55 protein-coding genes and 1 pseudogene (2 of these 56 only partly in view) are annotated in these 55,245 nt (G+C 72.0%); 25 read left to right on the top strand and 31 right to left on the bottom strand.

Features of this window, described 5'->3' with window-relative positions:
- Both BMX97_RS20165 and BMX97_RS20160 read right to left on the bottom strand, forming a co-directional pair.
- Positions 1-26 carry the beginning of a DHA2 family efflux MFS transporter permease subunit gene (locus BMX97_RS20165; RefSeq protein ID WP_060849687.1) on the bottom strand. It extends 1,573 nt beyond the left edge of the window, so only the first 26 of its 1,599 coding nucleotides appear in the window; it begins with the start codon at positions 24-26; its stop codon lies beyond the left edge, outside the window.
- 6 nt (positions 27-32) lie between these two features.
- Positions 33-1,301 carry an HlyD family secretion protein gene (locus tag BMX97_RS20160; protein WP_091753069.1) on the bottom strand — a complete coding sequence of 423 codons (1,269 nt, stop codon included), beginning with the start codon at positions 1,299-1,301 and terminating at the stop codon, positions 33-35.
- A 292-nt stretch (positions 1,302-1,593) separates the two neighbouring features.
- Here BMX97_RS20160 and BMX97_RS20155 point away from each other — a divergent pair, with 292 nt between their 5' ends.
- Positions 1,594-2,223, top strand: coding sequence for an HdeD family acid-resistance protein (locus BMX97_RS20155; RefSeq protein ID WP_244538545.1), 630 nt, complete (start codon positions 1,594-1,596; stop codon positions 2,221-2,223).
- Between the two features lie 136 nt (positions 2,224-2,359).
- Here BMX97_RS20155 and BMX97_RS20150 read toward each other — a convergent pair whose 3' ends face one another.
- From BMX97_RS20150 to BMX97_RS20125, 6 genes are all read right to left on the bottom strand, one after another.
- Positions 2,360-4,498 (bottom strand): S9 family peptidase, encoded by a 2,139-nt coding sequence (locus BMX97_RS20150; protein ID WP_091753067.1) that lies wholly within the window; start codon positions 4,496-4,498, stop codon positions 2,360-2,362.
- A gap of 73 nt (positions 4,499-4,571) precedes the next feature.
- The gene (locus BMX97_RS20145; protein ID WP_091753066.1) at positions 4,572-5,000 is read right to left on the bottom strand and encodes a SufE family protein; all 429 of its coding nucleotides are present in this window, start codon (positions 4,998-5,000) and stop codon (positions 4,572-4,574) included.
- A gap of 91 nt (positions 5,001-5,091) precedes the next feature.
- Complete coding sequence (locus BMX97_RS20140; RefSeq protein WP_091753065.1) at positions 5,092-6,093, bottom strand: sensor histidine kinase; 1,002 nt, start codon at positions 6,091-6,093, stop codon at positions 5,092-5,094.
- A 102-nt stretch (positions 6,094-6,195) separates the two neighbouring features.
- Positions 6,196-6,585, bottom strand: a complete 390-nt coding sequence (locus BMX97_RS20135; protein WP_060849681.1) for a DoxX family protein — start codon at positions 6,583-6,585, stop codon at positions 6,196-6,198.
- Positions 6,586-6,648: 63 nt separating this feature from the next.
- Positions 6,649-7,518 carry a S1 family peptidase gene (locus BMX97_RS20130; RefSeq protein WP_091753064.1) on the bottom strand — a complete coding sequence of 290 codons (870 nt, stop codon included), beginning with the start codon at positions 7,516-7,518 and terminating at the stop codon, positions 6,649-6,651.
- Between the two features lie 131 nt (positions 7,519-7,649).
- Entirely contained in the window at positions 7,650-8,399 is a 750-nt protein-coding gene (locus tag BMX97_RS20125) for a trypsin-like serine protease (RefSeq protein ID WP_244538538.1), read from the bottom strand.
- 636 nt (positions 8,400-9,035) lie between these two features.
- On the opposite strand from BMX97_RS20125, the gene BMX97_RS20120 reads away from it, so the two are divergent.
- Complete coding sequence (locus BMX97_RS20120) at positions 9,036-9,320, top strand: ribbon-helix-helix domain-containing protein (protein ID WP_091753063.1); 285 nt, start codon at positions 9,036-9,038, stop codon at positions 9,318-9,320.
- A 174-nt stretch (positions 9,321-9,494) separates the two neighbouring features.
- Positions 9,495-9,620, top strand: a complete 126-nt coding sequence (locus BMX97_RS34210) for a hypothetical protein (RefSeq protein WP_280142809.1) — start codon at positions 9,495-9,497, stop codon at positions 9,618-9,620.
- A gap of 25 nt (positions 9,621-9,645) precedes the next feature.
- Here the strand turns inward: BMX97_RS34210 and BMX97_RS20115 are convergent, their stop codons facing one another.
- The 5 genes from BMX97_RS20115 to BMX97_RS20095 form a co-directional block, all read right to left on the bottom strand.
- Positions 9,646-10,428 (bottom strand): SHOCT domain-containing protein, encoded by a 783-nt coding sequence (locus BMX97_RS20115; RefSeq protein WP_091753062.1) that lies wholly within the window; start codon positions 10,426-10,428, stop codon positions 9,646-9,648.
- 68 nt (positions 10,429-10,496) lie between these two features.
- On the bottom strand, positions 10,497-11,645 hold the full coding sequence (locus BMX97_RS20110; protein ID WP_091753061.1) for a glycosyltransferase family 61 protein: 1,149 nt from the start codon (positions 11,643-11,645) through the stop codon (positions 10,497-10,499).
- A 33-nt stretch (positions 11,646-11,678) separates the two neighbouring features.
- Positions 11,679-13,049, bottom strand: a complete 1,371-nt coding sequence (locus BMX97_RS20105; RefSeq protein ID WP_244538544.1) for a sensor histidine kinase — start codon at positions 13,047-13,049, stop codon at positions 11,679-11,681.
- 134 nt (positions 13,050-13,183) lie between these two features.
- A complete protein-coding gene (locus tag BMX97_RS20100; RefSeq protein ID WP_048431373.1) occupies positions 13,184-13,861 on the bottom strand; it encodes a response regulator transcription factor in 678 nt (225 codons plus the stop codon).
- Positions 13,862-13,896: 35 nt separating this feature from the next.
- Positions 13,897-14,274, bottom strand: coding sequence for a PepSY domain-containing protein (locus BMX97_RS20095; protein ID WP_091753059.1), 378 nt, complete (start codon positions 14,272-14,274; stop codon positions 13,897-13,899).
- A gap of 272 nt (positions 14,275-14,546) precedes the next feature.
- On the opposite strand from BMX97_RS20095, the gene BMX97_RS32940 reads away from it, so the two are divergent.
- Together BMX97_RS32940 and BMX97_RS20085 are read left to right on the top strand one after the other, a co-directional pair.
- Positions 14,547-14,969: a hypothetical protein gene (locus BMX97_RS32940; protein ID WP_177202287.1), complete on the top strand. Its 423-nt coding sequence runs from the start codon at positions 14,547-14,549 to the stop codon at positions 14,967-14,969.
- A gap of 330 nt (positions 14,970-15,299) precedes the next feature.
- A complete protein-coding gene (locus BMX97_RS20085; protein ID WP_091753058.1) occupies positions 15,300-15,917 on the top strand; it encodes an HAD family hydrolase in 618 nt (205 codons plus the stop codon).
- Positions 15,918-16,303: 386 nt separating this feature from the next.
- On the opposite strand, the pseudogene BMX97_RS20080 reads toward BMX97_RS20085, so the two are convergent.
- The 3 genes and pseudogenes from BMX97_RS20080 to ispH form a co-directional block, all read right to left on the bottom strand.
- A pseudogene (locus BMX97_RS20080) lies at positions 16,304-17,349 on the bottom strand (IS110 family transposase).
- A gap of 406 nt (positions 17,350-17,755) precedes the next feature.
- Positions 17,756-18,730 carry a homoserine kinase gene (locus BMX97_RS20075; protein ID WP_091753057.1) on the bottom strand — a complete coding sequence of 325 codons (975 nt, stop codon included), beginning with the start codon at positions 18,728-18,730 and terminating at the stop codon, positions 17,756-17,758.
- A 298-nt stretch (positions 18,731-19,028) separates the two neighbouring features.
- Positions 19,029-20,030 carry a 4-hydroxy-3-methylbut-2-enyl diphosphate reductase gene (gene ispH, locus BMX97_RS20070; protein WP_048433975.1) on the bottom strand — a complete coding sequence of 334 codons (1,002 nt, stop codon included), beginning with the start codon at positions 20,028-20,030 and terminating at the stop codon, positions 19,029-19,031.
- Between the two features lie 261 nt (positions 20,031-20,291).
- Here ispH and BMX97_RS20065 point away from each other — a divergent pair, with 261 nt between their 5' ends.
- Both BMX97_RS20065 and BMX97_RS20060 read left to right on the top strand, forming a co-directional pair.
- Entirely contained in the window at positions 20,292-22,151 is a 1,860-nt protein-coding gene (locus BMX97_RS20065) for a monovalent cation:proton antiporter-2 (CPA2) family protein (protein ID WP_091753056.1), read from the top strand.
- Entirely contained in the window at positions 22,144-23,520 is a 1,377-nt protein-coding gene (locus BMX97_RS20060) for an MATE family efflux transporter (RefSeq protein ID WP_091753055.1), read from the top strand. The genes BMX97_RS20065 and BMX97_RS20060 overlap by 8 nt, the downstream gene beginning before the upstream one ends.
- Before the next feature lie 47 nt (positions 23,521-23,567).
- Here the strand turns inward: BMX97_RS20060 and BMX97_RS20055 are convergent, their stop codons facing one another.
- On the bottom strand, positions 23,568-24,842 hold the full coding sequence (locus BMX97_RS20055; protein WP_244538537.1) for an MFS transporter: 1,275 nt from the start codon (positions 24,840-24,842) through the stop codon (positions 23,568-23,570).
- Here BMX97_RS20055 and BMX97_RS20050 point away from each other — a divergent pair.
- Both BMX97_RS20050 and BMX97_RS33810 read left to right on the top strand, forming a co-directional pair.
- Positions 24,817-26,220, top strand: a complete 1,404-nt coding sequence (locus tag BMX97_RS20050) for an aminotransferase-like domain-containing protein (protein WP_091753053.1) — start codon at positions 24,817-24,819, stop codon at positions 26,218-26,220. The genes BMX97_RS20055 and BMX97_RS20050 overlap by 26 nt on opposite strands.
- 318 nt (positions 26,221-26,538) lie before the next feature.
- On the top strand, positions 26,539-26,682 hold the full coding sequence (locus tag BMX97_RS33810) for a hypothetical protein (protein WP_244538535.1): 144 nt from the start codon (positions 26,539-26,541) through the stop codon (positions 26,680-26,682).
- Between the two features lie 371 nt (positions 26,683-27,053).
- Here BMX97_RS33810 and BMX97_RS20040 read toward each other — a convergent pair whose 3' ends face one another.
- Positions 27,054-27,377 carry a DUF1127 domain-containing protein gene (locus BMX97_RS20040; RefSeq protein WP_244538534.1) on the bottom strand — a complete coding sequence of 108 codons (324 nt, stop codon included), beginning with the start codon at positions 27,375-27,377 and terminating at the stop codon, positions 27,054-27,056.
- A 156-nt stretch (positions 27,378-27,533) separates the two neighbouring features.
- Between BMX97_RS20040 and BMX97_RS20035 the strand changes: the two genes are divergently transcribed.
- Complete coding sequence (locus BMX97_RS20035; RefSeq protein WP_091753051.1) at positions 27,534-28,472, top strand: LysR substrate-binding domain-containing protein; 939 nt, start codon at positions 27,534-27,536, stop codon at positions 28,470-28,472.
- Between the two features lie 12 nt (positions 28,473-28,484).
- Here BMX97_RS20035 and BMX97_RS20030 read toward each other — a convergent pair whose 3' ends face one another.
- From BMX97_RS20030 to BMX97_RS20020, 3 genes are all read right to left on the bottom strand, one after another.
- The gene (locus BMX97_RS20030) at positions 28,485-28,679 is read right to left on the bottom strand and encodes a Flp family type IVb pilin (protein ID WP_091753050.1); all 195 of its coding nucleotides are present in this window, start codon (positions 28,677-28,679) and stop codon (positions 28,485-28,487) included.
- Positions 28,680-28,827: 148 nt separating this feature from the next.
- Positions 28,828-29,100, bottom strand: a complete 273-nt coding sequence (locus BMX97_RS20025) for a DUF3072 domain-containing protein (RefSeq protein WP_091753049.1) — start codon at positions 29,098-29,100, stop codon at positions 28,828-28,830.
- A gap of 233 nt (positions 29,101-29,333) precedes the next feature.
- Positions 29,334-30,221, bottom strand: a complete 888-nt coding sequence (locus BMX97_RS20020) for a branched-chain amino acid aminotransferase (protein WP_091753048.1) — start codon at positions 30,219-30,221, stop codon at positions 29,334-29,336.
- A gap of 340 nt (positions 30,222-30,561) precedes the next feature.
- Here BMX97_RS20020 and BMX97_RS20015 point away from each other — a divergent pair, with 340 nt between their 5' ends.
- The 9 genes from BMX97_RS20015 (at position 30,562) to nadC (ending at position 39,068) form a co-directional block, all read left to right on the top strand.
- Complete coding sequence (locus BMX97_RS20015; protein WP_244538543.1) at positions 30,562-31,068, top strand: MarR family winged helix-turn-helix transcriptional regulator; 507 nt, start codon at positions 30,562-30,564, stop codon at positions 31,066-31,068.
- Positions 31,065-31,796, top strand: a complete 732-nt coding sequence (locus BMX97_RS20010) for a response regulator (RefSeq protein ID WP_060849663.1) — start codon at positions 31,065-31,067, stop codon at positions 31,794-31,796. Before BMX97_RS20015 ends, BMX97_RS20010 begins: the two co-directional genes overlap by 4 nt.
- Before the next feature lie 2 nt (positions 31,797-31,798).
- Positions 31,799-33,169, top strand: coding sequence for an ATP-binding protein (locus BMX97_RS20005; protein ID WP_091753047.1), 1,371 nt, complete (start codon positions 31,799-31,801; stop codon positions 33,167-33,169).
- A gap of 69 nt (positions 33,170-33,238) precedes the next feature.
- A complete protein-coding gene (locus BMX97_RS20000) occupies positions 33,239-33,778 on the top strand; it encodes an MbcA/ParS/Xre antitoxin family protein (RefSeq protein ID WP_091753046.1) in 540 nt (179 codons plus the stop codon).
- Entirely contained in the window at positions 33,775-34,473 is a 699-nt protein-coding gene (locus tag BMX97_RS19995) for an RES family NAD+ phosphorylase (RefSeq protein ID WP_244538533.1), read from the top strand. The genes BMX97_RS20000 and BMX97_RS19995 overlap by 4 nt, the downstream gene beginning before the upstream one ends.
- 100 nt (positions 34,474-34,573) lie before the next feature.
- Positions 34,574-35,530 carry an NUDIX hydrolase gene (locus BMX97_RS19990; protein ID WP_091753045.1) on the top strand — a complete coding sequence of 319 codons (957 nt, stop codon included), beginning with the start codon at positions 34,574-34,576 and terminating at the stop codon, positions 35,528-35,530.
- Positions 35,531-35,677: 147 nt separating this feature from the next.
- On the top strand, positions 35,678-36,679 hold the full coding sequence (nadA, locus tag BMX97_RS19985; RefSeq protein WP_244538532.1) for a quinolinate synthase NadA: 1,002 nt from the start codon (positions 35,678-35,680) through the stop codon (positions 36,677-36,679).
- Positions 36,676-38,208: an L-aspartate oxidase gene (locus BMX97_RS19980; protein ID WP_091753043.1), complete on the top strand. Its 1,533-nt coding sequence runs from the start codon at positions 36,676-36,678 to the stop codon at positions 38,206-38,208. Before nadA ends, BMX97_RS19980 begins: the two co-directional genes overlap by 4 nt.
- On the top strand, positions 38,205-39,068 hold the full coding sequence (nadC, locus tag BMX97_RS19975) for a carboxylating nicotinate-nucleotide diphosphorylase (protein WP_091753042.1): 864 nt from the start codon (positions 38,205-38,207) through the stop codon (positions 39,066-39,068). Before BMX97_RS19980 ends, nadC begins: the two co-directional genes overlap by 4 nt.
- A gap of 394 nt (positions 39,069-39,462) precedes the next feature.
- Here the strand turns inward: nadC and polA are convergent, their stop codons facing one another.
- From polA to BMX97_RS32195, 4 genes are all read right to left on the bottom strand, one after another.
- Positions 39,463-42,525, bottom strand: a complete 3,063-nt coding sequence (polA, locus tag BMX97_RS19970; RefSeq protein ID WP_091753041.1) for a DNA polymerase I — start codon at positions 42,523-42,525, stop codon at positions 39,463-39,465.
- A gap of 156 nt (positions 42,526-42,681) precedes the next feature.
- Positions 42,682-42,807 carry a hypothetical protein gene (locus BMX97_RS34205; RefSeq protein WP_280142808.1) on the bottom strand — a complete coding sequence of 42 codons (126 nt, stop codon included), beginning with the start codon at positions 42,805-42,807 and terminating at the stop codon, positions 42,682-42,684.
- Positions 42,808-42,936: 129 nt separating this feature from the next.
- Positions 42,937-43,182: a hypothetical protein gene (locus BMX97_RS19965; RefSeq protein WP_091753040.1), complete on the bottom strand. Its 246-nt coding sequence runs from the start codon at positions 43,180-43,182 to the stop codon at positions 42,937-42,939.
- Positions 43,183-43,201: 19 nt separating this feature from the next.
- Positions 43,202-43,426 carry a hypothetical protein gene (locus BMX97_RS32195; RefSeq protein WP_143074658.1) on the bottom strand — a complete coding sequence of 75 codons (225 nt, stop codon included), beginning with the start codon at positions 43,424-43,426 and terminating at the stop codon, positions 43,202-43,204.
- A 252-nt stretch (positions 43,427-43,678) separates the two neighbouring features.
- Here BMX97_RS32195 and BMX97_RS19960 point away from each other — a divergent pair, with 252 nt between their 5' ends.
- Together BMX97_RS19960 and BMX97_RS19955 are read left to right on the top strand one after the other, a co-directional pair.
- A complete protein-coding gene (locus tag BMX97_RS19960) occupies positions 43,679-44,164 on the top strand; it encodes a hypothetical protein (protein ID WP_060849655.1) in 486 nt (161 codons plus the stop codon).
- Complete coding sequence (locus BMX97_RS19955; protein WP_091753039.1) at positions 44,164-44,829, top strand: ribonuclease T2 family protein; 666 nt, start codon at positions 44,164-44,166, stop codon at positions 44,827-44,829. The genes BMX97_RS19960 and BMX97_RS19955 overlap by 1 nt, the downstream gene beginning before the upstream one ends.
- A 207-nt stretch (positions 44,830-45,036) precedes the next feature.
- On the opposite strand, the gene BMX97_RS19950 is transcribed toward BMX97_RS19955, so the two are convergent.
- Positions 45,037-45,924 (bottom strand): alpha/beta fold hydrolase, encoded by an 888-nt coding sequence (locus BMX97_RS19950; RefSeq protein WP_091753038.1) that lies wholly within the window; start codon positions 45,922-45,924, stop codon positions 45,037-45,039.
- Between the two features lie 253 nt (positions 45,925-46,177).
- Between BMX97_RS19950 and BMX97_RS19945 the strand changes: the two genes are divergently transcribed.
- Complete coding sequence (locus BMX97_RS19945) at positions 46,178-47,128, top strand: LysR family transcriptional regulator (protein WP_177202286.1); 951 nt, start codon at positions 46,178-46,180, stop codon at positions 47,126-47,128.
- 218 nt (positions 47,129-47,346) lie between these two features.
- Entirely contained in the window at positions 47,347-48,327 is a 981-nt protein-coding gene (locus BMX97_RS19940; RefSeq protein ID WP_091753036.1) for a catalase family peroxidase, read from the top strand.
- Between the two features lie 4 nt (positions 48,328-48,331).
- On the opposite strand, the gene BMX97_RS19935 is transcribed toward BMX97_RS19940, so the two are convergent.
- The 4 genes from BMX97_RS19935 to BMX97_RS19920 are packed head-to-tail and all read right to left on the bottom strand — an operon-like array spanning position 48,332 to position 52,037.
- A complete protein-coding gene (locus BMX97_RS19935) occupies positions 48,332-48,922 on the bottom strand; it encodes an SAM-dependent methyltransferase (protein WP_091753035.1) in 591 nt (196 codons plus the stop codon).
- Positions 48,923-48,932: 10 nt separating this feature from the next.
- On the bottom strand, positions 48,933-49,670 hold the full coding sequence (locus BMX97_RS19930) for a PIG-L deacetylase family protein (protein WP_091753034.1): 738 nt from the start codon (positions 49,668-49,670) through the stop codon (positions 48,933-48,935).
- The gene (locus BMX97_RS19925) at positions 49,670-50,848 is read right to left on the bottom strand and encodes an acyl-CoA dehydrogenase family protein (protein ID WP_091753033.1); all 1,179 of its coding nucleotides are present in this window, start codon (positions 50,846-50,848) and stop codon (positions 49,670-49,672) included. The genes BMX97_RS19930 and BMX97_RS19925 overlap by 1 nt, the downstream gene beginning before the upstream one ends.
- Positions 50,841-52,037 (bottom strand): glycosyltransferase family 2 protein, encoded by a 1,197-nt coding sequence (locus BMX97_RS19920; protein ID WP_348273127.1) that lies wholly within the window; start codon positions 52,035-52,037, stop codon positions 50,841-50,843. The genes BMX97_RS19925 and BMX97_RS19920 overlap by 8 nt, the downstream gene beginning before the upstream one ends.
- Before the next feature lie 246 nt (positions 52,038-52,283).
- Here BMX97_RS19920 and BMX97_RS19915 point away from each other — a divergent pair, with 246 nt between their 5' ends.
- Complete coding sequence (locus BMX97_RS19915) at positions 52,284-52,934, top strand: outer membrane protein (protein ID WP_244538531.1); 651 nt, start codon at positions 52,284-52,286, stop codon at positions 52,932-52,934.
- 7 nt (positions 52,935-52,941) lie between these two features.
- On the opposite strand, the gene BMX97_RS19910 is transcribed toward BMX97_RS19915, so the two are convergent.
- Positions 52,942-53,628, bottom strand: coding sequence for a GntR family transcriptional regulator (locus BMX97_RS19910; protein ID WP_091753032.1), 687 nt, complete (start codon positions 53,626-53,628; stop codon positions 52,942-52,944).
- Positions 53,629-53,874: 246 nt separating this feature from the next.
- Here BMX97_RS19910 and BMX97_RS19905 point away from each other — a divergent pair, with 246 nt between their 5' ends.
- On the top strand, positions 53,875-55,245 hold the 5' portion of the coding sequence (locus BMX97_RS19905) for an ABC transporter substrate-binding protein (RefSeq protein ID WP_091753031.1). Its footprint extends 231 nt past the window's final position; the window shows 1,371 of its 1,602 coding nt (coding positions 1-1,371); it begins with the start codon at positions 53,875-53,877; the stop codon falls past the right edge of the window.

Genomic DNA, 55,245 nt, shown 5'->3' with positions numbered 1-55,245 from the left:
TCGGCGGGGTTCGCGGTCGCGCCCATGGCCGGTCAGCGCACCCGCACGGTCGGCACGATCGACATGCCGGGACCGATCGAGACGTCGGTCGGCCAGTTGTCGACCGTGATCTTCACCGGCACGCGCTGCACCACCTTGACGTAGTTGCCGGTGGCGTTCTCGGCCGGCAGCAGGCTGAAGGCGGTGCCCGAGCCCGGCTGCACCGAGGTGACCGTGCCGGTGATCTTGTGGTCGGGATAGGCGTCGATCTCGACATCGACCGGCTGGCCCGGGCGCATGTCGGTGATCTGGGTCTCCTTGAAGTTCGCCGTGACCCAGATGTCGTCGGGAACGAACATGCTCAGCGCCTGCCCGGCCTGCGCGAACTGCCCGACCGCCCCGGTGAGGCGCACCACCCGGCCGCCCTGGGCCGTCGTCACGGTCGTGTAGTCGAGGTTGAGCCGGGCCTGCGCCTCCTGGGCCCGGGCCTGGGCGAGGCTCGCCTCGGCCCCGGCCCGCTGCGCCTGGAGCGATCCGATCTGGCGCTGCGCCACGGTCACCGAGGCGTTGGCGCGGTCGACGTTGGCCTGCTGCTGCTGCAGGTTCGAGGTCGATTGCTGCGATTGCTGCACGGAGCCGGCGCCGCGCTGGGCGAGGTCCTGGTAGCGGGCGGCGTCCTGCTTGGCGAATTGTAGCGCCGCCTTGGCCTGCTCGACCTGGGCCTTGGCCTCCTGGATGCTGCCCTGCTGCGCCTGGATCTGGGCGTCGAAGCCCTGGATCTGGGCCTGCGCCGACTGGACCTGTGCCCGCGCCTGCTGGAGCGCCACCTCGTAGTCCCGCCGGTCGATCTGGAACAGGACCGCGCCGGCCTCGACGTGCTGGTTGTCGGTCACCGGCACGGCGGTGACGTAGCCGGCGACCTTGGGCGAGACCGCGAACTGGCGCGCGTCCACGAAGGCGTCGTCGGTGCTCTCGAAGGGGTGGATCGCGACGAGCCAGTACCAGTAGCCGCCGGCCGCCGCGAGGAGCAGGACGATGGCCCCGAGGACGAACCAGAGCGGGTGGCGCCGGATCAGGCTCGGCTTCTTGCCTTCGCTGTCCTTGCCCTCGCCGTCCTTGCCGTCGGCCGTCTCGCCGTCGGCTTTCCCGTCGGCCTCGTCGTCGCCCTGCCGCTCGTCTTCCCGCTCTTCCTGGGGGACGTGCTCGCGCAGCGCGCGGGTGTTCTCGCGCAGGGCCGCGGTGTTGTCGTCGCGCGCGTCCCGGCGCGCCGCCTCGTCGTCCCGTGCCGCCGGAACCTGCGCCCGCGCCTGATCGTCCAGCATGTCGTGAATTCCGCGCGGCGGCCGGATGCCCGACCGGATCCGCAAGGTGCCCGCCTCGCGGGACAGACGCCCGGGTGCGCGGACCGGTTCCGCAGCGCGGCAAAAAAGCCCTCGCCGTCCCGGGATGAAACGCAGAGGCGGGCCGTACGGGACCTTTCGACCGGTCGCATCCCGGGAACGGCCACGCTCGCTCGACGTTGATTGGTCAAAAGCCGGCCGCCGCTGCTCGGCACCGGCCCGCATCCTCCTGGGGGACACTCGGATGAGTACTGGTACGCCGATGCCCAATACCATGCCGGGCGGCCCGTCCTCCTACGGCGCGGGCCCCGATCCGCTGGCGCGCCTGAGCGCGATGAGCGCGGTGCTCGCCCGCAACTGGTGGCTGATCGCGCTGCGGGGCGCCTTCGCGATCCTGTTCGGGATCGTCGCCCTGATCGCCCCGGGCGCGACGCTGCTCACCCTGGTGATCCTGTTCTCGGCCTACATGCTGGTCGACGGCATCGCCGAGATCGTCGCCGCGGTGCGGGCGGCCGAGCGGCACGAGCGCTGGGGCTACCTCCTGGCCGCCGGCCTCCTCAACATCGTGGTCGGCGTGCTGGCCTTCCTGATGCCGGGCAGCACCCTCGTCGCCTTCATCTACCTCATCGCCGCCTGGGCCCTGGTGACCGGCGGCCTGATGATCGCCGCCGCCTTCAGGCTCCACCTCGATCACGGCCGCTGGTTCCTGGCGATCGGCGGCGCGTTGTCGGTGCTGTTCGCGATCGTGCTGATCGCCAGCCCGGTCCTGTCGCTCCTCGTCCTGACCTACTGGATGGGCGGCTACGCCATCGCCTTCGGGGTCTTCATGCTGATCCTGGCCTTCCGGCTGAGGAGCCGGCTCGTCGGGACGGGCACGCCGGGCGGGACCGTGCGGGCGGGGTGACGCATCGCCCGAACCCGAGGCGCGGGCTTCCTCCCCTCCCCGCGGGCGGAGAGGGGAGGAAGCCCGCGCTTTCTCTTTTTACAGGCAAACCCAACCCTCCCGCCCGGGGAGGGTGTCTCCGTTCGGGTGCCGGACCTCAGACGGCGGCTTGCGCCCCCACCGCCGCCAGCGCGAAGGCGTAGATCAGCGCCACCTCCTCCAGCCGGTCGAAGCGGCCCGCGGCGCCGCCGTGGCCGGCCTCCATGTTGGTGCGCAGGAGCACCGGGCCGCCCCCCGTCATCGTGGCGCGCAGGCGCGCGACCCATTTCGCCGGCTCCCAGTAGGTCACCCGCGGATCGGTGAGGCCGCCGAGCGCCAGGATCGCCGGATAGGCCTTGGCCGCCACGTTGTCGTAGGGCGAGTAGGACAGGATCGTCTCGAAGGCCTGGAGGTCGGCGCCCGGGTTGCCCCATTCCGGCCATTCCGGCGGGGTCAGCGGCAAGTCTCCGTCGAGCATGGTGTTGAGCACGTCGACGAACGGCACGTCGGCGACGATGCCGGCAAACAGCTCGGGCGCGAGGTTGGCCACCGCCCCCATCAGCATGCCGCCGGCGCTGCCGCCATGCGCCACGATGCGGCCGGCGCCCGTATAGCGCGCCTCGATCAGGGCGCGGGCGCAGGCGACGAAGTCCGTGAAGGTGTTGGGCTTCTTCTCGCGCTTGCCGTCGAGGTACCAGCGCCAGCCCTTCTCGGTGCCGCCGCGGACATGCGCGATGGCGTAGACGAAGCCGCGATCGACCAGCGAGAGCGGGTTGGTGCGGAAGGCCGCCGACATCAGCGAGCCGTAGGAGCCGTAGCCGTAGAGCAGCAGCGGCGCGGTGCCGTCGAGCGGGGTGTCGCGTCGGTGCAGCAGCGAGACCGGAACCTGCTCGCCGTCCGGCGCAGTCGCGAACAGGCGGCGCGTCACGTAGGAAGCCGGATCGTGGCCGCTCGGCACGTCCTGGCGCTTGCGCAAGGCGCGCTCGCGGGTCGTCGCGTGGTAGTCGTAGGTCTCCGCCGGCGTCGTCATCGACGAGTAGGTGAAGCGGATGAGGTCGGTGTCGAAGGCGTGGCCCGGCGACAGGCCGAGCGAGTAGGCCTCCTCGGCGAAGGCGACGGTGTGCTCGACGCCGCTCTCGGCCTCGCGCACGATCAGGCGCGGCCGGGCGTTCTCGAGCTCGAGCCGCACGAGGTGGCGGGCCAACACGTGCTGGAAGCGGATCATCACCCCGGCGCGGTGCGGGATCAGGTCGCGCCAGTTGGCCTTCGCCGGGGCGTCGAGCGGCGCCACCGCGATCTTGAAGTCCTCGGCGCCGTCGGCGTTGGTGAGCACGAACAATTCGTCGCCGCGATGCTCGACCGAATAGATCAGCTTGGGCTCGCGCTTCGCCACGACCCGCAAGGGGGCGAAGGGCGTCGCGCGCTCGGCGAGGTGGACCTCCGCGGTCTCGTGGTCGTTGGCCGTCACCACCAGGTAGGTGCCGGACTGGGTCTCGCCGATGCCGACGAAGAAGCCGGGATCGCTCTCCTCGTAGACCGTCTCGTCGTCGCTCTGCGGCGTGCCGAGGCGGTGCAGCCGCACGGTCGCGGGGCGGTGGTTCTCGTCGACCGCCACGTACCAGAAGGCGCGGCCGTCGCCGCTCCACACCACGTCGCCGGTGGTGGCGAGCACCCGGTCCTCCAGGTCCCGGCCCGTCGCGAGGTCGCGGACCCGGATGGTGTAGAGCTCGGAGCCCTTGGTGTCGGCGCTCCAGGCCGCCAGCCGGTGGTCGTCGGAGTGGCTGGCATCCTCCAGGCTGAAGAAGGCGTGCCCCTCCCCTTCCCGATCGCCGTCGATCAGGATCTCCTCGCCCTCGCCCCCGAGGTCGCCGACGAGGCCGGGGGCCACCGCGGCGGCCGGGCGGCGGCAGACCAGCGGGTGCTGCCCGCCCTCGCGGTAGCGGGTGTAGTAGGCGAAGGGGCCGTCGAGGTCCGGCACGCTGCCGTCGTCCTCGCGGATGCGCCCGCGCATCTCGGCGACCAGCGTCTCGCGCAGGGCCGTGGTGCCGGAAAGCGCGGCGTCCGCGTAGGCGTTCTCGGCGACGAGCAGGTCCCGGATCTCCGCCGGCAGGGCGGAGGGGTCCTTGAGCACGTCCTTCCAGTTCTCCGCCTTGAGCCAGGCATAGGGGTCGGTCACCGCGCGGCCGTGGACCGTGACGGTGACGGGCCGGACGGGCGCCGCCGGTGCGGCGGCGGGCGGGCTCAGGCGAAGGGTCATGCGGCTCCCCGGGAAGTGGCGTCTGGCACGGATGTGCCGTCCCGGGGGCGCCGCCGCAAGGGCGCTGCGGCGCTTACGCCGCCGCCGCCACGCCTTGGGCGTCGGCCCGGATGCGGTCCATCATCGCCCGCGCGCCGTTCGAGCGCTGCGCCGTCAGGTGCTCGGACAGGCCGAGCTTCTTGAACAGGCCGAGGGCGTCGGCCCGGGCGGCGTCCGCGGCGGTGCGGCCGTCGAAGAACGCGATCAGGACCGCGACCACGCCCTTGGTGATGTGGGCGTCGCTGTCGCCGAGGAAGTGCAGCCGCGGCTCGGGACCGGAACGGTCGACATGCGTCTCGAGCCAGACCTGGCTGGCGCAGCCGCGCACCCGGTTGGCCTCGCTATGGGCCTCGTCCGGCAGGGGCGGCAGCTTGCGACCAAGTTCCATCAGGTACTGGTGGCGGTCGTCCCACTCGTCCAGGAACTCGAAGTTGGAGACGATCTCGTCGATGGGCGGCAGCATGGGACCTGACGGCGTGCTGGAGAGGGAGGGACCCGGGATATAGGCGGGTGGGAGCCCGCCCGCCACCGGGGGGCCTTCCGCGGGGGTGCGTTCAGCCCGGCAGCGTCAGGTCGAGGGGGGATTCCGGGGTGCCCCCGCCCGCGACCGCGATCCCGGCCTGGCCGGCATAGGCCGCGATCAGCCGGGGCCCGAGCCGCGGCACGCCGTCGGGCGGCGCGCCGGCGACCCCGCCGGACGCGATGCGCACCCGCACCGGCTCGGTGGCCGAGCCCGCCGGCACCTCGACCCGGGTGACGCAGGCCGTGCCCTCCCCGGTGCCGTCGAGGCATTCGGCGACGATCTCGGCCAGGATCATCCCCAGCGCGTTGACGATGCGCGGCTCGAGCAGGACCGTGCGGCTCGCCTCGACCGTGACGGCGATCCGCCCGGCCCGGCGCAGCTGCCCCAGGCCCTCGGCGAGGCGGGTCAGGTACTCGGCGAGGTCGACGCTGGCGATCTGCGGCGCCTCGTGCAGGTGCTGCTGGACGAGCGCGATCGCCCGCACCCGCTGGCCCAGCGCCTCGAAGGCCGGGCGGCAGGGCGCCGGCGCGGCGCGGCCGTAGAGCCCGATCAGGCTGACCGTGACCTGCAGGTTGTTGCGCACCCGGTGGTAGACCTCGGCGAGCAGGGCCTCCTGCTCGGAGAGCGCCCGGGCGGCATGCTCCTCGGATTCCTTGCGCTCCGTGATGTCGAAGCAGGAGCCGGCGAAGCCCGTGAAGGTCTCGCCCTCGTGCAGCGGGTAGGCGTGGCCGTGCACCCACCGGAAGGCGCCGTCGTGGCGGCGCAGGCGGTACTCGGCGCTGTGGGGCGACCGCCGCGCATAGGCCGCCGCCAGGGCGGCCTCGTGGCCGGCCCGGTCCTCGGGATGCAGCCCGTCCTTCCAGCCGTGGCCGAGTTCGTCCTCCGCCGCGCGGCCGCGGAAGGCCATCCAGGCCGGGTTGACGTAGATCAGGCGTGCCTGCCGGTCGGCGCGCCAGATCATCAGCCCGGCCCCCTCGGCGAAGGTGCGGAAGGCCGCGTCCGCCCCGTCCGACGTCGTTGTCTGCGCGGCCATGGTTCCACCCGTATCCTGACGCCGATCACTCCTTCAGGGCCGGTCAACGTGCCGGACCCGGCGCCGTTCCGGCGCAAGCGATCAGGACGAAAATACGAGGGATCAGCGCCGGTTGAGGGCGAAGCGGCCGGGGCCGGCGGCGGCGATCATCAGGAGGCCGCCGATGATCGAGAGATTCTTCATCGCCTGGATCTGGTTCGTCCGGAAGGCGTCACCGGTCATCGACCAGAAATTGTGGAAGAACACGATCGTCGTCAGGGTGAAGACCGCGAGCAGCACCGAGGCCGCGCGGGCGTAGAAGCCGAGCGCGATCAGGAGGCCGAGGCCCAGCTCGGCCGCGATGGTGAGGTAGGCCAGCACCTGCGGGTAGGGCAGGCCCTTGCCCGAGACCGCCGCCACGACGCCGGCCGGGTTCATCAGCTTCTGGGCGCCGGAGACGCAGAACAGCACGACGACGAGGATGCGGGCGACACTGAAGACGGCTTGGCTCATCGGGAACTCCGGGGTCTGACGGAGCCCGTTGGAGGACCTGGCCGCCAAACAGTCAAGCTGTCGTCAGCGGCCCCCGGTCCAGTCCGCCGGATGGGGACGGTTCCCGGCCGGCATCGCCTCGCCGGGCTCGAAGCGGGCGAGCTCGGCGGCCCGCGCGTTGATCCACCCGGCATGCTGGCCGACCGGGGTCACGGCGGTGAAGCCGCCGCAGGCGGTGCGGACCCGGCCCTGCTGGGCGGCGCCGCTCGACCAGCTCACCACGCCGACGAGCTGGTAGCCGCCCGGACCGCCGCGCAGGATCGGCCCGCCGGAATCGCCCAGGCACGCGCCGGCGCCGGCGGTCTCGGCCAGCGTGGTGCGGTCGGCCACCACCGTCACGGTGTTGGCGACCTGCAGCTCGCCGAGCGAGACGAGGCGGGCCTGGCGCAGCACCCGGGCGGAGCCGCGGCGGTTCTCCGCCACCACGCCGTAGCCGGCGATGGCGACCGTGTCGCCCTGCGCGATGTCGCCGGCGGAGCGCGCGTCGAGGGGACGGAAGTCGGGGCCGAGCCGCTCGCCGATCTTCAGGATGGCGAGGTCGGTGCCGGGCTGGGTCTCGGGGGTGGTGCCGGGCACGAAATCCGGGTGCATCGAGGCGGCGACCGCCCGCAGGCGGCGCTGGCGGAAGTTGCGGTCGACGGCGACCACCCAGTAGCCGGCCTTGCGCATCACGCAATGGGCGGCCGTCAGCACGAGGTCGGGGGCGATCAGCGAGCCCGAGCACATCTCGCCGGTGGTGCTCTCGATCCGCACCACCGAGCCGCGCAGGCCGTCGGGATCGCGGGTCACCTCGCCCCGGACCACGGCGCCGGCGGCCCCGCTCCACAGGCCGAGGGGCGCGGCCACCGCGAGGGCGGCCAGGGCAGGACGGAGGCGGGACGGGAGAGCGCGCATGGGACCCAACCTACGAGCGCGCGGCCACGCTCGACAAGGGAAGTCTCGCGCACCGGGTGCGGTTCCGCACCGGCACCGCGGCGCAGCGTGAACGAAACCGCGAGCGGGGCCGGGCGAAGGCTACCACGACCTCACTCCCAGCGCGCCGGGGCGCCCCAGGCGGCGGTCGTGCGGTCGATCCAGGCCCGCTGCGGCCCGACCAGCACGCCCTGCGAGACGCCGCCGCAGGGCGCCTTGCCGGCGCCGCTCGCCCAGGTCGTCACCGCGAGCACGCCGCCGCCCGCCCCGGCGACCGGCCCGCCCGAATCGCCCTCGCAGGCGCCCGACGCCGTCGCTCCCTTCAGCCAGACCAGGATCCGGCTCGGGCCGTAGGGCTCGACCACCGGCAGGGTCGCGGTGCGGAAGGTGCCGGTGCTGCGGTGGTCGCCGGGCCGCGCGACGCCGTAGCCGCCGAGCGTCAGCGGCGTGCCCGCGGCGGCCGGGACCTCGGCGAGGGCGGCCGCGACGAAGCGGGCCGGCAGCGCGGTCTCGGTGCGCAGGAGCGCGAGGTCGATCGAGCGCCGCCGCCCGGCGATGGCGCCGGCGTCGTAGCCCGGATGCACCGCCCGGGCGGCGACCCCGAGCAGCACCGGCGCCCCGGCCTCGTCGCGAAAGTGCACCCGGTGCTCGGCCCCGGGGGCGGCGCAATGCGCGGCGGTGAGCACCACGTCGCGGGCGAGCACGATGCCGGTGCAGACCCCGCCGCGCGACGACAGCACCATCACGCTGGAACGCGCCAGCGCCGCGTCGGGCGCGTCGAGCCCGCCGACCACCGCCCGGGCGGGGCCGGCGAGGAGCGGGACGATGAGGACGGCGAGGAGCGGGAGGGCTGGGCGGATCACGTCGCTCTCGGGGCAGCGGGGCCGGAAGGCCCCTGCCCTGCCCGATCCGGCACGGGAGGTCCAGGGAATGATCGTCGAGACGATGCTCGATCCCAATCACCCTCCCATCCTGAGGCGTCGAACGGAATGGAACCCTGCAGGCGATTTGAAAACGTCCTGAAAGCCTGCTTGAATTGCGACGACACAAACGCGAGGGGATTTTCTATCCTGCCCTCCGCCTCATCCTGAGGTGCTGGCGATCATAGATCGCGGGCGATCATAGATCGCTGAGCCTCGAAGGAGGGATCCAGTGATCTCGGAGATTTCTGGAGCCCTCCTTCGAGGTCAGTCGATTTTCAATCGCGTGCGATCTTCGATCGCCAATACCTCAGGATGAGGTTGCTGGTGGGATAGAGTATGGCGATCGGTCAAACAGGCTCCCAAAGCACCATCCGCAAGGACCGAATGGATATCGCCGATCCGTGCCGGCCTGCCCGGACGCGCGGGTCACGACACCGCAGGGCCCCTGCACCGCCAGACCCCGCGCCACGAGATCCCGGCGACACGCCTCGACCGACGTGAAGTGGTGCGCGTGGAGCCCGATCAGAGAAGGTTCTCATATCGCTGACGTCGATCCGTTGCCGGGGAGCCGCGACCATGTCTGCCACGACCGAGCGGACCTTCAGCCTGCCCGACGAGCGATCGCACTCCATCGATACGGTGGTTGCATCCGGCACCTGCGCGAGCGGCAGCGAAGTGGTACGGGCCGGCCTGAGAGCCCTGCAGGAGCGCGACGCTGCCGTCGAAACCTGGCTGCGCGACGAGGTCGTGAGGACCTGCGACGCGATGACGAGCGACCCGGGCCGTGCACGATCCGTCGACGACGTGCGCGCCGGGCTCCAAGCCCTCCATGCCGCCCGCCTTCGGGATGCCGAGCGATGAGGCTGACGGTCGTCCTCTCGCCGGAGGCCGAGGGCAATCTGCGGAGTATCTACGAGCATGCCTTCGAGCGGTCCGGGTCGACACGCGCCCCCGGCTGCGTTGATCGGATCCTGACCCGTTGCGAGGGGTTCGCAGCGGGGACGCAGATGGGACGACCTGCGTCCGGGATGGCGGGTGACGGGGTTCGAGCGCCGGATCACGATCGCGTTCCATCTCACTGTCGACCACGGAGTGATCGACCGGATCCTCCATGCCGGCCGCAACGTCCGGGCGGCCTTCGACGCGGACGATGCGCCGTAGCGGCGTCCGCCCGGCCGGCTCTCCCTCAAAGCCGCGCCAGCAGCTCCGTCTTCTTCGCGGCGAACTCGGCTTCGGTCAGCACGCCGCGGCGATGCAGCTCCGACAGGCGCTCGATCGTCCCGAACACGTCGCCACCCGACCCCGCGGCCGGGGAGGCAGACGAGACGGCCTCCGGGGCGGTCTCCCGCACGGGCATCGGCCGGGAGGCGGAGGTCTCGGCCGGACCGGGCGCACCGACCACCGGCAGCTCCTCCAGCCGCACCGGGCCGAACTGGCTGGTGAAGGCCAGGGAATGGGACGAACCCTGCTGCTGCGAGACGCCGCCGATCTGGTGGTCGCCGGTGTCGTAGAGCGTCACCCGGCCGCCGGATTCGATCGCGAGGCGTCGGGCCTGCGGGAAGAAGGCGTAGCGCGCGTCGTTCTGCGACCCGGAGGTCGCCGGCTGGCCGAGGCCGTCCGGCCACCAGGAGGCACCGCCCCAAGAGCCGCCGACCGATGACCCGCTCCAGGAATCTCCCGAGCCGAAGCCCTGGCTCTGGCTCTGGCTCGATCCCCGGTTCTCCCCGGGCATCGCGGCGGCGAGCGGGGCCAGTTCGTCGCAGAGCGCCACGACCCGGGCCTTGAGGCCCGTGTTGAACATGTCGCCGATCATCGTCATGCCGCCGGCGCTCCACTGGCCCATCCCGCCGAGATCGGGATGGTCGAACTGCGCCATCCGGCCGTGGCCGCGGGCGAGCGCGTCGAGGAGGTGGCGGACGGCATCCGGGCCGACGCCGTGGCGGGCGGCGATCGCGTCGAGGTCGGGCATCGGTCATTCGCTCCGGGGGGCGCCCGGGTTTAGCGCAGTCCCTGCCCTCGGGGAATGGCGATCCGGCGTCAGCCGAGCCCCGGCAGGAGCCGGGCAAGCAGCCCGCCGGGCCGCGGCGGCAGGGGCGGGATCGTCGGCGAGAGGTGCCAGGCGCCCGGGTCGGTGCGCATGTCGTCCTCCCGCAGGGTGTCGATGCGGGCGATCTTGTCGAGGAGCTCGGCGGCCACGGTCTCGGGCTCCGGCAGGGTGAAGTTCACCGTGAAGCCGTCGCCGGCGTGGCTGCTCGTCCCGACCGGATAGTAGTAATGCGCCCGCGTGCGGGTGATGAGGTCGATCAGCCGGTAGGTCCCGCCGAGCTTGAGCCGGTCGGAGAGCACGATCACCCGCCGGCCCGGAGGCGCGAAGAGCAGGGTGTGGAAGGCCGAGCCGTTGGCCCCGAGCACCACCCGGTGCCGGGCGAAGAGGCGCACCTGCTCGGGAAAGCTCAGGAGCTCGGGATGGACGATCCGCACCCCCTCGCGCTCCAGGATCGCCGTCACCGCCGCCTCGTTGGAAAAGCGCCGCACGCCCGCGGTCAGCCGGGTCTTCGACAGGTAGACCGGCTGCGGGTCGGCATCGACCTCCTCGGGGGCGTAGTAACCGCGCCCGATCCGCCCGCAGAGGTCGGCCAGCACCGGGAAGGCGTAGTCGTCCTGCTGCAGGGCGGCCTGGGGCACCAGCAGGGTAGGGATCCGCACCGGGTGCCCGAACGAGGCGAGGTCCATCACGCTGAGACCCAGCCGGCCCAGGATCTCGGGAATGAACGGGGTGGCGCCCCAATCCGCCCCGAGCCCCGGCCCGTGGCAGAGCAGCGTCGGGCGCAAGGTCCCCTCCGGATGGTCGAGGAGCGGCCAGAACCGCGCCAGGGTGTTGATGACGAAGTGGCCGTAATGCGGGTGGATCGCCCCGACATACAGGTAGGGGCCCGCCGGCGCCTCCTCGGTCACCGGGCCCTGGTCCGCCGGCCACTCGGTCGCCTGCCAGGTCGGGGTGCGCTCGCTGCTGTGATGGTCGAGGGATTCGGCCACCATCCGGCCGTCGGCGTCGAAGATCACCGGGATCCTGTCGCAGCCCGGGGTGCGCACGAGGTAGCGCGCATCCTCGACCAGGCGCAGGGCCGGCCGGCCCTGGCGCACCTCGGCATGGCCGTAGACCGCTTCGCTCCGCTGCAGGATCATGCTGCCCTAGGGTATCCCGTCATCCGCGGGCCGTCAGGCCTGCGCCGCCGGGCTCGCATCCCCCGGCACCTCGATCACTGCCCTTAAGCCGCCGAGTGCGGCCGCGTCGAGGCGCAGGCGCCCGCGATACAGGGCGGCGAGGTCGGAGACGATGGACAGCCCGAGCCCCGAGCCCGGCTTGGTCTCGTCGAGGCGCCGGCCGCGCTCCAGCACCGCCACCCGGGCTTCCGGCGGCAGGCCGGGCCCGTCATCCTCCACCGTGACGATGAGGTGGGGGTACTCGCCCTGGCCGATCACCTCGGCGCGGATCGAGACGCGGGCATGGGCCCACTTGGCGGCGTTGTCGACGAGGTTGCCGATCATCTCCTCGAAGTCCTGGCGCTCGCCGCGGAAGCGCAGGCCCGGGGTGACGCTGGTCTCGAAGGTCAGGTCCTTGTCGTAGAAGATCTTGCCGAAGGTGCGCACCAGCGCCGCCACCACCGGCTCGACGTCGGTGAAGGTGCCGAGCGCCCCGGCGAGCGCCGCCGCGCGGGCCCGGTCGAGGTGGTAGTTCACCTGGTCGCGCATCACCGCGGCCTGCTCGCGGACCTTCACGGCGAGCTCGCTGTTGGCGTCCCCCGCCGAGGCCTCGTTGACGATGATGCTGAGCGGGGTCTTCAGCGCGTGCGCCAGGTTGCCGACCTGGGTGCGGGCGCGCTCCAGGATCTCCCGGTTGGTCTCCAGCAAGAGGTTCACCTCGCCGGCGAGCGGCGCGATGTCCCGCGGGTACTCGCCCGAGATGCGGTCGGCCTCGCCGCGGCGGATGGCACCGAGCGCCGCCCTGAGCTTGATCAGCGGCGCGAGGCCGAAGCGGATCTGCAAGAGGGTGGTGAGGCCGAGCGACAGGCCAAGCAGCGCGAAGGTGGTGGTGAGGGCCAGCGTGAACCGCCGCATGTCGGCGGCGATCTCGTCCGACGGGCCGGCGACGCGCACGAGGTAGCGGCCCTCCTCGCCGAGATCGACGGTGCGCTCGATGATGCGCAGGGGCCGGTCGTCCTGCGCCTTGCCGTAGCCCTTGCGCAGCTGCCCGGCCCCGGCCTCGCCGACGGCGTCGTCGGGCGGCTGGAGCGGCACGCCGACGAGCGAGCGCGAGGTGCGCAGGTCCCGCGGCCGGGCGTTCGGCCGGCCGACCTGCCAGTACCAGCCCGACAGCGGCAGGTCGAAGCGCGGGTCGCCGAGGGAGCCGAAGCCCCGCGCCTCGGAATCCGAGGGCGAGACGAGGTTGGTGGCCAGGTCGTTGGCGTAGACGAGGAGCCGGCTGTCGAAGGCGCGCTCGGTGGTCTCGCGGTAGAGGGTCGAAAGGATCAGGCCGGCGATCAGCAGGATCAGGGCGCTCGACAGCAGGGCCGAGACCGCGAGGCGCACCGCGATCGAGCGCTTGCGCCAGGGCCGCCAGCCGAACGGCCACGACCCGGCTGCGGGCGCCGCCGTGCCGGCGAGGCCCGTCTCGACCGGTCCGGTCGGTCCGGGCGCCTCGGCCGCGGCCCGGCCGGGGCCGGTCACGGCTGCTTTCCGCCGGTGCCCGCGTCGATCAGGTAGCCGAGGCCGCGCACCGTCTGGATCAGGTCGACCGCGAGCTTCTTGCGCAGGCGCCCGACGAAGACCTCGATCGTGTTCGAGTCGCGGTCGAAATCCTGGTCGTAGAGGTGCTCGGTCAGCTCGGCGCGCGAGACCACCCGGCCGGTATGGTGCATCAGGTAGGAAAGCAGCCGGTACTCGTGCGAGGTGAGCTTGACCGGGCTGCCGTCGACGAAGACGCGGCCCGAGCGGGTGTCGAGCACCACCGGGCCGACGCCGATCTGGCTCGTGGCGTGGCCGGCGGTGCGGCGGAGCAGCGCCCGCACCCGGGCCAGCAGCTCTTCCATGTGGAAGGGCTTGGTCACGTAGTCGTCGGCCCCGGCATCGAAGCCGTTCACCTTGTCGCTCCAGCGGTCGCGGGCGGTCAGGATGATGACCGGCGTCTTGATCTGCGCCCGGCGCCAGCCCGACAGCACCGAGACGCCGTCGGCCTTCGGCAGGCCCATGTCGAGGATGATGCAGTCGTAGGGCTCGGTCTCGCCCAGGAAGGCGCCCTCCTCACCGTCGAACGCCTTGTCGACGGCGTAGCCCGCCTCCTCCAGGGCGCTCACGACCTGGCGGTTGAGGTCCCGGTCATCCTCGACCACGAGCAGACGCACGATCCGACCCTCTCACGCTCGGGACAAACCCGGGATCACCACTGCCCGGCCACTTTCCCGGACCGGGCATCCACCATCACGTGCACGAACTGCCCGTCCTTGCGCAAGGCCGTCAGCATGTAGACCAGCGCCTCGTCCCGCCGGCAGAGATTGGCCCGCACGATGTCGGCCCGCGGCACGGCGGCCCGCGCCGCCCGGATCGCCGCCACCGGCTCGACCACCCGCTTCTCCGCCACCGCCTCGCGCAGGTCGCCGGAGGAGAGGCAGGTCTGGGTCGTCTCCACGGCCTTGACCGGCCGGGCCGGCACCGCTCCGGTTGCGGTCTCGTCCCGCTCCTCCGCGGCCGCGAGCCAGCCCGAGGCGCCGGCGAGGCCGGCGAGGGCGGGGAGCAGAAGGAGGGCGAGCTGGCGCATGACGGGGACCATCGGCGTCGGGCACTGAATGCACCCTGAATGCGGCCGGGCCGGGGATCCCTCAGGAGCCCCGGACCGGCCGCCTCTCCGGGTCAACCCGAAAGGCCCGTTCGGGCTCCGGGCCGTCGTCCGAATCGCGCACGAGGGAGCCGCCGGGGCCCGCGGGCCGCGGTGAACCCGCGCGGTGAACCCGGAAGCGGGCGCGGCCGTTATGGTTAAGGCAGCGTTCACCGCGCCGTCCGACCCTGCAGGCCGTCACCCGGGGAGATTCGATGCGTCCCGCCGCCGTCCCGTTCCTCGCCGCCTGGCTCCTCGTCGGCGCGGCCTTCGCCGTCCCGGCGGCCGCGCAGGATGCGGCGCCCGAGCGTCCGGTCGCCGAGCCGGCGGCCGTCACCGAGGCGGGCGCGCCGCTTCTGCTGCGCATCCGCCCCCGGGACGAGGCACCGGTCGACGGATCGGGCGACGAGACGGCCGAGGCCGCCCGCGAGGCCGAGCGCGCCGCGGCGGTCGCCCGCGCCACAGCGGCCCGGGAGGCGTTCGAGGCCCGCATCACCGCGCGGGCCAACCGGGCGATCGCCTCGGTCTGCACCGGCTGCCTCGGCCCGCTGCCGCCCTCCGTGGCGCTGGCGCCGCCGGACGCCGTTGCCGCCCCGCCGCGGCTGGTTCCGGCGTCGGTCGCCATGACGGACCCCTGAGGGCTTGCCCGGGCCTGGAGCGCTTCACGATCGCGGTGCACTCGCGAAGCTCTCCAGGTTTCTGATTTTGCCGCATTGTCTTCGACGAACCGGCATCCACTTCGTCGGAAAACGCTTCAAGCAGACTTGCGTTGGCAGGCCGACGCTTCGCCCGCTTCGGTTCGTGTTTCGTCGCAGATCTTCGGCGCCGAACCGGTAACCGCTTCGGCGAAATCTGCTTGGCCGGCCCCGCGGACCGGTGGGGAGGTCCGAACCCGCGCCCGCTACCGATGCGGATGCGCGACGGCGCGACCGTCCGCCCCGATCGCAGGCTGCAGGGAGACCCTCGGCATGGAAGGCCGCATCGACCTCGTCCTGTTCGACCTCGACGACGTCCTCTACCACTACAGCCGCCGCCGGCGCGTCGAGCGCCTGTCGGAGATCACCGGCATCGCCCCGGAACTCATCCGGGCGGCGGTCTGGGACAGCGGCCTGGAGGCGGCGGGCGATCACGGGACGCTCGGGCGGGAGGCCTATCTCCAGGCCTTCGGCGAGCGGATCGGGCGTCCCGTCTCCCTGGCGGAGTGGGTCGACGCGCGCCGCGCCGCCGTTGCGCCGAACGGCCCGATGCTGGCGCTCGCCGCGCGGCTGCGCGCTACGACGGGCATCGCCGTCCTGATCAACAACCCGGAACTCCTGACCGACCACGTCGACGTCATCTGCCCCGAGCTCCGGCCGCTCTTCGGCGAGCGGATCTTCGCTTCGGCGTCGTTCGGCGCGGCCAAGCCCGACGCGGCGTGCTTCGAGCGCTGCCTGGCCGGCCTCGCGGTCGCACCGTCCGCCGCGCTGTTCGTGGACGACCTCGCCGAGAACGTCGCGGGCGCCCGGGCGGCCGGGCTCCACGCGCACCACTTCACGTCGGTCGAGGCGTGTCGCCGGGATCTCGTGGCGCGGGATCTGGCGGTGTAGGGGCCCTGCGGTGTCGTGACCCGCGCGTCCGGGCAGGCCGGCACGGATCGGCGATATCCATTCGGTCCTTGCGGATGGTGCTTTCGGAGCCTCTCTGATTGGGGTTCGTGAGGCAAGCGTCTCCCGATCGATGTTTCCTGTGTCCCGGTGTGTCGCTCCCGCGGGTCACGCGCTTCTCTTCGCGGTCGGCGCGCGGCCGCCGCATGATGGGGTCAGGAGAGCGAGGCGTCTCAATCTGTTTCACGACCCGGCCTGCTGACGCAGGCCGGTTCGAGACGCTCAACGAGATCGCCTCGCCCATCGTCCCCACGGGAACGATCCGGGTCACCCTCGCGGGTGACGTCCGGCCTGCCGGCGTTCAGTTCGCCGCAGCAGGCGTATCTTGGTCAGGCAGCCATGATGGCCGGCGCCGGCGCCGGCTCCTTGCCGAAGCGGAACGCGGTCCCGTCGCTCCACATCCGGTGCAGGACGACGGCGAGCTTGCGCGCGACCGCCACGCGGGCCCGCGCCATGCCGCGATGCTTGGCGAGTTGCATGCCCCAGGCGCGCAGGCTCGACCATTTGCGCGAGCGCGTCAGCAGAGAGTGCGCGGCCTCGTAGGGCGCGGTGCGGGCGAGTTCGTCGCCGCAGCGGCTGACCTTGCCCTGGATGTCGGTCTCGCCCGACTGGTCGCGGGAGGGCGTCAGGCCGAGGTGGGCCCCCACGTCCCGGGAGTGTCGGAACCGCTCCGGCCGGTCGATGGTGGCGCGGAAGGCCAGCGCGGTGATCGGGCCGACACCCGGCACGCTCATCAGCCGGCGGCAGCCCGCCTCGCCGCGCACGATGACGAGAACCTGACGGGTCAGCCGGTCGAGTTGCTCCAGCATGGTGGCCAGGATCGCCAGCAGGGGCGTGACGAGCGGCAGGATCAGGGGATCGTCGCCGGCCAACTCTCGCACCCGCCCGGCAAAGGCGGCGCGGGCCGGTGTGCCGAGCGTGATCCCGCCCTCGCGCAGGATCGCCCGCACCACGTTCTCGATGGCGCGCATCTCGTCGAGCACGGTGCGCCGCGCCACCAGCAGCGACCGCCAGAGCCGGGACTGACGCGACTTGACGTGGATCCTGCCGGAACCAGCCTGTCCGCATGATCTGGGCGAGCGCACGGGCATCGTTGCGGTCTGTCTTGTTGGGCATCGTCGTCATGGCCGCGTTGGCGGACCGCGTCTCGATGCAGATCGCGGGCAAACCCGCCGCCCGAAGCGCGTCGTGCAGCCAGGTCGTCAGCGGACACGCTTCCAGGCCGACACGCTCCAGAGGCAGGCCGAGCCCCGTCAGGGCCGCGATGAGAGCGGAGGGCTCGCTGGCAGCCCGCAACTCCTTGATCGTCCGTCTCGTCGACGAGACAGATCGCGGTCTCTTCCAGGGAGACGTCGAGTCCGGCAAAGGGCGTCATGGCTGCTCCTTCCTGATGCTGTGGCGATCCACCCTCGACCACGATCTCGCATCTCGATAGGAGCAGCCGCCTTCAGCGGATCCGCGACAGGACCCCAATCACCCGATCTGTTTGACTTGCGACGACACGATCGCGAGGGGATTTTCCATCCTACCCTCCACCTCATCCTGAGGTGCTGGCGATCATAGATCGTGGGCGATCGAAGATCGCTGAGCCTCGAAGGAGGGATCCAGTGATCTCGGAGGCTTCTGAAGCCCTCCTTCGAGGTCAGTCGATCAAAGATCGCGTGCGATCTCCGATCGCCAACACCTCAGGATGAGGTTGCGGGTGGGATAGATGATATCGATCGGTCGAACAGGCTCTGAGTCTTTCAGACTGCCGATGTCGGGGGAGGAGCCGCGTGCCCTCACCCCGCCACCGGGCTCCACCCATACTCCTCCGCCGCCGCGACCTTGCGGTGGAAGGCGAGCCTGCGGTCGTACTCGAGCGGGTCCTTCGGCTTCACCAGGGCGCCGGGCGGCACGTTGAGCCAGTCGACGAGGCGGGTCAGCATGAAGCGCAAGGCCGCGCCGCGGGCGAGCAGCGGCAGGGCCGCGACCTCGCGCGGTTCGAGCGGGCGCACGGCCTGGTAGGCGGCGATCATCGCCTGGCCCTTGGTGCGGTTGAACGAATAATCCGCCTCGAAGCACCAGGCGTTGAGGCAGATCGCCAGGTCGTACGCGAAGGAATCGGTGCAGGCGAAGTAGAAGTCGATCAGGCCCGACACCTCGTCGCCGAGGAAGAACACGTTGTCGGTGAAGAGGTCGGCGTGGATCACGCCGCCGGGCAGGTCCTGCGGCCAGGAGCCTTCGAGGAGCGCCAGGTCCGCGCGGGTGCGGGCAGTGAGCCCCGGGGCGACGCGGTCGGCTTCCGCCTCCGCCGCCTCGAAGAGCGGGCGCCAGCCCGCCACCGAGAGGGCGTTCGGCCGCTGCATCGGGAAATCGGCACCGGCGGCGTGCAGGCCGGCGAGCGCCGCGCCCAGCGCCCGGCAATGCTTGACCCCCGGCCGGCGCACCGAGACGCCCTCCAGGAACGACACGATCACCGCGGGCCGGCCGCAGAGGCGCCCGAGGGTGGCACCGTCGCGGGTGCGGATCGGCTGCGGGCAGGCGAGGCCGTTGGCGGCCAGGTGCTGCATCAGGCCGAGGAAGAACGGCAGGTCGCCCTCCCTCACCCGCTTCTCGTAGAGGGTGAGGATGTAGGAGCCGGTGGTGGTGTGGAGGATGAAGTTGGTGTTCTCCACCCCCTCGGCGATGCCCTTGTAGGACAGGAGATCGCCGATCTCGTAGGCGGCAAGGAAGGCGGCCAGCGCCTCGTCCGGAACCTCGGTGTAGACCGCCACGGCCGTTCTGCTTTGCTTGAGAAAATGGATGAAGGAAACGAGGGCTGGCGCTCCGGGGAAAAGCGCGGGATCCCCTCTCCCGTGTGGGAGAGGGGTAGGGGCGATCGGAGATCGCGCGAGGGTGGAGACGTTGCCGCAGGAAGACCGAACCGTTCCGCTGCCGGCACGACGCTCCGCGATTAACGCTGAAGCGTGCCACCCTCACGCGGGATCTTCGATCCCCCGGCCCCTCTCCCACACGGGAGAGGGGGGACCCGCGCCTCGTCCTGCGAACGCTGGGCCGGGAGGGCTACCGACCCTACTCCGCCGCCTCGCTGCGCAGTTCGCGCGGCAGCGGGAAGACCATGTCCTCGGTCGTGGTCGAGACGGTGTCGACCGTGACCTCGTAGCGGGTCGCGAAGGCGTCGATGATCTCCTCCACCAGCACCTCGGGGGCCGAGGCGCCGGCGGTCAGGCCGAGGCGGCGGATGTCGGAGAACGCCTCCCAGTCCAGGTCCTCGGCGCGGTTGACGAGCCGGGTGATCGGGCAGCCGACCCGCTCGGCGACCTCGCGCAGGCGCTGCGAGTTCGAGGAGTTCGAGGAACCGACGACGATCAGCGCGTCGACGAGGGGGGCCACCTGCTTCACCGCCTCCTGGCGGTTGGTGGTGGCGTAGCAGATGTCGTCCTTGTGCGGGCCGACGATCTTGGGGAACTTCTGCTTCAACGCCTCGACGATGTGGTGGGTGTCGTCGACCGAGAGGGTGGTCTGGGTGACCCAGGCGAGGTTGTCGCGGCTCTCGGGCTCCAGCGCCTCGATCTGCTCGATATCCTCCACCAGGGTGATCGAGCCCTTGGGCAGCTGGCCCATGGTGCCGACGACCTCCGGATGGCCGGAATGGCCGACCAGCAGCACGTGACGGCCGCGCTTGTGGTGGATCTCGGCCTCGCGGTGGACCTTGGTCACCAGCGGGCAGGTCGCGTCGATGGTGGTGAGCCCGCGGGAGTTCGCGTTCTGCGGCACGGTCTTGGCCACGCCGTGGGCGGAGAAGATCACCGGGGCCTTGCCGTCCGGCACCTCGTCGAGCTCGGCGACGAAGACCGCGCCTTTGCGCTTCAGGCTCTCGACCACGTACTTGTTGTGCACGATCTCGTGCCGCACGTAGACGGGCGGCCCGTAGAGGGCCAGCGCCCGCTCGACGACGTCGATGGCCCGCACCACGCCGGCGCAGAACCCGCGCGGGGCGCAGAGGAGGATCTCGAGGGGCGGCTTCGCGGGCGCGGCGGCACCGGCGTCGGTCTGGTTCACGGAGGCGCTCATGATCCGGGATGTGGCGAGGGGGGACGGTCCCTGTCAACCTCTTGTGCCACGCATTCGCGCAGATCCCTAGCGTGCGCCCGCGACACCCGGCCCGCACCGTCACCCGCGGCGGGCGCCTCGGGCTGCGAGGGATCGACGACATAGCCGCATCGCCGCGCCCGCGCCGAACCGGGTTCGTGCCGAACCGGGTTCGCCCGCGGGCCCCGTTCGGGTTAAGGGAGGGAGCCTCAGCCGACCTCGAACCCCGGAGACCCCCGCGCGATGGCGACAGCCGCCGACCACGCCAGCTTCCTGCCGCCGGTCCTCACCTTCCTGTCCGCCGCGGTGATCGGCGTGCCGATCTTCCGCCTGCTCGGGCAGAGCGCGGTGCTGGGCTACCTCGTGGCCGGCGTCGTCATCGGCCCCTCGGGCCTGTCGCTGATCACCGAGCCGGAGACCGCCCGCAGCGTCTCGGAGCTCGGAGTGGTGCTGCTCCTGTTCATCGTCGGGCTGGAGCTCGAGATCTCGCGGCTGATCTCGCTCAGGCGCGACATCCTGGGCCTCGGCACGCTCCAGCTCGGGCTCTGCGCCCTGGCGCTCGGGGGGCTGGGCTTCCTCACCGGCCTGTCGGCGGGGGCCGCGACCGTGATCGGCATCGCGCTCGCCCTCTCGGCGACCGCGGTGGCGCTGCAGCTCCTCGAGGAACGGCGCGACCTCGCCTCGCCCTACGGCCAGCGCGCCTTCGCGGTGCTGCTGTTCCAGGACCTCTCGATCGTCGGCATCCTGGCCTTCCTGCCGCTGATCGCCCAGACCGGCCCGTCGGGCGGCGGCGAGGCCTGGATCGGTACCGCCCTGCAATCGGCCGGGACGGCGGTGGCGGCGGTGATCGGGGTGGTGCTGGTCGGCCGCTACGGCCTCAACCCGTTCTTCCGGCTGCTCGCCGCCAGCGGCGCCCGCGAGGTGATGACGGCGGCCGCCCTCCTCGTGGTGCTGGGCACCGCGCTCCTGATGGAGGAGGTCGGGCTGTCGATGGCGATGGGGGCGTTCCTCGCCGGGCTGCTGCTCGCCGAATCGAACTTCCGCCACCAGCTCGAGGCCGACATCGAGCCGTTCCGCGGCATGCTGCTCGGCCTGTTCTTCATGAGCGTCGGCATGTCGATCGACCTCACCCTGGTGATGCAGAACTGGCTCGGCCTGTTCCTCGCCACGCTGGGGGCGATCCTGATCAAGGTCGCGCTGGTCGCCGGGCTCTTCCGTCTGTTCGGCTCGTCCTGGCTCGACGGCCTGCGCGGTGCCGCCGTGCTGGCGCCGGCGGGCGAGTTCGCCTTCGTGCTCCTGCCGGTGGGCCAGGAGCTCGGGCTCGTCGACGGGCCGTCCGGGCGGCTCGCCATCGCGCTCGCGGCCATCACCATGCTGATCGGGCCGATCGGCGCCAAGGTCCTCGACGGGGTGCTGTCGCGGCGCGCCACCGCGCCCCTCGAACCCGAGCACGAGGTGATCGAGGATGCCGAGGCCCGCGTCCTGGTGATCGGCTTCGGCCGCTTCGGCCACATCCTCAACCAGGTGCTGCTGGCCCAAGGGCTCAGCGTCACGGTGATCGACAAGGACGTCGAGCAGATCCGCAGCGCCGCCCGCTTCGGCTTCCGGGTCTATTACGGCGACGGCACCCGCCTCGACGTGCTGCGCTCGTCCGGCGCCGGCAAGGCCGAGGTGGTCTGCATCTGCATCGACGATCCGGAGGCCACCCTCAAGATCGTCGACCTCGTCCATGCCGAGTTCCCGGCGGCGCGCACCTACGTGCGGGTGTTCGACCGCGTGCAGGCGATCGAGGCGATGGGCCGCGACGTCGACTACCAGATCCGCGAGACCTTCGAATCGGCCCTCGCCTTCGGGCGCGCCACCCTGGAGGCGCTCGGCCTCTCGCCCGAGGAGGCGGCCCGCACCGTCGACGACGTGCGCAAGCGCGACCTCGCCCGGCTGGTGCTGCAGCAGGCCGGCGACCCCCTCGACCGGGCCGACCCGCTGCGCAGCCTGGTGCGGATCAAGCCCGAGCCCCTGACCGCGCCGCTCCACGCCTCGCACGGCCTCAACCCGGAGACCGAGGACATCATCGCCCGCGAGCGGGCCGGCGCCGATGGGTGATCCCCGCCCGCCCGGGACCGACGCCGCGCCCGCCCGCTTCGTCACCGGCTCGACGCTGCGCCACGTCGCCGTGATGGCGGCGACCGGCTCGGTCGGCCTGATGGCGATCTTCGTCGTCGACCTCCTGTCGCTGCTCTACATCGCGCGGCTGGGCGATCCGGTGCTGACCGCGGCGGTGGGGTTCGCCACCATCGTCCAGATCTTCGCGGTCTCGATCAACATCGGGATGATGATCGCGGTCGGCGCCCTGGTCTCGCGGGCGCTCGGCGCCGGCGAGGTCGAGCGGGCGCGCCGGCTCGCCGCCTCGGCCCTGGTGCTGGCGGTCGTCGCCGCGGGATTGGTGACCGCGCTGCTGCTGCCGCTCCTCGCGCCCCTCCTCCGGTTGATCGGCGCGGGCCCCGAGACCGTGCCGGCGGCCCGGACCTTCCTGTGGATCGCCCTGCCGTCGAGCCTCGCGATGGCGCTCGGCATGGGGTTCTCCGGCGTGCTGCGGGCGATCGGCGACGCGCGGCGCGGCATGAACGTGACGCTCGCCGGCGCCGCGGTGACGGCCGTCCTCGATCCGCTGCTGATCTTCGGCCTGAACCTCGGGGTCGAGGGGGCGGCGATCACGACCGTGGTCGCCCGCCTCGCCTTCGCCTGGGTGGGATATTCCGGGGCGGTCGGCGTCCACCGGATGGTGGCGCGCCCGCGCCTCGCGGAGGTGCTCGCCGACGCCGGGCCGATCCTGCGCGTCGCGCTGCCGACCGTGCTCACCAACCTCGCCCCGCCGGTGGCGAGCGCCTTCCTCGCCCACGTCATGGCGGGCTTCGGCACCGCGACGGTCGCCGGCAACGCGGTGGTCGACCGGCTGGTGCCGGTGGCCTTCGGCGGCCTGTTCGCGCTGTCCGGCGCCGTCGGCCCGATCCTCGGCCAGAACTGGGGCGCCGGCCGCTTCGACCGGATGCGCGCGACCTTGCGCGACGCCGCCCTGGTGACCGGCCTCTACGTCGCGGTGGTCTGGCTCGCCCTGCTGCTCGCCCGCGCGCCACTGACCGCCCTGTTCGGGCTCGACGGCGCGGCCGCCGACCTGCTGGCCTTCTTCTGCCTCGCCGGCGGGGCGATCTGGTTCTTCAACGGGCTCCTCTTCCTCGGCAACGCCTCGTTCAACAACCTCGGCTTCCCGCTGACGGCGAGCGCCCTCAACTGGGGCCGGGCGACGCTCGGCACCATGCCGACGGCGTGGCTCGGCGCGCATCTCGCCGGACCGGAAGGGGCGCTGGCCGGGACCGGGATCGGCTCGGCGCTGTTCGGGGTGGTGGGATTGGCGCTGGCGTTCCGGACGGTGGGGGTGCTGGAGCGGCGGGAGGGGGAGGTGGATGGAGGGTAGTCCGTCTGCGGACCAGCCTCATCCACTTCCATGTGCCCCTGCATTTTTCATTGATCGATTTTTCTCATGACACAGGTAGCAGCGACGATGTTGGCCGCTACGAGCGCTGCCATGACGACGAGTGCGGCGTCGATCCCGTAGCCGGCGATCACGCGGCCGGCGACGAAGGGAAAGCCGAACAGGCCGATGAAGTAACCGAGCGTGAACACCTGTGACGCGACGGGCACCGACAAGTCCTTCGCGCCGGCCAGGTTCACCACCATGGCATTGAGCGTCGAGTAGGTGAGACCGTAGCCCGTCGCGAACAGGATGGTCGCAACGACGTAGAGCGTTCGACTCCCCTCGTTGGCGACCAGGAGCCCGAGACCGAGGAGCGTCGCGATGAAGAGGGCGAGAGCCACGCGCGCCAGCGGCAAGCTGCCGATCATGGACGCGACGGAGAACCGCAAGACGACAGTAGCGACAGTGAACGTCAGGAAGAACACGTCGGCGGTCGTCCCGCGCGAGCCGGCGTAGAGGCCTTGGAAGGTCGAGAGCCCGGCGAAGGTGCAGGCGGCCACGCCCATCATCACGACCGGCACGACCGTGCTCGCCCGCAGGACCGACAGGATCGACGTAATGGTGAGAGCGACCGCATGCATCGGCAGTTGGAGCTGTAAGGCCATGGGCTTGCGAATCGCGAGGCAGAACCCCGCTGCCAGGGCGCAGAAGGCCGCGTACACGGCATAGGCTCTGGCGGGGCCGCCGACATGGTCCGCAACGAGGTGGCCGAGCGGCGCGGACAGGCCGATGCCGAGCATTTGCGACCCCGACAGGAGGGTCAACGCCTCCAAGCGCGCCGCCGGCCGCAGGCAATGAATGAGCTGAACCGGCGCGAGCATGTAGAAGACAGCCCAGCCGAGACCGAGGAGAAGGCCGCCTGCATAGGCGAGCGGCAGGCCTCCGGACCCGATCATGGCAAAGCACGCCATCGCTGCCGCCATGATCGCCGCCGCGGTGATGATCAGCGGCAGAATGCCGGCGCGCTCGGCCAGCCGGCCGGCGACGAGAGAGCCGACCAGCGTCGCCACGGTTCCCACGCTGACCACGGCCCCGGCCGTCGATGCGGGATGCCCTGCTGCGCTCAAGGCGTCGGGCAGCAGAAAGCTCGATCCATAGGCCATGGCGAGCGTGACGGCCGAGGCGAGGTAGGGCGCGAAGAGGCGCGTCGGCAGCCTGTCGGCGAGCGCGTCGGACGCCGGAGAGAAGGTTGAAAGCGTTTCCGGCTTTCCGCGGGAAGTGTTATCTGCATCTGTCATGAAAACGAATAACAGACTGAACATCGTTATTCAAACACTCAGGGCGGCGATCGCCTCGGCAGGTCCGGGAGGGCGCCTTCCGTCGGTGCGGGCGCTCATCGACGAACACCGCGTGAGTCCGGCGACTGTCGAACGAGCCTTCGCGCAACTCGTCGGCGAGGGCCTGATCGAGCCTCGTCCCGGTCAGGGCACTTTCGTCCGTCAAACCAAGGATGGCACGATCGACCAGGCCGATTTCTCCTGGCAATCCGTCGCGCTCGGAGCGGCGCGCACCGAGGGCACTGACCTGGGTACGCTCCTGGCACTGCCGCCGCCCGAAAGCCTTGTCCTGAGCATGGGCTACCTGCCCCCGGACCTCCAGGCCTCCGGCCTGCTGGCGACTGCCCTCCGCAAGACCGCCGCAAGCCCCGAGCTGTGGGACCGTTTGCCGATCGACGGCCTCGACTCGCTGAGGGGGTGGTTCGCGCGCGAGGTCGCGCACGGCACAGTCTACTCACCTCACGACGTCATCGTCTGCGGCGGCGGACAGGCCGCCCTTGCCACGACCTTTCGCGCCCTCGTCCCTCCCGGGAGCCCGGTCCTGATGGAGATGCCGACCTATACGGGAGCAATCTCGGCCGCCCGTGCGGCGGCCCTCGCGCTGGTTCCCGTGGCCATGGACGGGCAGGGCGTTCGACCGGACCTGCTGGCGGATGCCTTCAAGCGCACCGGAGCGCGCGCCTTCTACAGCCAGCCGACCTTCTCCAACCCGTCGGGCACCGTCCTATCCGCGGAGCGGCGCGCCGCCATCCTCGATGTCGCCTCGGCGGCGCGGGCCTTCGTCATCGAGGACGACTGGGCGCGTGACTTCGACCTGACGGGCACGGCACCGGCACCGTTGGCTGCCGGGGACCGGCACGGGCACGTCGTCTACATCCGGTCTCTCGCTAAAGCGGCCGCACCCGGATTGAGGGTCGCCGCCATCATGGCACGCGGCGCGGCGTCAGCGCGCTTGAAGTCGGTGCGAAGCAGCGATGACTTCTTCGTGTCGGGTCCCTTGCAGGCAGCAGCCTTGGCGGTCGTCACTGCACCCGGCTGGAAGCGGCATATCCATGCCGCGCGCACAGCCCTGATCGAGCGTCGCGACGCTCTGGTCGGCGCGCTGCGGACGGAACTTCCGGAATGCGTGACGTTCCGCGTCCCGAGCGGCGGCATGCATCTGTGGCTGCGCCTGCCGGATCACGTCCAGGATGGCGAAGTCGCGGCGGACATGGCTCGGCAGGGCGTCGTCATCAGTGCCGGCCGCGCCTGGTTCCCGGCTGATCCGGAAGGCTCGTTCCTGCGGCTGACCTTCGCGGCCTCTCCTGCGGTCATTCGCGAGGCGATCGGACGACTTGGTCCGGCTATCGCCCGGCGGTTGTGATTCCTGATCGTCGGTTTTTGCGCCCCGCGCCGGAGCAAATGAACCGATGCGACCGGCGGATCGCCCGCTTCATTTCGCAAGGAAGATGTGGCAGCGAGAGCCCAACTGACGTCCGATTCAGTCCGGTCCATGATGCCGACCGATCGAACGCGGGAGAGTGGTGATGACCACATCCGCGCACGCGGCCGCCGCAGAACCGACACTGACGGACCCCGCCCTCGTCCCCCGCACCGAACCGGAGGCCGATTCCCGCACGCTGTCCTTGCCCGCCACAGCGCTGCCTTACCCTGCATCCGCACCACCGACGATGGTGTCGTCGTGATCCTGCACGCCCGTGACGTCCATGCGTTCGTCATCGATCCGCGCACGCAGCAGGTGGAGACGGAATTCGCGCGGCTGCGCGGCATCACCTCCGGCCCGCTGTTCGAGTTCCCGCGCTTTGCGCTCGCGAGATCTCCCTGAAGGGGGCCGCGGTGTCGGCAGGCGCGCTCCTGTCCCTCCCCACGCTCTCGGCCATGCGCGAACCGGCCCCCTACGCGGATCCGGACGTCTTCGACATCCGCCCATCCGCGCTGGCACCTCGTGTCCGGCGGCGGCGTGCATCGCCCGCGTCGCGCTGGAGGAAGGCCTGCGGGCGCTCGTGCGCGGGCTTCCGGGCCTTCGCCTCGACCGACCCCTGGCCGTGCGGGGATCGTCCGCGCTCCGCCGGGTCGATGCGCCGCCGGTATCGTGGCCGGCGGCGTTGACCGGCAGGGATGCGGACGAACGGGCGCGATCCCCGCCTCCGGCCGGAGGAGAGGATCGCGGAGTCGGTCGGGATCCGCGCGGGCGCCTCAGCGCCCCTCCACCGCCCGCCCGTCCCGGGCGGCGACGCGCAGGCTCAGGGCCGGCGGCGGGAGTTGGCGCCGGGCGCGACGTCGATGCACCAGGGGTACGGTCGGGTCCTTCATGAACGGCAGGTCGAGGGCGCCCATCACGTCGTTGCGGGTCAGCCCGATGTCTTTCAGGCCGCGGTCGTCGAGCTCGGCGAGGCGGTAGGCGGCGCGGCGGTTGATCCACAGCACGACGATCCGCGCCACGATCTGCGCGGCCTTGCGGCCGTAGCCGGGCGCCAGCGCGAGAACACCGAAGAGGGGGGCAAAGCTGATCGTCATCATGGTCTCCGGCGGGAGCTGTCGGCGTACCTCGTCATGCGCCGGCCATCGCTCTTCCGCTGCGTCCGTCATAGCGCCGCTTGGTCGATGCGTTGAGCGAATGCTTGAGATGTGTAACATCACGGGAATTGATGCAGGAACCGACGACGGAGCCGCCCGGTGCATCCCCTCGACATCGACCAGCTCCGCAGCCTCGTGGCGATCGCCGAGAGCGGCTCGTTCACCCGCGCGGCCGAGGCCGTGCACAAGACGCAATCCGCGGTCTCGATGCAGATGAAGCGGCTCGAGGAGCGGATCGGGCGCGAGATCTTCGCCAAGGCCGGCCGCGGCGTGCGCCTGACCGAGGACGGCGAGCGCCTGCTCGACTACGCGCGCCGCATCGTGCGGCTGCAGACCGAGTGCCTGGCGACCTTCGACGAGGGCGACCTGCCCGGCCGGGTGCGGCTCGGCCTGCCGGACGACTACGCCGACCGCTACCTGCCGGAGATCCTCGGCCGCTTCGCCCGGGCCCATCCGCGGGCCGAGGTCACGGTGGTGTGCGAGCCCTCCGACATGCTGGCCGAGCGGATCGCCGACGGCGACATCGACCTCGCTATCGTCACCGAGGCCAAGACGGCAAGCAAGACGGGGAGCGCGGCGCGAGGCGGCGGGCGGCGGGGCGTCGAGACGATCCGCACCGAGGCCCTGCTCTGGGTCACGTCGAGCCGCCACGCGGTGCACCGGGAGGAGCCGGTGCCCCTCGCCCTCGGCCGGCCGGCCTGCAACTGGCGGCTCGCCGCCATCGAGGCGCTGGAGCGCGGCGGGCGCCAGAGCCGGATCCTGTTCGTGAGCTGGAACTCCACCGCGGTCGGCGCCGCGGTGCTGGCCGGGCTCGCCGTCTCGGTCCTGCCGGAGAGCGCGTTGCGCTCAGGCATGCGGGTGCTCGGCCCGCAGGACGGCTTCGCGCCCCTGCCGGCCTGCCGGATCGGCCTGATGCGCCACCGGGCGGGCGAGCCGAACCCGCTCGCCGACATCCTGGCCGGGCAGATCCGGCAATCGCTCGACAACCTCGCTCTCGACGACCTCGCGCCCGACGCACCGGGGCTGGCGGCGGAGTGAACGCCGCGCGTTCTACTGGAGCGCGGCGAGGAAGCGGGTGCTGAGGTTGGTGAACAGGCCGCCGGCCGAGTTGCCGTAGACCGCGAGCGCTCCCGTGAGGGCCAGGAAGATCAGCCCGGCCACGAGCGCGTACTCGATCGCCGTCGATCCGGATCGCTCGTCCCGGAATGTCCGGACCGCCTCCGTCCTCCGCGCCCTGTCCCGCACGCCCCGCTCCCACGATCCGTCGGCGACAGAGTAAGGACAGACCTCCTCATCACAGGTTAACGCGACGATCGAAACGGCTGGCAGGGCGCCCTGCCGGCCGGAAGCGAGGATGGGACCGAGGTCTTTTTTGGATCCCGGCCCCCGATCGTCAGGCCTTGCCGGTCTCCTTGCGCAGCGCGTCGATGCGCTGCGAGGCCTCGGCCTTGTCGAGATCGGGATCGTAGGCGTCCTCGTCCTTGGCCTGCTCGGCCAGGGTCTTGAGATAGGACGCCTGCGCCCCGGTCATCGGCTCGGAGCCGGTGGTCCAGTCCTTGGGATCCTTGATTCGGTTCGAGGTGTCCTTGGGATCCTGCTTCGGGTTCTCGGTGTCGTGCTGCGCCTCGGCGTCGTGGGACTCGGCCTTCTTGGTCCTGGCGGTCATGGGGATCCCCGTGTTCCCTGATTGTTCCAGCCAGACAACGGGGAAGCCCCGGCTCGCGTTCCCGGCCGGGACGCCGGGATGCGGCTTGTCCCCGCAAATCACGGCCGCGGACGCGCGAAGGCCCCGGGCGGTCTCCCGCCCGGGGCCTTGTTCACGCGCTCGTCGTGGAAAGCGAGCAGCCCTGTGTCAGGCCGGCACGATCCGGGCCGCCTTTGTGTCAGGCTGCCTTGCTTTCAGGCGGCCTTGGCCTTCGGCTGCACCTCGGCGGTGTAGTCGTCCATCAGGGTCTTAGTCATCGCCGCCGGGGTGAAGCGGTACTGGGCGATCTCCGAGACCGGGGTGACCTCGGCGGCCGAGCCGGTGATGAAGCACTCGGTGAAGCCCGCCAGCTCCTCGAGGCGGATGCGCCGCTCGACCACCTCGTAGCCGCGGCGCTTGGCCAGCTCGATCACGGTCTGGCGGGTGATGCCGTTAAGGAAGCGGTCGGCCATCGGGGTGTGGATCACCCCGTCCTGGATGAAGAACACGTTGGCGCCGGTGCACTCAGCGACGTTGTCCTCCCAGTCCAGCATCAGGGCGTCGGCGTAGCCCTTGTTCTCGGCCCGGTGCTTGGAGATCGTGCAGATCATGTAGAGGCCCGCCGCCTTCGAGGCCGACGGCGCGGTGCGCGGATCGGGCCGGCGGTACTCGGCGAGGTCGAGCCGGATGCCCTTCATCTTGGTCGCCGGGTCGAAGTAGCTCGGCCATTCCCACGCCGCGATGGCGAGGTGGATGGTGTTGGCCTGCGCCGACACGCCCATCATCTCGGAGCCGCGCCAGGCGACCGGGCGGAGATAGGCGTCCTGGAGGCCGCTCTCCTTGAGCACCAGCTTCTTGGCGGCGTCGATCTCAGCGACCGTGAACGGGACCTCGAAGTCGAGGAGTTCGGCCGAGCGGCGCAGGCGCTGCGAATGCTCAGTGCACTTGAAGATCTGGCCGCCATAGGCGCGCTCGCCCTCGAACACGCTGGAGCCATAGTGCAGGCCGTGGCTGAGTACGTGAATCTTCGCGTCCGCCCACGGCACCATGCGGCCGTCGACCCAGATGTGGCCTTCACGCTGGTCGAAGGGAATGACGGACATGACGATGATCCTCGTATGCGTTCGTTTCCGCCTGGCTGGTTCTCGCGCAACCTTCGTGCTCGGATGAGGCGCGGGGCGTTCGTTCGTTTCGCCGGCGGGGTTGACGGGTATCAATGGGGCTGAGATATGTCAACAAGACTGACATAAATCACGCGAGCCCGCGAAGGCTCGGTTCCGCCAAGAGGTGCGACCCTTGACCCAGGCCGCCCGGACCCGTCCGGCCCCCATCCCGGACGCCGCCGACGAGGATGGGCGGGCGGCAGGCTACTCCCCGGAGGGGCCGACGCAAAGATCGCCGGAACACGGCTCGCCGGATCGAGACCAGCCGGCCTACGACCTCATCGAGCTCCTGTTCTTCGCCTACCGCGACTTCGTCGCCGACCCGGACCGGATCCTGGCCGAGTACGGCTTCGGCCGCGCCCACCACCGGGTGCTGCACTTCGTCGACCGCCATCCCGGCCTCACCATCGCCGAACTCCTGGATATCCTGCGGATCACCAAGCAGAGCCTGAACCGGGTGCTGAAGGAATTGATCGAGCAGGGCTACATCGCGCAGCGGACGGGCACGAGCGACCGCCGCCACCGCCTCCTCACCTGCACGCCGCAGGGCCGTGCGCTCGCCCAGCGCCTCGCGGGCGTCCAGGGCGAGCGGGTCCGGCGGGCGCTCGCCGAGGTCGGTCCCGCGCTCCGCGAGCCGGCAGGCCGGTTCCTGCTCGCGATGATCGAGCCGGAGGAGCGTGCCGCGGTGAGCCGGCTCATCGGCGGCGAGGCGTCGGCCGAGGTTCCGGCGGAGATCCAAGCGGAGATCCGGGCCGGGAGCCCGTCCGCCGACGGGGCCCGCCCGTGAGCGCCGGCCCCGCCCTCAGCCCCCGGGCCGAGCTGCCCGACCACGCCCCCCACATCCTGGTCGTCGACGACGACCGCCGCCTGCGCGACCTCCTCGCCCGCTTCCTCGGCGAGAACGGTTATCGCGTCACCGCCGCCGCCAGCGCCGCCGAGGCGCGGGCACGCGGCCGCAGCCTGGTCTTCGACGCGGTGGTGCTCGACGTGATGATGCCGGGCGAGACCGGCTTCGACTACGCCCGCCAGATCCGCCTGACCTCGAGCGTGCCGATCCTGATGCTCACCGCGCGCTCGAACCCGAACGACCGGGTCACCGGGCTCGAGATCGGCGCCGACGACTACCTCCCGAAACCCTTCGAGCCGCGGGAATTGATCCTGCGCCTCAACAACATCCTGCGTCGCAACGCGCGGGGCCCCGCCGACGGCACGGCCGCGCCGCTCGACGCGGTGCGGTTCGGGCCGTTCCAGTTCCGCATCGAGCGCGGCGAGCTCACCCGCGACGAGGAGGCGATCCGCCTCTCCGAGCGCGAGCGCGAGATCCTCACCATCCTGGCGCTCGCCCGCGGCGGCAACGTCGAGCGCGAGGCGCTGACCGGCACCAACGGCGCCGCCAACGAGCGCACCGTCGACGTGCAGATGAACCGCCTGCGCCGGCGCATTGAGGACGACCCGGCCAACCCGCGCTACGTGCAGACCGTGCGCGGCGTGGGCTACCGGCTGGTCCTGGACTAGCCGTGGCCAACCCCACCCTCGCCGGGACGCTGCCGACGCCCCGGCGGGCCTGGCGTCGCCTCGGCCGCGTGATCGGCGACCGCCTGCCGAAGGGGCTCTACGCCCGATCCCTCATCATCATCATCGCCCCGATGGTGCTGCTGCAATCGGTGATCGCCTACACCTTCATGGAGCGGCACTGGCAGTTGGTGACGCGGCGCCTCTCGGCCGCGGTGACCGCCGACGTCGCGGCCTTGATCGACATCTACGAGAGCTACCCGCAGGACAAGGGCTCCGAGACCCTGGAGCGGATCGCCAGCGAGCGGCTGAACCTCGACATCGACATCCTGGAGGGCGCCAAGCTCCCCGCCCCCGGCCCGCGCCCGTTCTTCTCCCTCCTCGACGAGGCCCTGTCCGACGAGATCCGGCGCCAGATCGCCCGGCCGTTCTGGATCGACACCGTCGGGCGCTCCAACCTGATCGAGATCCGGGTCGAGATCCCCGGCGGGGTGATGCGGGTGATCGCCCGGCGCAGCCAGGCCTACGCCTCGAACTCGCACATCTTCCTGCTCTGGATGGGCGGCTCCTCGATGGTGCTGCTCGGCGTCGCGATCCTCTTCCTGCGCAACCAGATCCGGCCGATCCTGCGGCTCGCCGACGTGGCGGAGAGCTTCGGCAAGGGCCGCGAGCTCGATTTCCGCCCCCGCGGCGCCCGCGAGGTGCGCAAGGCCGGCCACGCCTTCATCGAGATGAAGCGGCGCATCGAGCGGGCGATGGAGCAGCGCACGACGATGCTCAACGGGGTGAGCCACGACCTGCGCACCATCATCACCCGCTTCCGGCTCTCCCTGGTGCTGCTGCCCCAGACCCCCGAGATCGACGACCTGCAGCGCGACGTCGACGAGATGAGCCGGATGCTCGAGGCCTACCTCGCCTTCGCCAAGGGCGATTCCGGCGAGCCGGCCGCGGCCATCGACCTGCGCGCGCTGCTGGAGGACGTGCGCACCGACGTGGAGCGTCTCGGCGGCCACGTCTCCGAGGTGACGCTGGAGGGCCAGGCGACCGTGACGGTCCGGCCCGACGCCTTCCGGCGCTGCCTGTTCAACCTCGCGGCGAACGCCGCCCGCTACGGCGACACGATCGCGATCACCGCCCGCCAGGAGGCGCGCTGGCTCGCCGTCTCGATCGACGACGACGGTCCGGGCATCCCGGTCGAGCAGCGCGAGGAGGTGTTCAAGCCCTTCGTGCGCCTCGACGACGCCCGCCAGGATGCCGGCGGCTCGGGGCTGGGCCTCGCCATCGCCCTCGACATCGCCCGCGCGCATGGCGGCGACGTGGCGCTGTACGATTCGCCGCTGGGGGGCTTGCGGGCGACGGTGCGGGTGCCGGCGTGAGGGAACGATCGCGCCGGTTGGTTCTTGTCCAGATCCGGACTATATCTGGATCCGGATCGGAGTCGCACCATGGCCCCTGCCCTTGCCCGGCCTCTCGATAGGCCCGTTCCGCCGGTCGATGCCGAACCGGCGCGGCTCGATGCGGATCGTTTCTCGGCGCCGAACCGGCGCCGCCTGAGCGGGCCGGCCCTGCGGACCTTCACGGCCATCGCCGACCTGTGGCGGCTCGACGAGGGCGAGCGCCTGCTGGTCCTCGGCCTGCCGTCGCGCTCGACCTATTACGGCTGGCTCAAGGCCGCGCGGGAGCACCAGGACGTCACCCTGGGCGTCGACGTGCTGACACGGATCTCGGTGGTGCTCGGCATCCATCAGGCCCTGGGAATCCTGCACGCCGACGAGCCGGACGGGATCGCCTGGCTGCGGCGCCCGCACCGGGCGCCCCTGTTCGGCGGCCAGCCGCCCCTCGCGCTGGTGACGGGTGGCACGCAGGACGGGCTGATGGCGGTGCGCCGGTTCCTCGACGCGGCCCGGGGCGGCCTGTTCCTGGCGCCGAACGCGGTCGACCGCGACGCATCCCCCCTCACCGACGCCGACATCGTGCTCGCGTGACCGATCCCGGCGCGATCGATCCCGGCGCGACCGACGCACCGGCCCCGCATCCGACCTACCGGCTGATCCCGTCGCGCTTCCCGCCGATCGGCCTGTTCGACACCGTCGCGACCGCCGCCGACCTCGCGCCGGTGATGGAGCTGGCCGGCTGGACCAACGACCGCCTGGTGGCGGAGCGCCTGGCTCGGCTGCCGGAAGCGGAGTGGGTCTACGGCCGGACGAATGCCAGCATCGTCATGGCGTCGTTCCTGCACGTCGCCCCCGGCGGCATGCGCTTCAACGGCGCCGATCTCGGCGCCTGGTACGCCGCCGCATCCCTGCGCACCGCCGTGGCGGAGGTCGGCCACCACCTGCGCCGCGAGGCGGCGGCGACGGGCCTGCCCGAACTGACGCGGACCTACCGCACCTACACGGCGCGGCTCGACGGGCGGTTCCGCGACCTGCGCGGGCGGGCCGGCCCGGACCTGCCTGGCCTCCTCGACCCGCAGGACTACGCGGCGTCGCAACGCTTCGGCGAGGCGGTGCGGGCAGCCGGCGGGCACGGCCTGCTGTACGACAGCCTTCGGCACGCGGGCGGCACGAACGCCGTCGCCTACCGGACCCGCAGCATCCTGGACGTCACCCAGGGCGATCACTACGCGATCACCGTGCAGGCCGCCGCCCCGCGGATCGAGGCGCGCCGGATCGCGCCCTGAGGCTTCGCCAGGGCCGACGCTCCTCGCTGCAAGGCTCTGACAATAACCCTTTCGCACCGCCCCCCGTGCTAAGCCCCTGCCGGATCGGGAGGGCGGGACGATGAGCGAGGCGGAACCGAGCGCGGCGGCCCCCCTGGTCGGCCTCGCGGCCGTCATCCTGGCGGCGACGCTCGACGAGCCGCGGGTGCTCACCGTGCCGGTGGCGGGCCAGCCCGCGGGCCGGGCCGAGGGCCTGCCGGCCGGGCCGCTCGAACCGGCGCATCCCACCCTGGAGCGGGGCCTGCGGGCCTGGGTCGAGCGGCAGACCGGCCAGAGCCTCGGCTACGTCGAGCAGCTCTACACCTTCGGCGACCGCGACCGGCGCCGGGGCGGCAAGGGGGATGTCGGGCTGCACGCGCTCTCGGTCGCCTACCTCGCCCTGGTGCGCGAGGCGCGGCCCGCCGCCGATTCGGCCTGGCAGAGCTGGTACCGCTATTTCCCCTACGAGGACCGGCGGGCGGGGCGCACGGACGACCTCGACGCCATCGCGGCCCGGCTCGCGGCCTGGGCCGAAGCCGCATCGAGCCCGGAGGCGCGCCGGCGCCGGAGCGACCGGATCGGCCTGACCTTCGGGGCGGCCGGGAGCGGCTGGAACGAGGAGCGGGTGCTGGAGCGCTACGAATTGCTGTTCGAGGCCGGCCTCGTGCCCGAGGCCGGGGCGGACCTGGACGTGAGCCCCCTCACCGGCCGGCCGATGGCCCACGACCACCGGCGCATGCTCGCCACCGCCCTCGGGCGCCTGCGCGGCAAGATCAAGTACCGGCCGGTCGTATTCGAGCTGATGCCGCCCGCCTTCACGCTGGGCCAGCTCCAGCGCGTGGTCGAGGCTTTGTCGGGCATCCTGCTGCACAAGCAGAACTTCCGCCGCCTCGTCGCCCATCAGGGCCTCGTCGAGGAGACCGAGGCGGTGACCGCCGAGACCGGCGGGCGCCCGGCCCGCCTGATGCGCTTTCGCCGCGAGGTGCTGCTGGAACGCCCGGCGCCCGGCCTGCGCCTGCCCTCGAACCGGACCGGCTGAGCGGCCGCGGCGGGGGGAGCCAGCGGCGCCGAACTTGCGGCGTCCTGCCGCACTTATGCTCACATCCAACATATCTGGACAGCCCGAAATCCGGAGATTAGCCTAGCCGGGTAAATGCTCATATTGAGCATATTCCGGGAGGCGAGAATGGACGCGGCAACCCTCGATCGGGCGGGCTCCCTGCCCCTGCCGGAGCTGTACGACCGGGTCCGCCACCACGTCCCGGCGATCGAGTGGCCGGCGCTGGCCGGCGACGTCGCGGCGATCCAAGTGCTCAAGCGCGAGCGCAACGCCGTGGTGCTGGCGCACAACTACCAGGCGCCGGAGATCTTCCACACGGTGGCGGACATCGTCGGCGACAGCCTGGCGCTGGCCCGCGAGGCGGCCCGCACGGATGCCGACGTGATCGTGGTGGCGGGCGTGCACTTCATGGCCGAGACCGCCAAGATCCTGAACCCGACGAAGACCGTGCTCATCCCGGACCTCGCCGCCGGCTGCTCCCTGGCGGATTCGATCACCGCCGCCGACGTGCGGGAGCTGCGCCGCCGCCACCCGGGCGTGCCGGTGGTGACCTACGTCAACACCTCCGCGGCCGTGAAGGCGGAATCCGACCTCTGCTGCACCTCCGGCAACGCCAAGGCGGTGGTCGAATCCCTCGGGTCCAAGCGCGTCCTGATGATCCCCGACGAGTATCTGGCGCAGAACGTCCAGGCCGAGCTGCCGCAGATCGAGATCCTGACCTGGGCCGGCCATTGCGAGGTGCACGAGCGCTTCACGGCAGCCGACATCCGCGAGGCGCGGGAAGCCTATCCGGGCGTGACGGTGCTGGCCCACCCCGAATGCCCGCCCGCCGTGGTGGCGGAGGCGGATTTCTCGGGCTCGACCGCGGCGATGCAGGATTACGTCGAGACCCGGCGGCCGGCGCAGGTGGTGCTGATCACCGAGTGCGCGATGGCCGACAACCTCGCGGTGCGCAACCCGGACGTCGCGTTCGTCAAGCCGTGCAACCTCTGCCCGCATATGAAGCGGATCAGCCTGCAAAAAATCCGGCAGAGCCTGGAGGGGCTGACCCACGAGGTCACGGTGCCGGACGACCTGATCGCCCCGGCGCGCCGCGCCGTCGAGCGCATGCTGGCGGTCCGGGCATGACGGCCGATCGGATCGTCGTGGTCGGGGCCGGCGTCGCCGGCCTCGCCACGGCCCTGCGGCTGGCGCCGCTTCCCGTCACCCTCGTCACCGCGGCGCCGCTGGGCGAGGAGACGGCGACGGCCTGGGCGCAGGGCGGCATCGCGGCGGCGATCGGCCCCGACGATGCGCCGGCGCTCCACGCCGCCGACACGCTGGCGGCCGGCGCGGGCCTGAGCGACGCAGGCATCGCCAGAATCGTCGCCGAGGCCGGCCCCGGCCTGGTGGACTGGCTCGTCGGGCTCGGCCTCGCCTTCGACCGTGGACCCGACGGCGCCCCGGCGCTGGGCCTGGAGGCGGCGCATTCCCGCCGCCGCATCGTCAAGGCCGGGGGCGATGCCACCGGCGCCGCGGTCCTGCGCACGCTGGCCCGGGCGGCGGCGGCCTGCCCGTCGATCACCGTCACGGTCGGGCGGGCGACGGCCCTGATGCAGGACGGCGAGGGCCGGGTCACCGGCCTCGTCGTCCGCAGCGGCGAGGCGATCCTGCATCTGCCGGCCCGGGCGGTGGTGCTGGCGACCGGCGGGCTCGGCGGGCTCTACCGCTCGACCACCAACCCGGCGGGCGCGGTCGGGGCCGGCCTCGTCCTGGCGGCCCGGGCCGGCGCGGTCCTGCGCGACGTCGAGTTCGTGCAGTTCCATCCGACCGCGATCGCAATCCGCACCGACGGCCCGCTGCCGCTCGCCACCGAGGCGCTGCGCGGCGAGGGCGCGGTCCTGGTCGACGCCGCGGGCGGCCGGGTGATGGCGGGCATCGCCGGGGCCGAGCTCGCCCCCCGCGACGTGGTCGCCCGGGCCATCGCCCGGCGGACCGGCCGGGGCGAGGCGGTCTTCCTCGATGCCCGCCGGATCGACGTGGCGCGCCGCTTCCCGACCGTGGCCGCCCTCTGCCGTGCCGCCGGGCTCGATCCGGCCGCCGCCCCGATCCCGGTGCGGCCGGCGGCGCATTACCACATGGGCGGGATCCGGGTGGACGGGCACGGCCGCAGCACGCTGCCCGGCCTGTGGGCCTGCGGCGAGGTCGCGGCGACCGGGCTGCACGGGGCAAACCGCCTCGCCAGCAACTCGCTCCTCGAGGCGATGGCCTTCGCGGAGCGGATCGCCGCCGACATCCGCGATTCGAAGCGCGCCGCGGCGGGCGCGGGCCGCGCCCCGGACCTGCTCCCCGCGTCCGACGCCTTGCCGGAAGTCCGCGAGTTGCAAGAAATCCGCGAGCTGATGGAGGCGGAGGTCGGGCTGGTGCGCGACGAGGCCGGCCTCGCCCGGGCCGTCTCCCGGCTCGCCGCCCTGGCCCGGGCCGGCTCGGCGGAGGCCGTCGCCGGGCTCCTCGTGGCGGCGGCGGCGCTTGCCCGGCGCGAGAGCCGCGGCGGCCATTGGCGGGCCGACCATCCGGGGCAGCAGGCGCCTCGCTCCACCGACATCACCCTCACCCAGGCGCTCGCGACGGCCGATGCCGTCGCGCGCCCCTCCTCCCTCGTCAAGGCAACCCGATGACCGACCTCGTGCTTCCCCCCGCCCTGCCCCGCCTCATGGTCGAGCCGATCGTGCGGGCCGCCCTCCTGGAGGATCTCGGCCGCGCTGGCGACCTCACCACCGACAGCATCGTCCCGGCGGATGCCCGCTTCTCCGGTGCCATCATCTCGCGCCAGGCCGGCACGGTGGCGGGGACGGACGCGGCGGCGCTCGCCTTCGCGCTCCTCGATCCGGCGGTAGCGGTCTCGGTGCTGCGCCCGGACGGCAGCCGGGTCGCCCCGGGCGAGGCGGTGATCGCCCTCGACGGGCCGGCGCGGGCGATCCTCTCGGCCGAGCGCGTCGCCCTCAACCTGCTGTGCCGGCTCTCGGGCGTGGCCACCGCCACCGCCTCCCTGGTCGAGGCGGCGCGCCCGCACGGCAAGGCCCGCATCGTCTGCACCCGCAAGACCACGCCGGGCCTGCGCAGCCTGGAGAAGCACGCGGTGCGGGCCGGGGGCGGGGCCAATCACCGTTTCGGCCTCGACGACGCGGTGCTGATCAAGGACAACCACGTCGCGGTGGCGGGCGGCGTCGCCCCGGCGGTACGGCGGGCGCGGGCCGGCGTCGGGCACCTCGTGAAGATCGAGGTCGAGGTCGACACCCTGGCCCAGCTGGAGGAAGCCCTGTCGGTCGGCGCCGATGCGGTGCTCCTCGACAACATGAGCCCCGACACCCTGCGCGCAGCGGTGGCGATGATCGACGGGCGGGCGGTGAGCGAGGCCTCGGGCCGGATCAGCCGCGAGACCGTCGGCGCGGTGGCGGCGACGGGGGTCGACCTGATCTCGACCGGCTGGATCACTCACAGCGCGCCGATCGTCGACCTGGGGCTGGACGTGGCGTGAGGGGGACTAGAGTATTTTCCGACGAAGTGGACACCGGTTCGTCGATAGAAAATACGGCAAAATCAAAAACTTAGAGATCTTCGCGATTGCAACGCGATCGTGAAGTGCTCTAGGCATGAGCGGCTCGAAATCGAGCCACCCGCCCATGTCGTGAACCACCGCCCTTTCCCGGACGACTGAAGCGGGAGCGGAAGGAGATCCGGGATCCAGGGGAGAATCGCCGCGAAGCGGCTCCGTATACTGCACCGTTGCAGACACGCGGACGCTTCGCGGCGTCTCGTGCTGGATCCCGGATCTCCTTTCGCTTCGCTCCAGTCGTCCGGGAAAGGGGAGAGCTACGAGGGCCGGACCGCCCTGTGCTCGATGTTCACATCAATGCCCGGCCGAGCCGCCCTCAATGCGCCTCCTGCCAGTTCAGGGCCGCCTTGGCCTCGACGGCGAGGGGCACCCGCAGGGTCACGGCCGGATGGGGGGCCTCCTCCATCACCCGGGCGATGATCGGCAGCGCGCGATCGACCTCGTCGTCGGGCGCCTCGAACACGAGCTCGTCGTGGACCTGGAGCAGCATCCGGGTCGAGAGGCCGGCCTCGGAGAGCGCGCCCTCCATCCGGACCATCGCCCGGCGGATGATGTCGGCGGCCGTGCCCTGGATCGGGGCGTTGATCGCCTGGCGCTCGACCGAGGCGCGCTCCTGCGGGTTGTTGGAGCGGATCTGCGGGTAGTGGCAGACCCGGCCGAACAGGGTCGTGACGTAGCCCTTGTCGCGGCAGAGCTTCTTGGTGTCGTCGATATAGGCGCGGATGCCGGGGAAGCGCTCGAAATACTGCTTGATGAAGGCCGCGGCCTCGCCCTGCGGGATGCCGAGCCGATCGGCGAGGCCGAAGGCCGAGATGCCGTAGATGATGCCGAAGTTGATCGTCTTGGCCTTGCGGCGCAGGTCCGAGGTCATCTGGTCGAGGGGCACGCCGAACATCGCCGACGCGGTCGCCGCGTGGATGTCGATGCCGTCCTCGAAGGCCTGGCGCAGCTGCGGGATGTCGGCGATGTGAGCAAGCAGCCGCAGCTCGATCTGGCTGTAATCGGCCGAGATCAGCTTGTGGCCGGCATCGGCCACGAAGGCCTGGCGGATGCGCCGGCCCTCTTCGGTGCGGACCGGGATGTTCTGCAGGTTGGGGTCCGACGAGGAGAGGCGCCCGGTCGTGGTGGCGGCGAGCGCGAAGGAGGTATGGACCCGGTCGGTCTCGCGGTCGGCATGCTCCTGCAGGCTGTCGGTGTAGGTCGATTTCAGCTTCGAGAGCTGGCGCCAGTCGAGGATCTTTCGCGGCAGCTCGAGGCCCTGGCCGGCCAGTTCCTCCAGCAGCGTCGCGGGCGTCGCCCACTGGCCGGACGGGGTCTTCTTGGCGCCGGGCAGGCCCATCTTGCCGAACAGGATGTCGCCGATCTGCTTCGGGGACGAGACCGAGAACTTTTCCCCGGCCATCTCCTGGATCTCGTCCTCGAGCCGCGCCAGCGACTGGGCGAAATCGCCCGAGAGCCGGCTCAGCATCTGGCGGTCGACCTTGATGCCCTCGCGCTCCATGCGCGCCAGCACCGGCACCAGCGGCCGCTCCAGGGTCTCGTAGACGGTGGCGCGGCGCTCGGCGGCGAGCCGCGGCTTCATCAGCCGCCACAGCCGCAGCGTCACGTCGGCGTCTTCCGCCGCGTAGGCCGTGGCCTTGTCGAGGGCGACCTTGTCGAAGGTCACCTTCTGGCGCCCGGTCCCGGCGACGTCCGCGAAGGTGATCGGCTGGTGGCCGAGATGGCGGCGGGCCAGTTCGTCCATGCCGTGCGAGCCCTTGCCGGCATCGAGCACGTAGGAGATCAGCATCGTGTCGTCGAAGGGCCGGACCTCGATGCCGTGGCGGGCGAGCACCAGCCAGTCGTACTTGACGTTCTGGCCGATCTTGAGGACCGACGGGTTTTCCAGGAGCGGCTTGAGGCGCGCCTGCACGGCCTCCCAGGAGAGCTGCCCCGGCAGCAGGCCGCCGCCGAACAGGTCCTCGCCGCCGCGGTGGCTGAGCGGGATGTAGCAGGCCCGCCCCGGCGCGGTGGCGAGCGACACGCCGACGAGGTCGGCCTTGTTGGCATCGAGCGCGGTCGTCTCGGTATCGACCGCGACGATGCCCGCCTCGACCGCCTCGGCGATCCAGGAATCCAGGCTCTCGACCGTGGTGACCGTCTCGTAGGACGCGGTGTCGAACGGCTTGACCGACTCCGCCGCGCGCGCCGCCACCAGCGTCGTCGGCGTCGCCTCGGTGGGGGCCTTCGGCTTCGGGGGCGCGTCCGGCAGGTCGAGATCGGCGAAGGGATCGACCTCGGCCTTCGCGTCGGCGGGGGCGCCGTCGGGCGTGTCGCCGAAGAACGGCGTGACGTCGCTGCCGCCCTTCTCGTTCGTGAAGCCGGAATCGGCGCCCGCCGGCAGCAGGGCGGGGTCGGGCCGCACCGCCTCCGGGTCGACGTGCAGCATCTGGGCGATGCGGCGCGTCAGGGTGTTGAACTCCATCGCCTTCAGGAAGCCGACCAGGCGCTCCGGGTCGGGCTTCGGAAGCCCGAGGTCGTCGAGCGGCACCGGCACCGGCACGGCTTCGTCGAGGGCGACGAGGCGGCGCGACAGGCGCGCCTGGTCGATGTTGGCGAGCAGCGTCTCGCGCCGCTTGGGCTGCTTGATGGTGGCGGCCTTCTCCAAGAGCGCCTCCAGGCTGCCGAACTCCTTGATGAGCGCCGCGGCGGTCTTCAGGCCGATGCCCGGCACGCCCGGCACGTTGTCGGAGGTGTCGCCGATCAGCGCCAGCGCGTCGCCGATCTGCTCGGGCCCCAGGCCCTCCCAGCGCTCCAGGATGGCGGCGCGGTCGAGGTTGCGCTCGGGACGGTAGCCCGGCTTGCCCTTCTGGCCCGATTCGAAGTCGTAGAAGCGCACGAGGTCGCCGACGAGCTGCATCAGGTCCTTGTCGGACGAGACGATGATGACGCCCGCCCCCCGGCCTTCCGCCTGGCGCGAATAGGTGGCGATCAGGTCGTCGGCCTCGTAGCGCGGCAGCTCGATCGGGTGCAGGCCGAAGGCGCGGACCGCGTCGCGCATCAAGGGCATCTGGCGCTTGAGGTCCTCGGGCGCGTCGGGCCGGTGGCCCTTGTAGTCCGGAAAGATCTCCTTCCGGAACGAGCCCTCGGACTTGTCGAACACGATGGCGAGGTGGGTCGGGACGACGCCGGCCGCGCCCTCCTGCACGAACTGCGCGAGCTTGGCGCAGAACAGCCGCACCGCCCCGGTCGGCAGCCCGTCGGAGGGGCGGAAGTTGTAGCGCTCGGGCTGGTTGATCGACTGGAAATAGGCCCGGAAGATGAACGACGAGCCGTCGACCAGGAGCACCTGATCGCCGGGGCCGACGGGCTTCGTCTCGGGGGCGGTCTCGGTGCTCATGCGGGCTGACACTTTTGCGGCGGTCGGTCGAGACCCGTCTTAGTGCGTCGCCGGGACGAGGCAAACCGCGGCGCGGGCGCGCTCCCCCGGTATGGCAGGGCCTGCGAGGCATCGGTCGGGAACAGGCCCCGGCGAAGCCCGTAATGGACGCGGTTCCTATTTCGGTTTCGTCGGCCGTTTGATGAGACCCAGCCGCAGCTTCTCGCCATAGGTGAGACGCGGCATCGTGCCGGCCGCCAGATCGGCGGCGACCCGTGCGTCGATCTCCTTCTCGCGGGTCACGATCTCCTGCGAATGAAATCGATGGAGTCGCTCCCCGACGGGTCGATCGGCGAACGGCTTGTGATCGCTGAGTTCCAGGAAGACGACGTGGTCGGAATACTGGACGAGCCAGAGCAGCTCCTCCGTGTTTCACCGGCCGAGATGCAAGTGCATGATCCCGAAGTTCATGAGCATCGTGTCGGAGCGCAGGCCCGCGCCCTTGCTGTAATAACCGGACGGCAACGGCGTGCCGTTGGCGATGCAGCGGCGGATATGATCGACGGTCTTCGCGAAATCGTCGTTTCGCGCGATCCCGCTCGGATCGCGGAAGGTCGGGGAGAGCAAGACCTTCTTCGGCTTCGCCTCGAGCCTGCTCAGCTTCTGCCGGATCGGCATGGGTACGGAGGCGCGAGGCTCAACGCCGCAGGCGAGCGATGAAATCCTCCGACGATAGGTCGGTGACGTCCTCACCCACCTGTCCAGCGTCGTGCCGGTCGGCCGCCGCCTTCAGCCGTCGCGCGAGCGCGGCGCCCTTGCGCGCCTCGCGGCGCTCCTTCGAGGCCGCCGGAATGGGGTTCGTCTCGCCTGCTCGCGAGGCGTGTGGCCGAACTATTTCGGAAGAGGGAAGGGCGCGCGGCATGAACGTAGCGTAACATCGGAGCTGCGGACATTCAATTCGCGACACGGTCCCGGTTCGGGTTCACGCCGGTGGCAGACGCACGGGTGTGCCCCCGGCACACCAGGGGCCCGCGAAAGCGCCGGCCGGCCGGCCCGAAAGCTTGACTTGGCGCGGACGGAGCCTTGGTGTCGGGATCGAGAGAGCAACCGTCATTTGCCCGGGAAGCCGGACGCCGCCTTCGGGCGGGCGCCGCCCGGGCCCAGGGACCGGCCCATGCCCAAGACATCCTTCAGCAGGACACCCCTTCTCGCCGCCCTCCTGCTGGGTCTCACCGCCGCCGGCCTGTCCGCCGCGCAGGCCCGCTCGGCCCGCCAGGAGATCGCCCCGGCCGAGGAGCGCGAATTCCCGTTCGACGCCCAGATCCCCGGCTGCCAGGACGAGGGCGTGCTGGAGAAGATCACCTACCAGTTCGCCGAGAAGGAGGCGAAGTTCTGGAACTCGACGCTGACGATCGCGACCTACGACAGCATCGAGCGCACCGCCTGGCGGCCCTGGGGCCTCGACTTCTACCCGCGCCGCTTCTGCACCGCGGTCGCCACCACCTCGGACGGGGTGCGCCGGCGGGTCGACTACTCGGTGCGCGAGAGCCTCGGCATCATCGGGGCGACCTACGGCGTCGAGTTCTGCGTCCACGGCCTCGACCGCAACCTCGCCTACGCCTACGCCTCGGCCTCGTCCTGCCGCGAGGCCCGGCCCTGATGCGCGCGCTCGCCAGCCTCCTCCTCGCGGCGACCGTCGCGGGCTCGCTCGCCGCCGGTCCGGCCGCCGCGCAGGGGCGCGGAGGCGGCGAGCCGGGCGTGTTCGACTTCTACGTCCTCTCGCTGTCGTGGTCGCCGACCTACTGCGCGCTCACCGGCGAGCGGCGCAACGACCGCCAATGCGAGACCGGCCGCAACCCCGGCTTCGTGGTCCACGGCCTGTGGCCGCAATACGACCGCGGCTTCCCGAGCGAGTGCGGCGCCTTCTCCCGCAGCCCGAGCCGCCCGGCGATGCAGGAGGCCGAGGGCGTCTTCCCGAGCGAGGGCCTGGCCCGCCACGAATGGCGCCAGCACGGCACCTGCTCGGGCCTCGACCCCGCCGCCTATTTCCGCGCGACCGCCAAGGCCCGCGACGCGGTGACGATTCCCGCCGCGCTCGCGAGCCCCAAGGAGGATCTGCGCGCCGCCCCCATCGACATCGCCCGCCAGTTCGTCGCCGCCAATCCGGGCCTGCGCCCGGACATGATGTCGGTGACGTGCCGGTCCGGGCAGCTGCAGGAGGTGCGGATCTGCTTCACCAAGGACCTGCGCGGCTTCACCGCCTGCCCCGAGGTGGCGCGCCAGAACTGCCGGGCCGGCGAGATGACGGTGGGGGCGGGGCGGTAGCGCCTCGCCTTCCCGTCGGGGTGTTCGCGCGCGAGCCCGAGGAAAGGCCGCCGAGGTGGAAAGCCGTCGGCCCGCTTCCGCTCGCGATGTCGACAAAGCGGGCCGCGACGGCGTGCGATCGAGGGTCGTGGCGCAGTGCCCGATCGCTTGGCTGCCGGGCGCTGCGCTCGGACTTTGATTTTTACCGATTTTACTTCGAAGAACCAGTCAGTCCGTCGTCGAAAAACCCCTCTCGTCTCTTTCGAGATGTCGACCCAGGAAATCGCCCATCAGGTGGGCGATCTCGGCGGCGTGCGTCTCCAGGGCGAAATGTCCCGTATCGAGGAAATGGATCTCGGCCTCGGGAAGATCGCGCCGGTAGGCGTCCGCCCCGGGCGGGATGAAGAAGGGATCGTTTTTCCCCCATACCGCCAGCAGCGGCGGCCGGTGCTCGCGGAAGTAGGCCTGGAATTGCAGGTAGAGCGCCACGTTCGTACGGTAGCTGAGGATCAGGTCGAGCTGGATCTCCCGGGCTCCCGGACGATGCATGGAGTGCATGTCCAGCGTCATCCCGTCGGGGGATATGCGGCCGGCCGGCGCGCCGTGCTCGTACTGCACATGGATCGCCTCGTCGGTGAGCGCTGCGCGGCAGGCCTCGCGGTTCCCCGGGCTCGGGTCGCGCCAATAGGCCTGCCACGGCTCCCATTCCTGGCTGAGGCCCTCGAGGTAGGCGTTGCCGTTCTGGGAGACGATGGCCGTCACCCGCTCGGGATGGCGCATGGCGAGCCGGAATCCGGTCGGCGCGCCGTAGTCGAAGACGTACAGCGCGTAGCGTGTCAGTCTCATGGCCTCGACGAAGCCTTCGATCACCTCGGCAAGACGGTCGAAGCTGTAGTCGAAGGCATCGCGCCCGGGCGACGTCGTGTTGCCGAAGCCCGGGAGATCGGGCGCGATGACGCGGTAGCGATCGGCCAGGAGTGGGATCAGGTCGCGGAACATGTGCGAGGCGGTCGGGAAGCCGTGCAGCAGCAGGAGGACCGGCGCATCGCGCGGACCCGCCTCCCGGTAGAAGACGCCAACATCGCCGACCTGCTTGGTGCCGTAGCCGACCGTCATAGTGCCGTTCTCCGATGGGGAAGGAGCGTGCGGACGGGGCTCATGCGGCGCTGCCTCCACGGCCCGTCGCGCGAGACCCATCAGAGTCACGCCCGGTCCGAGCGTTCCCGAGACGCGCGCGTCGCGCCTTGCCGTCTCGTGGCGTCGTCATGATCCCCGCGGCTCCGCGCCGCTGGACGGAGGGGGTCTAGCACCTTGCTCTGGATGCAATAAGATCGCCTCGTCGCAAGCTATGATTTCAGGATGTGAAACGATGGATCGGCTCGATGCGATGGCCGTGTTCGTCGCCGTCGTCGAGACGGGCTCGCTCGCCGCCGCGGGGCGAAAGCTGGGCCACTCACCGGCGACCGTCACCCGGGCGGTGGCGATGCTGGAGGAGCGCCTGGGCGAGCGTTTGCTGCATCGCTCGACCCGCGCGTTGCGATTGACGGAACGCGGCGAGCATCAGGTCGCCGTCTATCGCAGCATCCTGGCCGAGCTCGCCGAAGCGGACGGTGGCGATGCGGCGGGCGACCGGGTCGTGGGCCGGATCACCCTGACCGCGCCGGAGCTGTTCGGCCGCTCCGTCCTGATGCCCGTCGTCGAGACGTTCCTCGACGAGCACCCCGACGTCAGCCTGCGCATGCTCCTGCTGAACCGCGTGGTGAGCCTGGTCGAGGAAGGCGTCGACGTCGCGGTCCGGCTCGCGCCGCTCCCCGCCTCGGACATGATCGCCGTCAAGCTCGGCGAGATGCGCAGGCTGGCATGCGCGGCACCGGACTACCTTGCCCATGCGGGGAGACCGCCGGATCCGGGTGCCTTGCAGCATCACCGCTGCATCGGAACGGAGGACGGCGTCGCTCGCGAGCAGTGGCATTTCATCGATCGCACCTCGGCCCGCGAACGCCGGTTCTCGACGGCCGTCCAGCCCCGCATCGCACTCAACGGCGCAGGCGCTGCCATCGATGCCGCGATCCGCGGTCAAGGCGTCTGCCGCGTCATGGCCTATCAGGTGGTCGAGCACCTCGAAGCCGGCCGCCTGACGGCGCTCCTGTGCGACTTCGAGCCCGAGCCGCTGCCGATCCACCTGGTCTTCCACGCGATTCCGCGACGGAACGCGGCCCTGCGCGCCTTCGTCGACCATGCGACGCCGAGATTGAGGGCGGCCGTCAGAGACGTCTCGGATCGTGCCGCACGCGCTGCGTCGGATGTCCGCTCCGGGTGACATGCGGCGCAGCGTTCGGGCGAAAAAAATTCGGGCGAACGCAGTCCGTCCGGCAGCCGGGCCGGCCCCGCCCGATCCCGCCCCTCCGGCGTGCCTCTCCGGTCTGCCCCTCCGGCGTGCCCCTTGGCGGAGACGATCGGCAACACGCCAGAAACAGGCTTGCCAACAAGTTGCGCCCAATTCATTCTACCGCCGCAGAATCCTGGGGAAACGCCGTCATGATCCGATCTTCCGCGCTCCTGGCCGGCGCCGCCGCGCTGGCCGCCCTCGCCGCTCCCGTATACGCCGAGGAGGCCGATCCGGCCGCCATCGTCGGCCTGCAATTCGCGGTCAGCGGCAACCACAAGGGCGTGCGGGCGAGCGGCGCCAAGGGCGTCTGCCTGAAGGGCAGCTTCGCGCCGGCCCCGGACGCGGCCTCCCTGTCCAAGGCGCCGCAATTCGCGAAGACCGTGCCGGTCACCGCCCGCTTCTCGATGGGCGGCGGCAACCCGAAGATCTCGGACAAGACGAAGGCCACCACCCGCGGCTTCGCGATGCGGATGGCGGACCCGGCCGGCGACATGACCTTCGTGATCATCTCCGCCCCGGTCTTCTCGACGAAGACGCCGGCGCAACTGGAGGAATTCCTGAAGGTCCGCGTGCCGGGGCCGGACGGCAAGCCGGATGCCGAGAAGATCAAGGCCTTCGCGGCGCAGAACCCCGAGACCGGCCGCCAGGCGGCGTGGCTCAACGCGCGGCCGGTGCCGGCGAGCTTCGCGGGCACCGATTACTGGGCGGTCCACGCCTACACGCTGACGAACGCCAAGGGCGACAAGACGGTCGCGAAGCTGAAGTTCGTCGCCGCCGACAAGGCCGGCCTCTCCGACGAGGAGCTGAAGGCCAAGCCCGATTCGTTCTACGCCGACGAGTTGAAGGAGCGGCTCGCGAAGGGCCCGGCGCGGTTCGACCTCGTGGCGATCCTGGCCCAGCCGGGCGACCCGACCGCGGACGTGACCGCGACCTGGCCGGAGGACGATCGCAAGACCCGCACCCTCGGCACGCTCGGCATCACGGCCATCGAGCCCGACGCCACCTGCGACGCCGCCACCTTCGACCCGGTGGTCGACCTGCCCGACGGCATCGCCGGCCCGGCCGACGACCCGATGTTCGCGGTCCGCTCGCCGGCCTACGCGGTGTCGCTGTCGCGCCGCTCGAACTGAGGGATCACCCCCCGCGGGCGCGCAGCACGTCGAGGCGGTAATCCGCGGTGCGGACCTGCCGGTCGAGGGCGAGGTGGTCGCGGGTGCCGCGGACGAACAGGTCCGCGGCCTCGTCTCCGGTGAGCGGGTAGTGCGTCTCGCCGGTCCAGTGGACCAGAACGACGTCGCCGTCCGGGCGCAAGCTCGCCCGGACCCGGCCGGCGAGGCGGGCGACGTCGCCGGCATCGAGGTAGTAGACGACCTCCGAGAGCAGGATCAGGTCGAAGCGGCCCTCCGGCCATTCCCCCGGCACCCGGGCCCGCATCAGGCGCAAGCCCGGCCGGTCGCCGCAGCGCGCCCGGGCCTGGGCCAGGGCGGCCTCGGCCACGTCGAGGGCGGTCAGGGCGTCGCAGCGGGGCGCGAGCGCCGCGGTCAGCACGCCGATCGAGCAGCCGACCTCGAGGGCCGAGGCGTAGCGCTCCCGCGGCAGCGCCGCCAGGGTGGCGGCGTACTTGTCGCGCTCGTAGGGGCTCCCGGCGAAGTTCCACGGATCGGGATCGGCGGCGTAGCGCGCGTCGAAATAGTCCGGCGGCAGCGAGGTCGCGTGGCGGGTCATCGAGCCATCCTCACGGGTCGATCTGGAGAAAGATTTCGTCGTCCCGAAGGAAGCGGGCGATCATCGCCGGCTCCAGGCGGAAGCCCTGCGGGTCGTCGGCGATGAGGGCGGTGGTCTGCGAGCGGTGGGCGCCGATCGCCGCCGCCTTGGCGTCGCGGTGGGGGGCGACGGCGAGGCGGGCGCCCCGGGGCGCCGGGCCGACCTCGGTCTCCGGCGGCAGCGTCCAGCCCCAGACCGGGTAGGCGTAGAGCGGCACGCCCGCCAAAAGATCCCGCGCCTTGCGGGCGAGCGCGGCGCTCGCCCGGTGGTCGCCATGCGGATCGTGCTCCCAGGTCACGAACAGGGCGCCGGCCCCGCAGGCCCGGGCCGCGGCGGCGATCGCCTCGGCCGCCGCCTCGGCCCGGGGGCCTTCCGCCGGCACGAACCGGTCGGGCAGGCGCAGGAAGGCGACGTGGGCGGCGGGCAGGCCGAGGCAGGCCGCCGCCGCCAGGGTCTCGGCCTCGCGCAGGGCCCGCAGGCGCTCGGGCGGGTGGCTCGGCGAGGACGGATGCGAGCCGACCCCGTCGCTCACCACGACGAGGCGGGCCGGAATCTCCCGCGCGCACGCCTCGGCCATGAGCGCGCCGCAGCCGAGGCTCTCGTCGTCGGGATGCGGCGCCACCACGACGATCCCGCCTGCCGGCACGAGATCGCGCAGGTCGCGCAGGGGAAGCTCCGCGGCGGCGGCCAGGAAGGCGTCGGCCCGCATCAGCCCGCATCTCCCGGATTCCAGAGCCGGTCGACCGGCCCGTCGGCGGCCAGGATCGTGGCGGCGGCGGCGGTGAGCGCCCGGTCGGGGGCGGGCTGGCGCAGGTAGGTCGCGAGGTCGCGCGACAAGCGCTCGAGCGGGTGGCCGCGCAGGAACCCCTGCAGGCCGACCGAGCGCTGGGCGAGGCCCAGCACCTCGAGCCCCGCCCGCTCGACCGCGAGCCGGGTCAGCCCCACGAAGGCGACGATGCGCTCGGGCGGCACAGCGTCGTGCGCGACGAGGCCGGCGGCCCGGGCGACGAAGGACCGGGCGCCCTCAAGCGCGATGGCGCCCTCGCCGAGGCGGGCGAGCTGGTGGGGATCGACGCCGCGCCCGGTCCGGGCGAGGTGGCCGCGCCAGGCCTCGAACACCGCCTCGATCCCGCCGAGCTGGACCGCCGCGAAGCGCCAGGCGCCGCCGGAGAAATGCGGCTCGCGGTGGTAGTCGTCCGGCCCGCCGAGGCGGGCGAGGGGAGCAAGGCCCGTGAGGTCGACCGTGCCGGTGGCCGAGGCCCGCATCCCTTGCGCGCGCCAGGCCGAGAGGTCGGCCCGCGTGCCGGGGTCGAGGGCGACGACGAGCATCTCGGGTTCCGTCCGGCCCGGACGGCGCGCCGTCACGAGGGCCCGGGTGACCCGGCCGGCCCCGGACGCGAAGGTCTTCTGCCCGCGCAAGGACCCGTCCTCGCCAAGGACGAGGCCGTCCGCCGCCGGCTCGGTGTTCCAGACCCCGAACAGGTGCCCGCTCACGGCATCCGCCAGGAGGGCGCGCCGTTCCGCCGGGGCGGCGTAGCGCAGGACGAGGTCGAGGGCGTTGACGTGGCCCTCGTAGACCCGGCCGAGCGCCAGGCTCCCCGACCCGACGAGGCGCAGGATTTCGGCGAGGTCGGCCGCGTCCGGCTCGCGGCCGAGCCCGGCGCCGCCCTCTTCCGCCGGGACCGGGGCGGCGAGGAGGCCGAGCCGGGCGAGGTCGGCGACGTCCTCGGCCGGGAAGCCGTCGTCGCGGTCCTGCGCGTCGGCCCGGCCGGCGGCGAGCGCCGCGACCCGGCGGGCGGCGGCGACGAGGCGGGCGGTCTCGCGGCCCCGGCCGCCGGCCGGGCCGCGGAGGTCCCGGGCGAGGGAGAGATCGATCGGATCAGGCATTGCCGGCCTCCTCGGAGGCGCGGCCGAGGACCGGCGGGCCGGGCCGGACGGCACCGAGGACCGGCAGGCCGCGTGCCCCGCGCCGCAGCCCGGCGAGGAGCAGGCGCGCCACGGCGATGTGGCGCGGCAGGGCGCCCGGGCGCAGGGGCCGGCGGGCGAGGAGCGGGCTCTGCGCGTCGATCGCCGCGAGCGCCGACCCGAGGGTCGGCAGGCCGGCGATGCGGCGCGCCTCCGCCGGCCCGATCCGCAACCAGGGCGCCCACAGCCCGGTGCGGCCGAGGCGCCCGGCCCCGTGCAGGCGCCGCAGCCGGCGCGCCCAGGCGTACCGGACCAGGGCGCGGGCCACCGGTTCGAGGCGCGCGTCGCAGGGGCTCTCGGGCCTCTCGCAGCGTCGGCGCATCGTGTCGGCGGCCCCGCCGGGGGCGCGGCCGTCGAGCCGGCCCGAGGTGACGACGACGATCTCGGGATCGTGGCGCACCCGGGCATCCATCCGCAGCAGCGCCTCGACGAAGGCGCGGTCCTCGCCGAGGGGGAGCGCCGGCATGCCGCCGACGGCCAGGTAGGCGGGAAGCCGGACCGCGAGCGTCGCGCCCGAGCGGGTGGCGTGACGCGGCCAGGGATCGTGCGGGATCGGGTCGATCAGGCCCTCGAGGGCGACGAGCAGCGCCTCGTAGGTCCCTTCGAGCCGCCCGCGGGCATGGAGCGCGTCGGGCAGGCGCGCGGCCTCGTCGCCGTCGAGGGCGATCCGCCCGGCGACCGCGTCGGCGCCCCGGGCCAGCGCCGCGACGTTGCGGGCGACCCAGTCCGGCGGCACCCGGCTGTCGGCATCGGTGGTCAGGATCACGCCCTCTGCCGTCCCCTCCCCGAGCCAGGCGGCCGCCGCCTCCATCGCCTCGCGCCGGGCCCAGCCGGCCTGCGCCCCGGGATACTCGCGCTCGATCACCCGCAAGGGGAGGCCGAGAGGCCCGGCGAGATCCGCCACGGCCTCGGCCGTGCCGTCGGTGCAGTTGTTGAGGAACAGGACGATCCCGAGGGCGCCCGCCCCGATCCCCTCCTGCCCGGCGAGCGCCCGCAGGCAGGCTTCGATCCGATCGACCTCGTTGCGGACCGGCACGGCGACGATGCAGCGCGGCGGCGGGCCGGCCTGCTCGGGGGTTCGGCCGCGGGTCGGCGCCTCTCGGTTCGTCACGTCGGGGTCTCCGGCAGGCCGCGCAGACGGCCCGTCGAGACCAATCTATGTCATACCCCACCCCAGTTCCCTAGGGTGCGACCATATCGACGCCGGCCGGCGCCGATGCCGCAACGGGCCCGGCTCCGGGTCCCGCGCGAGACCTTGCCGGGCACACTCCCCGGAGTTTGCAGCTTCAAACCGCCGCGCCGTGCGCCCGGCGGGGGACCGGATGCGCATCCGTGCGAGCTCGGCTATTCTACCGTCATGACCGGATTCGCGGATCGCCGTTCCCGCCGCCCTGCGGCCTGCCTCGTCGCCTGCCTCGGGGTGGGTCTCCTGCCGGGCCTCGCGGCCTTGCGGCCGGAACCGGCCGCGGCCCAGGGCCTCGTCGGCTTCGGGCTCCTGCCCGTCTTCGCCTGGCCCCGGGCCCTGGAGGACCGCCTCGGCGAGGATTCGCGCTGGGCCGGCTCCTACGCCCGGGTCTCGACCGGGTTCGAGGCGGTCTCCTCGCGGCGCTTCGGCAGCTATGCCGGGCCGACGATCGGCTTCGAGGGCGGGCGGATGTGGCAGGAGGGTCGGTTCGTCTACGGCATCGCCGGCGGGTTCGACTATCTCGCGGCGACCTCCGGCGGCCTCACCCCGGGCTTCGGCGGCCTGTCCTACACCCGCGACTTCGCCGGGGCGGTCCAAGTGAAGGTCGGCACCCTGCTGACGCCGGACGTGCTGCTCTACGCCCGGGCCGGGGCGGCGGCGGTGCACGGGACGCTGCGGGCCGGGGCGACGCCGGTCTCGATTCCGTTCTCGCGCGACGACGTCGTGGTCCGGCCGGACGCGCATGTCGGGGTCGAGTGGGCGATCACCGACCGCCTGTCGGTCGCCGTCGAGGCCGGCGTCGGCGGCTACGCCCTGCGCTGAGGCCGGCTCACGCGCCGCCGGCCTCGCCCGTCGCCCGTGCCAGGAGCCCCTCGACCGAACTCTCCACCAGCGTGACGTGGCGCAGCATCGCGGCATGGGCCTCCTCGGCCCGGCCGGCCAGGATCGCCGCCACCACCACGCCGTGCTCGTCGTGCGAGCGCGCGAGCCGCCCCGCCACCCGGAACTGCGCCTCGCGGTAGGGCTGGAGCCGGCGCCGCAACGAGAGCGCGAAGTCGGCCAGCACCGTGTTGTGGGCGCCGGCATAGACCGCGCCGTGGAAGGCGGTGTTGGCCCGCGCATAGGCCGCCGGATCGCCGGCCCGGGCGAGGTCGGCCATGGAATCGTGCAGGGCGTCGAGGCGGCGGCGCTCGAGCGGGCTCATCGACTGGGCGGCGAGCCGGGCGCAGGTCGCCTCGATCTCCGCCATGGCGACGAACAGCTCGGCGAGCTGCTCGGCCGTCACCTGCGCCACCACCGCGCCGCGCCGCGGCCGCACCTCGACGAGGCCCGAGGTGCCGAGCTGGCGCAGGGCCTCGCGCACTGGCGTGCGCGACACGCCGTAGCGCTCGGCCAGCGCCTGCTCGTCGAGGCGGCTTCCCGGCGCGAGCGCCCCGGTGACGATCGCCTCCGCGATCTCCCCCGCCAGCCGCTCGGCCTGCGTGCGCCCCGACCTCTCGCCCGACCGCCCGTCCATCCCGCCCCCGTCGCGAACCGCGCCCCGACCCTGCCGCATCGTCACCCGGCTGGCCTGCCCGAAATTGCGGCGTCCGCGCCCAAACTAGATGCGTGCAAGATCTGCTTCATGCATGCACACTCCAGGTGTTGCATGCAATTTTTCGCGCCGGCCCGAACCGTGGCCGGTCCGAACCTTGCCTCACGGTGGCTCGTCCCCGCCGGTCGCGGGCGCTCGCCTCCTCTCGCCAGATAAGGTCCGTGCCGCATGATCACCCGCCGCACCGCCCTCGCCGCCGGTCTCGCCGCGCCGTTCGTGGCGCGCTCGCAGGCGCAAGGCCAGAACCCGACCCGCAACGAGACCTTGCTCCTGGTGCAGGAATACGGACCGAACTCCCTCGACATGCAGGGCATCGGCGCCTCGCAGCCGGTGAACGGGGTGGCGCTGAACTGCTACGACCGTCTCCTGCGCTTCAAGCCGGTGCCGATCCCGGGCGGCGGCGGCAACGCCGTGACGATGGGCGAGATGGAGGGCGAGCTCGCCGAGAGCTGGCAGGTCGCCTCCGACGGGATGAGCTGCACCTTCAAGCTCCGCGACGCCGCGTTCCATTCCGGCCGGCCGGTCACGGCCAGGGACGTGAAGTGGTCGCTCGACCGGGCGGTCTCGATCGGGGGCTTCGCCACCACGCAGATGAATGCCGGCTCGCTCGAGAAGCCCGAGCAGTTCGTGGCGCTCGACGACAAGACCTTCCGCATCGACTTCGTCCGCAAGGACAAGATGACGATGTCGGACCTCGCCGTCACGATTCCCTTCGTGATCGATTCCGAACTCGCGCAACGCAACGGCGGCGGCGATCCGTGGGCCAAGGACTGGCTCAAGAACAACGTCGCGGGCTCGGGTGCCTACCGGGTCGAGAGCTGGAAGCCCGGCGTCGAGACGATCTACGCCCGCAACGACGCCTGGGCGTCGGGCAAGCTGCCGCAGCTGCGCCGGGTCATCGCCCGCGACATCGCCTCGCCCTCGACCCGTCGCGCCCTGATCGAGAAGGGCGACGCCGACATCTCGTACGGGCTGCCGCCGAAGGACTTCAAGGACCTGATCGACGCCGGCAAGATCAAGGTCGTCGGCGTGCCGATCCCGAACGGGGTCTGGTCGGTCTACCTCAACACCGCGGTCGGGCCGTTCACCGACGTGCGCCTGCGCCAGGCGGTCGCCTGGGTGCTGCCCTACGAGAAGATTCTCCAGGCCTCGCTGTTCGGCCGCGGCCTCGACATGTCGGGCGGGCCGGAGACGCCGCGCGTGGCGTGGCCGCAACCCTTCCCCTACCGGACCGATCCGGCGAAGGCCAAGGCCCTGGTGCAGGCGGCCGCCCCCGGCGGGCTCACGACGACGCTGCTGTTCGATGCCGGCAACGCCACGGTGGCCGAGCCGATGGCGGTGCTGATCAAGGAGGCGCTCGCCGGGATCGGCATCACGGTCGAAATCAGCAAGATCCCGGGCGCCAACTTCCGCGGAGAAATCTCCAAGAAGACCAACCCGATGGTGCTCAACCGCTTCGCCGGCTGGCTCGACTATCCGGATTACTACCTGTTCTGGACCCTGCACGGGGCGAACTCGATCTTCAACATCGCCTCGTAC

It is taken from the genome of Methylobacterium sp. ap11 (genome assembly GCF_900110515.1).
Taxonomy (GTDB): domain Bacteria; phylum Pseudomonadota; class Alphaproteobacteria; order Rhizobiales; family Beijerinckiaceae; genus Methylobacterium; species Methylobacterium ajmalii.
Note: the sequence above shows the minus strand (reverse complement) of the source record. Positions and strands in the feature narration are given on the sequence as shown.

Excerpts from the sequence above, each read along its gene's own strand:
- BMX97_RS20000 (WP_091753046.1), top strand. The coding sequence starts at position 33,239 with ATGGCCCCTGCCCTTGCCCGGCCTCTCGATAGGCCCGTTCCGCCGGTC.
- BMX97_RS20150 (WP_091753067.1), bottom strand. The coding sequence starts at position 4,498 with ATGACCCTTCGCCTGAGCCCGCCCGCCGCCGCACCGGCGGCGCCCGTC.
- BMX97_RS20120 (WP_091753063.1), top strand. The coding sequence starts at position 9,036 with ATGTCTGCCACGACCGAGCGGACCTTCAGCCTGCCCGACGAGCGATCG.
- BMX97_RS20060 (WP_091753055.1), top strand. The coding sequence starts at position 22,144 with ATGGGTGATCCCCGCCCGCCCGGGACCGACGCCGCGCCCGCCCGCTTC.
- BMX97_RS19930 (WP_091753034.1), bottom strand. The coding sequence starts at position 49,670 with ATGCGGGCCGACGCCTTCCTGGCCGCCGCCGCGGAGCTTCCCCTGCGC.
- BMX97_RS20110 (WP_091753061.1), bottom strand. The coding sequence starts at position 11,645 with ATGATCCTGCAGCGGAGCGAAGCGGTCTACGGCCATGCCGAGGTGCGC.
- BMX97_RS20160 (WP_091753069.1), bottom strand. The coding sequence starts at position 1,301 with ATGCTGGACGATCAGGCGCGGGCGCAGGTTCCGGCGGCACGGGACGAC.
- BMX97_RS20025 (WP_091753049.1), bottom strand. The coding sequence starts at position 29,100 with ATGACCGCCAGGACCAAGAAGGCCGAGTCCCACGACGCCGAGGCGCAG.
- BMX97_RS20115 (WP_091753062.1), bottom strand. The coding sequence starts at position 10,428 with ATGCCCGACCTCGACGCGATCGCCGCCCGCCACGGCGTCGGCCCGGAT.
- BMX97_RS19955 (WP_091753039.1), top strand. The coding sequence starts at position 44,164 with ATGCGCGCGCTCGCCAGCCTCCTCCTCGCGGCGACCGTCGCGGGCTCG.
- BMX97_RS20130 (WP_091753064.1), bottom strand. The coding sequence starts at position 7,518 with ATGCGCGCTCTCCCGTCCCGCCTCCGTCCTGCCCTGGCCGCCCTCGCG.
- BMX97_RS19945 (WP_177202286.1), top strand. The coding sequence starts at position 46,178 with ATGGATCGGCTCGATGCGATGGCCGTGTTCGTCGCCGTCGTCGAGACG.
- BMX97_RS19980 (WP_091753043.1), top strand. The coding sequence starts at position 36,676 with ATGACGGCCGATCGGATCGTCGTGGTCGGGGCCGGCGTCGCCGGCCTC.
- BMX97_RS20085 (WP_091753058.1), top strand. The coding sequence starts at position 15,300 with ATGGAAGGCCGCATCGACCTCGTCCTGTTCGACCTCGACGACGTCCTC.
- BMX97_RS19935 (WP_091753035.1), bottom strand. The coding sequence starts at position 48,922 with ATGACCCGCCACGCGACCTCGCTGCCGCCGGACTATTTCGACGCGCGC.
- BMX97_RS20020 (WP_091753048.1), bottom strand. The coding sequence starts at position 30,221 with ATGTCCGTCATTCCCTTCGACCAGCGTGAAGGCCACATCTGGGTCGAC.
- BMX97_RS32195 (WP_143074658.1), bottom strand. The coding sequence starts at position 43,426 with ATGCCGCGCGCCCTTCCCTCTTCCGAAATAGTTCGGCCACACGCCTCG.
- nadC (WP_091753042.1), top strand. The coding sequence starts at position 38,205 with ATGACCGACCTCGTGCTTCCCCCCGCCCTGCCCCGCCTCATGGTCGAG.
- BMX97_RS20155 (WP_244538545.1), top strand. The coding sequence starts at position 1,594 with ATGCCGGGCGGCCCGTCCTCCTACGGCGCGGGCCCCGATCCGCTGGCG.
- BMX97_RS20040 (WP_244538534.1), bottom strand. The coding sequence starts at position 27,377 with ATGATGACGATCAGCTTTGCCCCCCTCTTCGGTGTTCTCGCGCTGGCG.
- BMX97_RS20055 (WP_244538537.1), bottom strand. The coding sequence starts at position 24,842 with ATGTTCAGTCTGTTATTCGTTTTCATGACAGATGCAGATAACACTTCC.
- BMX97_RS20145 (WP_091753066.1), bottom strand. The coding sequence starts at position 5,000 with ATGCTGCCGCCCATCGACGAGATCGTCTCCAACTTCGAGTTCCTGGAC.
- BMX97_RS19910 (WP_091753032.1), bottom strand. The coding sequence starts at position 53,628 with ATGGACGGGCGGTCGGGCGAGAGGTCGGGGCGCACGCAGGCCGAGCGG.
- BMX97_RS20135 (WP_060849681.1), bottom strand. The coding sequence starts at position 6,585 with ATGAGCCAAGCCGTCTTCAGTGTCGCCCGCATCCTCGTCGTCGTGCTG.
- BMX97_RS19950 (WP_091753038.1), bottom strand. The coding sequence starts at position 45,924 with ATGACGGTCGGCTACGGCACCAAGCAGGTCGGCGATGTTGGCGTCTTC.
- BMX97_RS19965 (WP_091753040.1), bottom strand. The coding sequence starts at position 43,182 with ATGCCGATCCGGCAGAAGCTGAGCAGGCTCGAGGCGAAGCCGAAGAAG.
- BMX97_RS32940 (WP_177202287.1), top strand. The coding sequence starts at position 14,547 with ATGCGTCCCGCCGCCGTCCCGTTCCTCGCCGCCTGGCTCCTCGTCGGC.
- BMX97_RS20065 (WP_091753056.1), top strand. The coding sequence starts at position 20,292 with ATGGCGACAGCCGCCGACCACGCCAGCTTCCTGCCGCCGGTCCTCACC.
- BMX97_RS19925 (WP_091753033.1), bottom strand. The coding sequence starts at position 50,848 with ATGCCTGATCCGATCGATCTCTCCCTCGCCCGGGACCTCCGCGGCCCG.
- BMX97_RS20140 (WP_091753065.1), bottom strand. The coding sequence starts at position 6,093 with ATGGCCGCGCAGACAACGACGTCGGACGGGGCGGACGCGGCCTTCCGC.
- BMX97_RS19940 (WP_091753036.1), top strand. The coding sequence starts at position 47,347 with ATGATCCGATCTTCCGCGCTCCTGGCCGGCGCCGCCGCGCTGGCCGCC.
- BMX97_RS20050 (WP_091753053.1), top strand. The coding sequence starts at position 24,817 with ATGAAAACGAATAACAGACTGAACATCGTTATTCAAACACTCAGGGCG.
- BMX97_RS19915 (WP_244538531.1), top strand. The coding sequence starts at position 52,284 with ATGACCGGATTCGCGGATCGCCGTTCCCGCCGCCCTGCGGCCTGCCTC.
- nadA (WP_244538532.1), top strand. The coding sequence starts at position 35,678 with ATGGACGCGGCAACCCTCGATCGGGCGGGCTCCCTGCCCCTGCCGGAG.
- ispH (WP_048433975.1), bottom strand. The coding sequence starts at position 20,030 with ATGAGCGCCTCCGTGAACCAGACCGACGCCGGTGCCGCCGCGCCCGCG.
- BMX97_RS20095 (WP_091753059.1), bottom strand. The coding sequence starts at position 14,274 with ATGCGCCAGCTCGCCCTCCTTCTGCTCCCCGCCCTCGCCGGCCTCGCC.
- polA (WP_091753041.1), bottom strand. The coding sequence starts at position 42,525 with ATGAGCACCGAGACCGCCCCCGAGACGAAGCCCGTCGGCCCCGGCGAT.
- BMX97_RS19990 (WP_091753045.1), top strand. The coding sequence starts at position 34,574 with ATGAGCGAGGCGGAACCGAGCGCGGCGGCCCCCCTGGTCGGCCTCGCG.
- BMX97_RS19960 (WP_060849655.1), top strand. The coding sequence starts at position 43,679 with ATGCCCAAGACATCCTTCAGCAGGACACCCCTTCTCGCCGCCCTCCTG.